48 protein-coding genes, 1 tRNA gene and 1 riboswitch (1 of these 50 running past the window's edge) are annotated in these 57671 nt (G+C 71.2%); of the genes, 32 read left to right on the top strand and 17 right to left on the bottom strand.

Annotated elements, in window-relative coordinates; translation table 11 throughout:
• From ACIRC0_RS30845 to ACIRC0_RS30825, 5 genes are all read left to right on the top strand, one after another.
• On the top strand, nucleotides 1–6406 hold the 3' portion of the coding sequence (locus tag ACIRC0_RS30845) for a LamG-like jellyroll fold domain-containing protein (RefSeq protein WP_403622509.1). It extends 4193 nt beyond the left edge of the window; the window shows 6406 of its 10599 coding nt (coding positions 4194–10599); its start codon lies beyond the left edge, outside the window; it ends in the stop codon at nucleotides 6404–6406.
• A 2-nt stretch (nucleotides 6407–6408) separates the two neighbouring features.
• Nucleotides 6409–6924: a DUF4265 domain-containing protein gene (locus ACIRC0_RS30840; protein ID WP_403622506.1), complete on the top strand. Its 516-nt coding sequence runs from the start codon at nucleotides 6409–6411 to the stop codon at nucleotides 6922–6924.
• 159 nt (nucleotides 6925–7083) lie between these two features.
• Nucleotides 7084–8190 (top strand): hypothetical protein, encoded by a 1107-nt coding sequence (locus ACIRC0_RS30835; RefSeq protein WP_403622503.1) that lies wholly within the window; start codon nucleotides 7084–7086, stop codon nucleotides 8188–8190.
• A 396-nt stretch (nucleotides 8191–8586) separates the two neighbouring features.
• Complete coding sequence (locus tag ACIRC0_RS30830; RefSeq protein ID WP_403622500.1) at nucleotides 8587–9543, top strand: hypothetical protein; 957 nt, start codon at nucleotides 8587–8589, stop codon at nucleotides 9541–9543.
• Between the two features lie 31 nt (nucleotides 9544–9574).
• The gene (locus ACIRC0_RS30825; RefSeq protein WP_403622497.1) at nucleotides 9575–11323 is read left to right on the top strand and encodes an insulinase family protein; all 1749 of its coding nucleotides are present in this window, start codon (nucleotides 9575–9577) and stop codon (nucleotides 11321–11323) included.
• Between the two features lie 55 nt (nucleotides 11324–11378).
• On the opposite strand, the gene ACIRC0_RS30820 is transcribed toward ACIRC0_RS30825, so the two are convergent.
• On the bottom strand, nucleotides 11379–11741 hold the full coding sequence (locus ACIRC0_RS30820) for a hypothetical protein (protein WP_403622494.1): 363 nt from the start codon (nucleotides 11739–11741) through the stop codon (nucleotides 11379–11381).
• 462 nt (nucleotides 11742–12203) lie between these two features.
• Here ACIRC0_RS30820 and ACIRC0_RS30815 point away from each other — a divergent pair, with 462 nt between their 5' ends.
• From ACIRC0_RS30815 to ACIRC0_RS30750, 14 genes are all read left to right on the top strand, one after another.
• Nucleotides 12204–13031: a glycoside hydrolase domain-containing protein gene (locus ACIRC0_RS30815; protein ID WP_403622491.1), complete on the top strand. Its 828-nt coding sequence runs from the start codon at nucleotides 12204–12206 to the stop codon at nucleotides 13029–13031.
• Between the two features lie 34 nt (nucleotides 13032–13065).
• Nucleotides 13066–13383: a hypothetical protein gene (locus ACIRC0_RS30810; protein WP_403622488.1), complete on the top strand. Its 318-nt coding sequence runs from the start codon at nucleotides 13066–13068 to the stop codon at nucleotides 13381–13383.
• A gap of 88 nt (nucleotides 13384–13471) precedes the next feature.
• Nucleotides 13472–13594 (top strand): hypothetical protein, encoded by a 123-nt coding sequence (locus tag ACIRC0_RS30805; RefSeq protein ID WP_403622485.1) that lies wholly within the window; start codon nucleotides 13472–13474, stop codon nucleotides 13592–13594.
• A gap of 203 nt (nucleotides 13595–13797) precedes the next feature.
• Nucleotides 13798–14451 carry a SurA N-terminal domain-containing protein gene (locus ACIRC0_RS30800; RefSeq protein WP_403622482.1) on the top strand — a complete coding sequence of 218 codons (654 nt, stop codon included), beginning with the start codon at nucleotides 13798–13800 and terminating at the stop codon, nucleotides 14449–14451.
• 137 nt (nucleotides 14452–14588) lie between these two features.
• Nucleotides 14589–15596 carry a nucleoside triphosphate pyrophosphohydrolase gene (locus ACIRC0_RS30795; protein WP_403622479.1) on the top strand — a complete coding sequence of 336 codons (1008 nt, stop codon included), beginning with the start codon at nucleotides 14589–14591 and terminating at the stop codon, nucleotides 15594–15596.
• Nucleotides 15593–16894, top strand: a complete 1302-nt coding sequence (locus ACIRC0_RS30790) for a cytochrome P450 (protein ID WP_403622476.1) — start codon at nucleotides 15593–15595, stop codon at nucleotides 16892–16894. The genes ACIRC0_RS30795 and ACIRC0_RS30790 overlap by 4 nt, the downstream gene beginning before the upstream one ends.
• Before the next feature lie 181 nt (nucleotides 16895–17075).
• Complete coding sequence (locus ACIRC0_RS30785) at nucleotides 17076–18062, top strand: transglycosylase family protein (RefSeq protein WP_403622473.1); 987 nt, start codon at nucleotides 17076–17078, stop codon at nucleotides 18060–18062.
• A gap of 198 nt (nucleotides 18063–18260) precedes the next feature.
• Nucleotides 18261–18427, top strand: a riboswitch (cyclic di-AMP (ydaO/yuaA leader).
• A 4-nt stretch (nucleotides 18428–18431) separates the two neighbouring features.
• Nucleotides 18432–19127, top strand: a complete 696-nt coding sequence (locus ACIRC0_RS30780; protein ID WP_403622470.1) for a transglycosylase family protein — start codon at nucleotides 18432–18434, stop codon at nucleotides 19125–19127.
• Between the two features lie 392 nt (nucleotides 19128–19519).
• Entirely contained in the window at nucleotides 19520–20806 is a 1287-nt protein-coding gene (gene eno, locus ACIRC0_RS30775; RefSeq protein WP_200420638.1) for a phosphopyruvate hydratase, read from the top strand.
• A 125-nt stretch (nucleotides 20807–20931) separates the two neighbouring features.
• The gene (locus ACIRC0_RS30770) at nucleotides 20932–21441 is read left to right on the top strand and encodes a septum formation initiator family protein (protein ID WP_403622467.1); all 510 of its coding nucleotides are present in this window, start codon (nucleotides 20932–20934) and stop codon (nucleotides 21439–21441) included.
• A gap of 75 nt (nucleotides 21442–21516) precedes the next feature.
• Nucleotides 21517–22053 (top strand): DUF501 domain-containing protein, encoded by a 537-nt coding sequence (locus ACIRC0_RS30765; RefSeq protein WP_403622464.1) that lies wholly within the window; start codon nucleotides 21517–21519, stop codon nucleotides 22051–22053.
• Nucleotides 22050–22991 carry an exopolyphosphatase gene (locus ACIRC0_RS30760; RefSeq protein WP_403622461.1) on the top strand — a complete coding sequence of 314 codons (942 nt, stop codon included), beginning with the start codon at nucleotides 22050–22052 and terminating at the stop codon, nucleotides 22989–22991. Before ACIRC0_RS30765 ends, ACIRC0_RS30760 begins: the two co-directional genes overlap by 4 nt.
• A gap of 779 nt (nucleotides 22992–23770) precedes the next feature.
• Nucleotides 23771–25153, top strand: a complete 1383-nt coding sequence (locus tag ACIRC0_RS30755) for an NAD(P)/FAD-dependent oxidoreductase (RefSeq protein WP_403622458.1) — start codon at nucleotides 23771–23773, stop codon at nucleotides 25151–25153.
• A gap of 204 nt (nucleotides 25154–25357) precedes the next feature.
• Complete coding sequence (locus ACIRC0_RS30750; RefSeq protein WP_403622455.1) at nucleotides 25358–26653, top strand: class I SAM-dependent methyltransferase; 1296 nt, start codon at nucleotides 25358–25360, stop codon at nucleotides 26651–26653.
• 65 nt (nucleotides 26654–26718) lie between these two features.
• Here the strand turns inward: ACIRC0_RS30750 and ACIRC0_RS30745 are convergent, their stop codons facing one another.
• Together ACIRC0_RS30745 and ACIRC0_RS30740 are read right to left on the bottom strand one after the other, a co-directional pair.
• Nucleotides 26719–29250 carry an ABC transporter permease gene (locus ACIRC0_RS30745; protein ID WP_403622452.1) on the bottom strand — a complete coding sequence of 844 codons (2532 nt, stop codon included), beginning with the start codon at nucleotides 29248–29250 and terminating at the stop codon, nucleotides 26719–26721.
• Between the two features lie 333 nt (nucleotides 29251–29583).
• The gene (locus tag ACIRC0_RS30740) at nucleotides 29584–30354 is read right to left on the bottom strand and encodes an ABC transporter ATP-binding protein (protein ID WP_403622449.1); all 771 of its coding nucleotides are present in this window, start codon (nucleotides 30352–30354) and stop codon (nucleotides 29584–29586) included.
• A gap of 414 nt (nucleotides 30355–30768) precedes the next feature.
• On the opposite strand from ACIRC0_RS30740, the gene ACIRC0_RS30735 reads away from it, so the two are divergent.
• A tRNA-Leu gene (locus ACIRC0_RS30735) sits at nucleotides 30769–30852 on the top strand.
• A gap of 161 nt (nucleotides 30853–31013) precedes the next feature.
• On the opposite strand, the gene ACIRC0_RS30730 is transcribed toward ACIRC0_RS30735, so the two are convergent.
• Complete coding sequence (locus tag ACIRC0_RS30730) at nucleotides 31014–31496, bottom strand: hypothetical protein (protein ID WP_403622446.1); 483 nt, start codon at nucleotides 31494–31496, stop codon at nucleotides 31014–31016.
• Between the two features lie 248 nt (nucleotides 31497–31744).
• On the opposite strand from ACIRC0_RS30730, the gene ACIRC0_RS30725 reads away from it, so the two are divergent.
• Both ACIRC0_RS30725 and ACIRC0_RS30720 read left to right on the top strand, forming a co-directional pair.
• Nucleotides 31745–32920, top strand: coding sequence for a 4-hydroxybenzoate 3-monooxygenase (locus ACIRC0_RS30725; RefSeq protein ID WP_403622443.1), 1176 nt, complete (start codon nucleotides 31745–31747; stop codon nucleotides 32918–32920).
• A 244-nt stretch (nucleotides 32921–33164) separates the two neighbouring features.
• A complete protein-coding gene (locus ACIRC0_RS30720) occupies nucleotides 33165–34067 on the top strand; it encodes a Bax inhibitor-1/YccA family protein (RefSeq protein WP_403622440.1) in 903 nt (300 codons plus the stop codon).
• Nucleotides 34068–34139: 72 nt separating this feature from the next.
• On the opposite strand, the gene ACIRC0_RS30715 is transcribed toward ACIRC0_RS30720, so the two are convergent.
• Nucleotides 34140–34367: a DUF4287 domain-containing protein gene (locus ACIRC0_RS30715; protein ID WP_200420627.1), complete on the bottom strand. Its 228-nt coding sequence runs from the start codon at nucleotides 34365–34367 to the stop codon at nucleotides 34140–34142.
• Nucleotides 34368–34468: 101 nt separating this feature from the next.
• Between ACIRC0_RS30715 and ACIRC0_RS30710 the strand changes: the two genes are divergently transcribed.
• Nucleotides 34469–34780: a hypothetical protein gene (locus ACIRC0_RS30710; protein ID WP_403622437.1), complete on the top strand. Its 312-nt coding sequence runs from the start codon at nucleotides 34469–34471 to the stop codon at nucleotides 34778–34780.
• Between the two features lie 151 nt (nucleotides 34781–34931).
• Here the strand turns inward: ACIRC0_RS30710 and ACIRC0_RS30705 are convergent, their stop codons facing one another.
• From ACIRC0_RS30705 to ACIRC0_RS30695, 3 genes are all read right to left on the bottom strand, one after another.
• Nucleotides 34932–35729 carry a hypothetical protein gene (locus tag ACIRC0_RS30705; protein ID WP_403622435.1) on the bottom strand — a complete coding sequence of 266 codons (798 nt, stop codon included), beginning with the start codon at nucleotides 35727–35729 and terminating at the stop codon, nucleotides 34932–34934.
• Nucleotides 35730–35996: 267 nt separating this feature from the next.
• Entirely contained in the window at nucleotides 35997–37217 is a 1221-nt protein-coding gene (locus ACIRC0_RS30700) for an acetyl-CoA C-acetyltransferase (RefSeq protein ID WP_403622432.1), read from the bottom strand.
• A gap of 842 nt (nucleotides 37218–38059) precedes the next feature.
• Nucleotides 38060–39094 carry an SGNH/GDSL hydrolase family protein gene (locus tag ACIRC0_RS30695; RefSeq protein WP_403622429.1) on the bottom strand — a complete coding sequence of 345 codons (1035 nt, stop codon included), beginning with the start codon at nucleotides 39092–39094 and terminating at the stop codon, nucleotides 38060–38062.
• A gap of 198 nt (nucleotides 39095–39292) precedes the next feature.
• Between ACIRC0_RS30695 and ACIRC0_RS30690 the strand changes: the two genes are divergently transcribed.
• On the top strand, nucleotides 39293–40681 hold the full coding sequence (locus ACIRC0_RS30690; RefSeq protein WP_403622426.1) for a cystathionine beta-synthase: 1389 nt from the start codon (nucleotides 39293–39295) through the stop codon (nucleotides 40679–40681).
• Between the two features lie 515 nt (nucleotides 40682–41196).
• Here the strand turns inward: ACIRC0_RS30690 and ACIRC0_RS30685 are convergent.
• The 4 genes from ACIRC0_RS30685 to ACIRC0_RS30670 form a co-directional block, all read right to left on the bottom strand.
• The gene (locus ACIRC0_RS30685; protein WP_403623015.1) at nucleotides 41197–41622 is read right to left on the bottom strand and encodes a hypothetical protein; all 426 of its coding nucleotides are present in this window, start codon (nucleotides 41620–41622) and stop codon (nucleotides 41197–41199) included.
• 249 nt (nucleotides 41623–41871) lie between these two features.
• Nucleotides 41872–42663: an ABC transporter permease gene (locus ACIRC0_RS30680; protein WP_403622423.1), complete on the bottom strand. Its 792-nt coding sequence runs from the start codon at nucleotides 42661–42663 to the stop codon at nucleotides 41872–41874.
• A complete protein-coding gene (locus tag ACIRC0_RS30675) occupies nucleotides 42660–43616 on the bottom strand; it encodes an ATP-binding cassette domain-containing protein (protein WP_403622420.1) in 957 nt (318 codons plus the stop codon). Before ACIRC0_RS30675 ends, ACIRC0_RS30680 begins: the two co-directional genes overlap by 4 nt.
• Before the next feature lie 30 nt (nucleotides 43617–43646).
• Complete coding sequence (locus ACIRC0_RS30670; protein WP_403622417.1) at nucleotides 43647–44312, bottom strand: DUF4097 family beta strand repeat-containing protein; 666 nt, start codon at nucleotides 44310–44312, stop codon at nucleotides 43647–43649.
• A gap of 224 nt (nucleotides 44313–44536) precedes the next feature.
• Here ACIRC0_RS30670 and ACIRC0_RS30665 point away from each other — a divergent pair, with 224 nt between their 5' ends.
• The 3 genes from ACIRC0_RS30665 (at nucleotide 44537) to ACIRC0_RS30655 (ending at nucleotide 47085) form a co-directional block, all read left to right on the top strand.
• A complete protein-coding gene (locus ACIRC0_RS30665; protein WP_403623012.1) occupies nucleotides 44537–45292 on the top strand; it encodes a helix-turn-helix domain-containing protein in 756 nt (251 codons plus the stop codon).
• Nucleotides 45293–45553: 261 nt separating this feature from the next.
• Entirely contained in the window at nucleotides 45554–46396 is an 843-nt protein-coding gene (locus tag ACIRC0_RS30660) for a MurR/RpiR family transcriptional regulator (protein WP_403622414.1), read from the top strand.
• A gap of 104 nt (nucleotides 46397–46500) precedes the next feature.
• Nucleotides 46501–47085: a hypothetical protein gene (locus tag ACIRC0_RS30655; protein ID WP_403622411.1), complete on the top strand. Its 585-nt coding sequence runs from the start codon at nucleotides 46501–46503 to the stop codon at nucleotides 47083–47085.
• Nucleotides 47086–47128: 43 nt separating this feature from the next.
• Here ACIRC0_RS30655 and ACIRC0_RS30650 read toward each other — a convergent pair whose 3' ends face one another.
• The 5 genes from ACIRC0_RS30650 to ACIRC0_RS30630 all read right to left on the bottom strand — a co-directional run bounded on the left by ACIRC0_RS30650 (nucleotide 47129) and on the right by ACIRC0_RS30630 (nucleotide 51004).
• Nucleotides 47129–47503 carry a hypothetical protein gene (locus ACIRC0_RS30650; protein ID WP_403622408.1) on the bottom strand — a complete coding sequence of 125 codons (375 nt, stop codon included), beginning with the start codon at nucleotides 47501–47503 and terminating at the stop codon, nucleotides 47129–47131.
• 16 nt (nucleotides 47504–47519) lie between these two features.
• On the bottom strand, nucleotides 47520–48044 hold the full coding sequence (locus ACIRC0_RS30645; RefSeq protein WP_403622405.1) for a roadblock/LC7 domain-containing protein: 525 nt from the start codon (nucleotides 48042–48044) through the stop codon (nucleotides 47520–47522).
• Nucleotides 48045–48087: 43 nt separating this feature from the next.
• Nucleotides 48088–48972, bottom strand: coding sequence for a transcriptional regulator (locus ACIRC0_RS30640; protein ID WP_403622402.1), 885 nt, complete (start codon nucleotides 48970–48972; stop codon nucleotides 48088–48090).
• A complete protein-coding gene (locus tag ACIRC0_RS30635) occupies nucleotides 48969–49367 on the bottom strand; it encodes a hypothetical protein (protein ID WP_366028317.1) in 399 nt (132 codons plus the stop codon). The genes ACIRC0_RS30640 and ACIRC0_RS30635 overlap by 4 nt, the downstream gene beginning before the upstream one ends.
• A gap of 224 nt (nucleotides 49368–49591) precedes the next feature.
• On the bottom strand, nucleotides 49592–51004 hold the full coding sequence (locus ACIRC0_RS30630) for a diaminopimelate decarboxylase (RefSeq protein WP_403622399.1): 1413 nt from the start codon (nucleotides 51002–51004) through the stop codon (nucleotides 49592–49594).
• Nucleotides 51005–51147: 143 nt separating this feature from the next.
• Between ACIRC0_RS30630 and hutU the strand changes: the two genes are divergently transcribed.
• From hutU to ACIRC0_RS30605, 5 genes are all read left to right on the top strand, one after another.
• Entirely contained in the window at nucleotides 51148–52812 is a 1665-nt protein-coding gene (gene hutU / locus ACIRC0_RS30625) for a urocanate hydratase (RefSeq protein ID WP_403622395.1), read from the top strand.
• Nucleotides 52809–54026, top strand: coding sequence for an allantoate amidohydrolase (locus tag ACIRC0_RS30620; RefSeq protein ID WP_403622392.1), 1218 nt, complete (start codon nucleotides 52809–52811; stop codon nucleotides 54024–54026). Before hutU ends, ACIRC0_RS30620 begins: the two co-directional genes overlap by 4 nt.
• The gene (locus tag ACIRC0_RS30615; protein WP_403622389.1) at nucleotides 54017–55357 is read left to right on the top strand and encodes a formimidoylglutamate deiminase; all 1341 of its coding nucleotides are present in this window, start codon (nucleotides 54017–54019) and stop codon (nucleotides 55355–55357) included. Before ACIRC0_RS30620 ends, ACIRC0_RS30615 begins: the two co-directional genes overlap by 10 nt.
• Before the next feature lie 62 nt (nucleotides 55358–55419).
• Nucleotides 55420–56628: an imidazolonepropionase gene (gene hutI, locus ACIRC0_RS30610; protein ID WP_403622386.1), complete on the top strand. Its 1209-nt coding sequence runs from the start codon at nucleotides 55420–55422 to the stop codon at nucleotides 56626–56628.
• Between the two features lie 139 nt (nucleotides 56629–56767).
• The coding region (locus ACIRC0_RS30605) for a transposase (protein WP_403622383.1) at nucleotides 56768–57671 on the top strand (904 nt) is incomplete at its 3' end.

The following is a 57671-nucleotide window of genomic DNA, read 5'->3' as shown; positions in this document are numbered from 1 at the left end:
TCCGACGAACAAGACGCTGACGTACGTGTACGACGCGGAGATGGGCGACCGCCTGCTCGCCGCGATCGACACCGAGGGCAAGCGGACGACGTACGGCTACGACACGGGCGGCTTCCTGCACACCGTGACGGACGCCAACGGCAACCGCAGCATCACCGGTCACGACGTGCGCGGCAACACGGTCTCGCAGACCGACTGCCAGGACACGGCGGCGAACAAGTGCGCGACGGAGTACTACACGTACTACCCCGACGCGACGACCGCCTTCCCGCCCATGGACCCGCGCAACGACCTGCTCCTCACCGAGCGGGACGCGCGTTCGGCGTCCGCGACGGACAACACGTACCTGACCAGCTACACCTACGACACCGGCGGCAACCTGCTGTCGGTGACCACCCCGCCGGTGCCCGGCCACCCGGGCGGCCGCACCGCCACCACCACCTACACCACGTCCACGACCCCCGCGGCCGAGGGCGGAACGGCGGTGGCCCCCGCGGGCCTGGTCGACACGGTCACCACGCCGGGCGGCAAGAAGACGCAGAACGTCTACTACGCCAACGGCGACCTGGCCTCGGTCACGGACGCCAACGGCGCCAAGGTGGTCTACACGTACGACAACCTGGGCCGGAAGGTCTCCCAGAAGGAGATATCCGACTCCCAGCCGAACGGCCTGACCACCACCTGGACGTACGACAAGAACGACCAGGTCACCACCGAGACCGCCCCGGCGGTCACCAACCGCGTCACCGGCGCGGTGCACCAGGCGAAGACGACGACCGTCTACGACTACGACGGAGACGTCACCTCGCAGACCGTCGCCGACCTCACCGGCGGCGACGCCTCGCGGACGACGTCGATGACGTACGACGCCTACAACCGTCTCGCCACGCGCACGGACCCGGGCGGCGACACCACGTCGTTCGAGTACGACGTCTACGGCAACAAGGTGAAGGAGACCGACCCCGCGGGGAACGTCAACACCTACACCTTCGACGGCGAGGGCCGCCCGCTCACGACGAACCTGCTCAACTACACCGGCGACCCGAACAACCCGTCGGCGCCGACCACGCTGGTGCAGGAGTCCCGGGCCTACGACCCGGCCGGCCGCCTCGCGTCCATCACGGACGCCATGGGCTGGGTGACGGCGTACACCTACACCGACGACGGCCTCACGGCCAGCGTCACCCGCAAGGACCCGGCGAACGGCAAGCAGTTCGTCGAGGAGTCCAACACGTACGACATGGCCGGGAACCTGATCAAGCAGGTGACCAACGACGGCCGTACGACGACCACGTTCACGGTGGACGCGGACGACCGGGTCACGTCTTCGGTGCTGGACCCGACGGGGGCCAACCGGACCACGAAGGTCTCCTACGACCCTGACGACAATGTGGTCAGCGAGACGGAGACGGATCCGGCGACCGGCGACGTCAACACCACGGACACGCTCTACGACAACCTGGGCAACGTCACCGGGACCGTCGAGCATGACGGCAGCACCGCGCCCGTGGCGCGCTGGAAGCTGTCGGAGACCAGTGGCCTCGCGGCCAACGACTCCTCCGGCGGCAACCGCAAGGTGACGCTGGGCACCGCCGTCACCCGCTCCACCGAGAAGGGCGGCTCGGCGGTCTTCAACGGCACCGCCAACGCCTACGGCCAGGCGGACGGCCCGGCCGTGAACACCAGCGGCAGCTTCACCGTCTCGGCCTGGGTCAAGCTCGGCTCGACGAGCGCGAACAGCACCTTCCTCGCGCAGGACGGCAAGGTGGCCAGCGGCTTCCAGCTGTACTACTCCACGGCGTACGGCTGGACCTTCAACCGCCACGGCTCGGACACCAGCGGCGCGTCGACCATCCGGACCTACTCCGGCACGTCGGCGGTGACGAGCGGTACCTGGACGCACCTCACCGGTGTCTACGACCAGGCCACCGCGTCGCTGAAGCTGTACGTCAACGGCTCCCAGTCCGGGACCACGACCGCCTTCACCTCGCCCTGGGCGGCCAACGGCCCGCTGCAGATCGGACGACGGCTCTACAACGGGACGTACGCCGAGAACGCCAACGGCTCGATCGCCGACGTCCAGGTCTACGGTGAGGCACTGACCGCCTCCCAGGTGTCGTCGGTGTACAACGGCACGCTTCCGGCGGCCGGCAGCGCGGTGCACACCACCACGTACCAGCTGGACCAGCGGGGTCTGCCGCTGTCGATGACCGACGCGAACGGCAATACGACCGACTACGGCTACGACGAGGCTGCCCAGCAGACCACCGTCACCGAACCGGTGGTGAACGCGGAGACGAACGGTGGTACGGCCACGGCCGTCCGTCCCGTCTCGATGATGGGTTACAACACGTTCGGCGAGCAGACCGAGACCTCCGACCCGCTCGGCAACGTCACGGTGACGGCCTACGACGCCGAGGGCCAGGAGACCTCGACGAAGCTGCCGAACTACACCCCGCCGGGGTCCTCGGCGCCGGTCACGGCCATGTCCTGGAACGAGTACAACGACCTGGGGCAGGTCTCGGCCGAGGTCGACCCGCTGGGCAACCGCACGACGTACTCGTACACGCAGCTCGGCGACGTGGCCTCGGTCACGGAGCCCGGCGGCGACAAGACGACGTACGTCTACGACACCAACGGCGACCTGCTCTCGACGACCCGCCCGAACGGCGCCCGTGAGGAGTCCACCTGGGACTACCTCGGCAACGAGCTGACCAGCACGGAGATCGTGCGCCAGCCGACGCAGCGGGCCTACACGGCGATCAACGAGTACAACGCGCCCGGCGGTGACCTCTCCCGGAGGATCTCTCCGACCGGTGTGGCGGAGTCGTACAAGTACAACGCCCTGGGCGAGACCACCGAGGTGACTGACGCCGCGGGCAACGTGTCGACGTTCACCTACAACATGGACGGCGAGGTCCTCACCTCCAAAGACCCCGACGGCACGAGCAGCAAGAACACCTACGACGGTTTCGGGCGGTTGGTCTCCACACAGGACCTGGACCCGCTCGGCGGTGTGCTGCGTACCAGCAGCTCCACGTACGACCGGGCTGGCAATGTCCTGTCGGTGACCGACTACCGCGGGCACACGACCACGCTGACCGTGGACCCCACGGGCCTGGTCACCAGGGCGGTGGAGCCGGTCTCCGCGACCGAGTCGATCACCACGACCTACGGCTATGACGCGGCGGGCAACCGCACGCGCTTCACCGACGGCCGTGGCAACCCGTTCATCACCACCTACAACACCTGGGGGCTGCCCGAGTCTCAGATCGAGCCGTCCACCCCGGCCCACCCCGACCTGGCCGACCGCACCTTCACCACGGTGTACGACGCCAACGGCCGGGTGAAGGAGCAGCGCTCACCGGGCGGTGTGGTCGTCACCAACGAGTACGACGCGAAGAGCCGGCTGACGAAGACCACCGGCACGGGTGCGGAGGCCGCCACGGTCGACCACACCTACGCGTACGACTCCGACGACCGCATCACGGCCGTAGCGGGTGCGGGCGCCGACCTGAACACCTTCAGCTACGACGACCGCGGCCTGCTGCTGTCGACATCCGGCCCCTCGGGCTCGTCTTCCTTCGCCTACAACGGCGACGGCGCGATGACCTCCCGCACGGACGCCTCCGGCACGACGACCTACGGGTACGACACGGCCGGCCGGCTGAAGACGGTCAACGACGGTGCCACCGGTTCCGCGCTGACCTACACCTACGACGTCAACAGCAACGTCAAGCAGATCGACTACGGCACCGGCAAGTCGAAGCGTGAGTTCTCCTACGACTCCCTGGAGCGCATCACCAACGACAAGCTGACTTCGCCCACCGGCAAGGTCCTCGCCTCCATCGCCTATGGCTGGGACGAGAACGACAACCTGACGTCCAAGACGACGACAGGGGTCAGCGGCGCCTCGTCGAACACGTACACCTACGACTGGGCGAATCGCCTCACGTCGTGGAACAACGGCACGACCACGGAGGCCTACGGCTACGACGCCTCGGGCAACCGCACCCGCGTCGGCGGCGACACGTACACGTACGACGCCCGCAACCGGCTCACGTCGGACGGGCACAACGCGTACACCTACACCGCGCGCGGCACGCTGAAGACGATCACGGACGAGGGCGGGACGCAGACCCTGCTCAAGGCCGACGCCTTCAACCGCGTGATCAACGAGGGTGACCGGACGTACACCTATGACGGTCTGGACCGTGTCTTGTCCGCCAAGGACGGTACTGGCGCCGACGTCTTCAACTTCAAGTACAGCGGCGCCGGGAACGACGTGGCCTCGGACGGTTACGCGTCCTACAGCCGCGACGTGGACGGCACCCTCCTCGGCGTGAAGACGGCCGTATCGTCAGTCCTGGCCCTGACGGACGTCCACGACGATGTGGTGGCCCAGTTCACCGACGCGGCGGAGGCGCTGAGCGGCTCGACGACGTACACGCCGTTCGGCAAGACGTCGTCCACTGCCGGCATGCTGGGGAACCTGGGCTACCAGTCCGGGTGGACCGACCCGCAGACGGCCAAGGTCAACATGGCCGCGCGCTGGTATTCGCCGCAGACCGGCCAGTTCAACAGCCGCGACACGGTGAGCAACAACCCGTTGCCGGACTCGGTGAACGCGAATCAGTACGCGTACGCCAACGACAACCCGATGACGGGCACCGACCCGACCGGCCACTGGTTCTCGTTCATCAAGAAGGCCGTCAAGAAGGTCACCAAGAAGGTCAAGAAGGTCGCCAAGTCGGCCTGGAAGAAGACCAAGCACGTTGTCAAGAAGGCCGCGAAGGCCGTCCGCAAGGCCGCCAAGAAAATCAAGAAGGCGGCCAAGAAGGTGGTCCACAAGGCCCGCCGGGCGGTCCGGAAGGCTGTGCACTATGTGCACGACAGCGTCAAAAAGATCAAGAGATATGTCAAACGCACCTACAAACGAGTAAAGAAGTACGTCCATAAGGTCGTCCACCACATCAAGAAGACCGTCCGCAACGTCGCCAAGGCGGTCAAACACGGAGTAGCCAAGGCGGTCAAGGCGGCGAAGAAGGCCGTCAAGAAGATAGGCAGAGGCGTCAAGAAGGCGGCCAAGGCCACAGCCCACTTTGTGAAGCAGCACGCCGCGACCATCGCTTCGGTGGCGGTCGGTGTCGTGGTCTTCGCGGGCTGTACGGCGGCCACGGCCGGTGCCGGTGCGATCGGCTGCGCGGCCCTCGCGGGCGCCGCGGCCAACGGCGTCGGTTACATGATGAGCGACGGACCCAAGTCCGTCGGCGGCTTCCTCGGCGCGGTCGCGATCGGCGGTGTCACCGGTGCTCTCGGTGGCGCGGCCGGCGGTGCGGCCTCCGGCGCGGTGGGCCGCCTGCTCGCCGGTGTCGGCGGCAAGGTCGTGCAGGGCGCGGCCATGGGCGCCGCAGGTGGAGCTGCGGAAGGCGCGGTCAGTTACGGCGTTACTTGCGCGACCAGCGAAGAGGGCTGCAGCGCGAGCGGCGCGGCCAAGGCGACCGCGATCGGCGCCGTCACAGGTGGTGTCTTCGGCGCAGGGGCCAGCAGGTACGGGCCCAAGGCCAGGCCGCAGGCTGCGGAGGAGGCAGCGGGGTCCGGTTCACGTCCGGGCAGCTGCCCGATCACGCCGCACAGCTTCACGGGCCTGACCGGTGTGCTGATGGCCAACGGCGTTGTCAAGCCGATCTCTCAGGTCAAGGCCGGGGACTACGTCCTGACGGCCGAACCCGGCAAGAAGAAGAAGGAGAAGCACCGGGTCAAGGAGGTGATCGTCACCAAGACCGACCGTGACTACGTCGACGTCGTCGTCGCCACGAAGTCGGGTCCGAAGACGATCCAGACCACCAAGCACCACCAGTTCTACGAGGTCAGCCGCAACGCTTGGACCCAGGCCGGTGATCTCAAGGCGGGTCGGAAGCTCCAGAGCGAGGACGGTGCCTCGACCGAGATCGTCGCGGTCAGGTCGTACACGGCGCAGCACATCACCTACGACCTCAGCATCGAGGGTCTGCACACGTACTATGTGCAGGCTGAACTGGCGGAGGACACTGCCGTTCTCGTCCACAACTGCGGAACTCACCCGAACGAGCGTGCCGGGGACGACTTCACCGACAGTGGTCGACAGAAGGTCTACGACGAGAACAAGAAGAAGAACGGCGGAGACCTGAAGTGTGACTACTGTGGCCGCAGTGTGGAGCGTCGGGCCTCGCGGGACGAGGACGGCAACCCCATCAAGGGGCAGCCGGACGATGCTCAGATCGACCACAAGATTCCCAAGAAGCAGGGTGGCTGCGGAGCACCTCACAACGGCTGTGTGGCCTGCCGACGCTGCAACAGGGACAAGTCTGCGAAAACAGTCGAGGAGTGGGATGACGAGCTGCGCGACTTCCTGCCGGAGGAGTGAACGTGTCCCATCCGAGTGAACGGCCTGTCTCGGCCAGTGGCGCGAAGATGTTCAAGGTCGCGTTCGACCTGAACCGAGACGACTCGGGCTGGCCGCCGGTCTCGGTGGAGCGCCTCTGGGGCGAGAAGACAGATGTCAGGTTCGAGATCCGAGTGGCGAACACGCCGTTCTTCGTTCCAGGAATCGCGTTCGGTGACCTGATCCGTGTCCGTGCGGACCACGAACGGCGAGAGCTCGTCTACGAGAGCTTCACGGCGGAGTCGGGGCATTCCACCGTCCGGATCGTTTTCATGCGGGACGGTGCCCGGCAGTCCGTGGAGCGCAAACTGCAGGAGGCGGGATGTAGCTGGGAGACCACCGACGGATTCGAAAACCTGATGGCGGTCGATGTTCCACCGGAAGCCGACTACGGAGATCTGCGGCCGTGGCTCCGCGAACGCGTCGCCTCGGGGGATATCGAAATCCAGGAAAGTGCCATCTCGGGAAGGCATCGTGCACAGTTGGATGAAGTTCCCTAGATCCGCCTTCTCAGTCGCTGTCGGCTGAACGGAAGCCCCGCCGGTGAACATCCGGTGGGGCTTCCGCGTTCTCCGACCTCAGTGGCACTGTGATCAGCGATCAGCGATGATGCCGGACGTCACCCGTCCGCACGCCCCCTCTGAAAGCACCACAGAGCCATGCCGCCCTTGCTCCAGTACACCGCCATGGCCATAGGCCTCCCCGTCCTCGCCTGGGCCCTCTGGACCAGCGCCCGCCTGGCCCGGGCCAACCGCAACGGTACGGCCGGCATGGACGTCACCGCGTACGGCCTGCTACCGCGCGAGGAGCTGGACCCCACGGAGTACGGGCCGACTGCCCCCGAGCTCGCCGACGCCACCCTCGCCGCCCGCCAAGGTGACTGGCGCCCGGGCGCGGCCCTGCTCGCCGCGGCGGGCCAGGACTGGGACCGGCGCTGGTACCGGCTGACCACCCTCGCCCGGGTCGCCGCGGAGGAGGACGCCTGGCTGAACGCCTGGCGCACCGAGCGCCCCGACGCCCCCGACGCGGCGGCCGTCCACGCCCAGGCCCTGCTCTACCGCGCCTGGCACGCCCGCGGCGAGGGCTACGCCAAGGACACCTCCGCCGACCGGCTGGCCCGCTTCCAGCAGCTTCTCTCAGCTGCTCAGGACGCCGCCCGGACGGCCGCCGCCCTGGCCCCCCACGACCCGTCCCCCTGGGTCACCCTGGTCACCGCGGCTCGCGGCCTCGTCCTCCCGCACGAGGAGTTCCGCCACCTCTGGGCCGGGCTGACCGCCCGCGCCCCCCACCACTTCTACGGCCACCTCAACGCCCTCCAGTACTGGTGCGCCAAGTGGTGCGGCTCGGACCGCCTGGCCCACCGCTTCGCGCAGGAGGCCGCCGCCTCGGCCCCGCCGCAGTCGCTCCTCTCCGTCCTCCCCCTGGACGCCGCCTTCGAACGCGCCCTGCAAGGCCCCGGCCCGGTGCCGCTCGCCGGCCGCCACCCCAAGGCAGAGCTGGACGCCGTCCGCGCCGCGCTCGCCGCCGTACCCGCCGACGACCCGCGCGCCCCCCTGGTCCGCCACCGCCTCGCCGCGGCCCTGACCCTGGCCGGGAAGGGCAGCGAGGCCCTGGAACACTTCCGGCTGCTTGAGCCGTGGGTGGGCGCGGAGCCCTGGACCTACCACGCCAACCCCGTTGCCGCGTACGACCGCGCCCGCGCCCTGGCCATCGCGCGTGCGGGCAAGCGGCCTGCGGCGCCGGTGCCTACGGCCGGCCGACCGTGAGGGCTGCGGAAGGTGAAGCTGAAGAGCGCTGAGGCCGGCGGGCGTTCACAACGGGCAAGATCGGCGCGCTGACGGGGGCCCTCATGTCCCCATAGCAGTCCGGCGGGGCGGTGCAGTGGCTCTTGGTGCTATGCGGTGACCACCGTTGGGTCCTGCCCTCAGGAGGTATCGCGAGCGACGAACATGCCCGTTGACTTGCGCTGGGAGCGGGCAGTTGCAGGACGCCTGCCCTCTGACACGACAGGTGATCAAGGCGCGCGGAGGTTATGGAGGCCCCGTTAACGGAAGGTGGCCGGATGGTCGGGGGACGGCCAAGACACGGTCGAGTTTCTGCCCGCCACGAACCGGGCTCGCCCGGCGAATCCAGTTGTCACCGGCCTCGCTTAGTATCCGGCCATGTCACACCCCTCCGCCCCCTCCCTGCCGCCCCCCGACTTCGAGGTCGCCTCCGCCTTCCCCGAGGCCGCCTGGCTGCGGCAGGCCGCCGCCGCGTGGGACTGGGCGGCCATACGTCAGTACGTGTACGGGCTGCCGCAGGGGACCGATCGCAGCTTCGCCGTCGGTGTCCTGGCCGACGTCAAGGGCGTCGAGGACTGGATGCGCGACCTCCTCGCCGCCACGCCCGACGACGTGCTCGCGCTCACCGTCCTCGGCGACCGCGAGGTGAAGATCGGTTGGGAGATCCGGACCGCCGCGCCCGCCAAGCAGGTCAGCCGTGAGCAGTTCGCCGGGCTGCACGCGCACCTGCGGCAGGCCGAGCAGCATCTGATCCGGGCCACCGCGCTCGACCCGGCCTTCGACGCGGCCTGGGCCTCACGCCTCACCACCGCCATGGGGCTGCAGCTCGGGCAGAACGAGGCGCGGCGCCGGTACGACCGGCTGTCCGCACACCACCCGAACCACCTCACCGCGCAGGGCCGGCTGCTCCAGCAGCTGTGCCCCAAGTGGAGCGGGAGCTGGGAGGCGGCCCACGGCTTCGCGCGGGAATGCCTCGTCAACGCTCCACAAGGCGCCATGAACGGCGGGATGGTGGCCGAGGTGCACATGGAGCACTGGCTCGACCTGAAGGGCAAGGAGCGCGAGGAGTACCTGCGGCAGGACGCCGTGCGTACCGAACTCGTCGAGGCCGCCGAGCGGTCCGTGCTCCACCCGCACTTCCACCGCGGCTACGGCTGGGTCACCGTGGCGGGCTACTTCGCCGCCCTGTTCTCCCTCATGGGGGACCTGCCTCGGGCCGCCGCCTGCTTCCGCGTCCTCGGCAACCTCGCGTCCGAGTACCCCTGGGCCGACCTGAGCCGCGACGCCACCGCGGCCTACGTCAAGCACCGCGACGCCGCGCTCTCCAGAGGATGACCCCCATGAACACGCCGAACAGAGGCCCCAGATGAACCCCCAGGCCGCCATCCACCGCACCGAGGTCGACGGCATACCCACCCTCTTCGCGTACGCCACCGGGCCCGTGCGCGCCGGACTCGTCTTCCGTGTCGGTGTCGCCGACGAGACGCTCGCCCGGACCGGCGTCACGCACCTGGTCGAGCACCTGGCCCTGCACCGCCAGGGCCTGGCCGACTACCACTTCAACGGCGCCACCAAGGCCGCCTTCACCCACTTCCACGTGGAGGGCGCCGAGCACGAGGTCGCCGCCTACCTCCAGGGCGTCTGCGCGTCCCTCACCGACCTGCCCATGGAGCGCCTGGAGACCGAGAAGGAGATCCTGCGCACCGAGGAGTCCCGGCGCGATGTCGGCCAGCTCCCGCTGTGGCGCTACGGCGCCCAGGGGTACGGCCTGGTCAGCTACCCGGAGTGGGGCGTGCGCAGCCTGCGCCCGGACGACGTACGGGAGTGGGTGCACACCTGGTTCACCCAGGGCAACGCGGCGCTGTGGATCGCCGGTGAGCGGCTGCCGGCCGGGCTCACCCTCAAGCTGCCCGCAGGTCAGCGGCGCCCCCTGCCCGCCGTCACCTCCGCGCTGCCGAGCGCTCCCGCCTACTTCTCCGACGGCAAGGGCGGCGTCCTGCTGGACGCCGTCGTCACCGACACCACCGCGGCCCGGATGTACGCGGGCGTCCTCGAGCGCGAGCTGTCCCGCGCCCTGCGGCAGGAGGGCGGCTACTCCTACACGGCGGCCACCGACTACGCCTCGCGCCGTGACGGCTTCGCGCTCGTGACCGCCTTCGCGGACGCCCTGCCCGCCAAGCAGGACGCGGTGCTCGGCGGTTTCGTCGACGTCCTCGCCGGGCTCCAGGCGGGCCGGATCGGGCAGGGCGACCTGGAGGCCGTGCGCACCCGGGCCGACGGGGCGCTGACCGTGCCCGAGGCGGCCGCACGGAGGCTGCCGGGGGCGGCGGAGGACCTGCTCGTCGGGCGGCCGGTGCGCGGCCTCGACGAACTGCGCTCCGAACTGTGGGCGGTGACACCGGGGCATCTGCACGCGGTGGCCCTGGAGGCGGCCGGGACGGCCCTGATGCAGGTGCCCGCCGGGCACAGCGCGGACTGGGCCGGGTACACGGCGGCCCCGACGCGTTCGACGTACGCGGTGACCGGACGGCGGTTCGCCTCGGTGGGCGGTGACGGGTCGGCGCTGGTGGTCGGGGACGAGGGCGTCAGCATGACCGTGAGCGCCGAGGACGGGACGGAGAAGGCGGTCACCGTGGCCTACCGCGCCTGCGCGGCGGTGCTGAGCTGGCCCGACGGCGGCCGTCAGCTCATCGGGACCGACGGTCTGGTCGTGGAGGTGGAGCCGGGCCTGTACGGCGTCGACGCGCACACCATGGCGGCCGTCGACGCCGCCGTGCCGCAGTCCGCGGTGGTGTGGCTGCCGCCCCGGCAGCAGCAGCCGAAGCCGCGACCGGCCGCGGCAGCCCAGGGGAACGGGGCGGCCCAGGCAACCCCGGGGAACGGCGAGCAGCGGCCCGCACCCGCCCGGCGCACCGGGCGGCAGACGGCGGCGGTGGTCGTGTTCGGCCTCCTCGCCGGCCTCTTCGCCTTCCTGGCCCTCGCTGTCACGGTCTTCGGCCACGACTCGCAGACCGGCACCGGAGAGTGGCTCGGCATCGCGGGCTTCATGTGGGGCGTCACCGCCCTGCTGGCCTGGCCCGCCATACGGATCCTGCGGCGGACGCGGAGGGCGTGAGGGGCACTGCGGGACGGGCGCCGGGACGGTACTGGTACAGGCGTACGGCGCCGGACTACCGCATGTACGGGTTCCGTTGCGGCGGTGGAGGCGCGGGCATCGCCCCGTGCACCGTCGCCCGCTGCGGCGTCCGCCTGTCGAACAGGGCGAACAGCAGCAGGCCCGTCGCCGTCAGCAGGCTCAACATCACGACCGCGCCGAGGACCGGGTCACCCGTGCCCTCTCCCCGGGCCGCCCCCCATGGCAGGGTCACGCACTCGTACAGCACGAACGACCCGAAGGCGCCCCAGTCCGACGGCCGCCCACGGCGGATCGCCGCGTACAGGAACGGCACCCACACCAACAGGCCCAGCGATCCCCACACCAGGACCGCCCAGGCGATCCGCTGGAACCAGCCGGCTTCCACCCGTTTTTCCATCTGAACCCCCCATCCCCAACCCTCGACCCTCAACCCCTGCGCTCTCCTGCAGACAGGCGGGGAGAGCGCAGGGGGCAAGGCTAGAGCGTCTACGGGGCGCCGCGCCGACCGGACCATATGCGGGTCCAGGGCGCGTACAGGTCATGCACAGCCCTGCGGCTGCCAAGTGATCACCACATCAGGCAGGAGGGACGCAGTGAGCCGGGTCGCCGTTCCCCGTGGCCGGTGGTTTTGCCGTTCCCTGGGATAATCTTGTGGCGATCGAGGGGGTCCGTTTTCCAAGCGGAAGAGCGCCGTCGGTTACGGTGCGATCCGCTTCGGACGCTCAAGTCCCGTGTGCCTGCGGACGTTTCCCTGCAAATCCGTACAGACGTCGCCGTGCCGGACACGCGTCGCTTCAGGGGCTCAGAAGACTTTCCCGGCGGACGCCGCAGCGTCCGCCTGTCGTGAATTGGGGTGGGGATGGCCGGCCATCGGCAGTCGAAGAAGTTCAGGTACATCACCTGGCCGGTGGCGGGTGCCGCCGTCGTCGCGGGTGCCGGGATAGCGGCGCAGACGTCGATGGCCGCCACGACCTGGCCCGCCCAGAAGACGTACACCGGACACGCCTTCGACACCTGCACCGCGCCCTCGGCGGCCGCGATGAAGGCCTGGAACACCGGCTTCTACGGGGCGGCCGCCGTCTACGTCGGCGGCAAGAACCGTGGCTGCAGCCAGCCCAACCTCACCGCGTCCTGGGTGAAGTCCGTCAGCTCGATGGGCTGGAAGCTCATCCCGATCTACGTCGGCGCCCAGCCGCCCTGCCAGAGCGGCTCCAACCCGGAGAAGCTCACCGCCACCACCGCCGCCTCCCTGGGGACGAGCGACGCGAACGACGCGGTGGCCAAGGCGTCCGCGCTGGGCATGAAGGCCGGCAGCCCCATCTACCTCGACATGGAGCCGTACGACATCACGAACACGTCGTGCAACAACGCCGTGCTGACGTACGTCCGCGCCTTCGACAAGGAGCTGCGCGCCAAGGTCTACCGCGCCGGGTACTACGGCTTCAGCAGCTCCAGCGCCAAGGCCATCGCCACCGCGACCAACAAGACCGACCTGCCGGGCAACCTCTGGTACGCGCTGTGGGACAAGCAGTACACGACGACCACGGACTGGCCGTGGGGTTCCACCCAGTACACCAACCACAGCCGCGCCCACCAGTACATGGTGAACAGCAAGGAGACGCGGGGCGGCTACACGATCACCGTGGACCGTGACGCCTGGGACGCGCCCGTCGCCATCACCGGCTGAACCGGCTGCCGAGCCACGACACGAGGGGCGGTACATGAAGGTCGTCGCCATACCGGCAGCCCGGCGGTTCGCCGTGCGGGCGGGCATCGCCGCACTGCCCGTCGTCAGCCTGGGGCTGCTGTGCCCCGTGCCGTCCCTCGTGCTCGCCCTGCGCCGGCGCAGGGCGACGGACTGGTGGGCCTTCGCGGCGTTCAGCGCGGTCCTCGCGGCCTGGGTCGCCGAACTGGAGCTGACGCCGGACACCACGCACGGGCCGCTTTTCGCGCTCGACGTCCTGCTGATCCTGCTGTCGATGGCCGGCGCCTCGATCCACGCCTGGAAGGTCTGGCCACGGCGGGCCGGCGGCCGCTGACCAGGCGTACGGCAGGGCAGCGGACACGCACGTACGGCAGCTCTCGGCCGCCGCACAGACGGCACCGGGGTACCGGAAGGTCGGCTTCGTGCTCGTCGGCACAGGGGGCGGCGAGGCCGCCGGTGCCCATGTGACCAGGCTCGACACCGGCGACAAGCTGCGCGCCGACGTGGCCGGGGCGGTCGAGCGAGCGGTGGACGGGCGGGCCTGAGCGGCCGGACGGGGGCTCACCAGGGGCGGGCGGTGCCCGAAGCGCCGGTGAATCGTTGGTCGAATGGGTTGGCCGGAGCCGGTCCGCTCCTTACCATCGATCACCGCAAGACCTTGTGCGCCCGCCCGTCGCCCGACCACCACCCCTGGTGGAGGCGCTGCGCGCCGCCCTATGTCTGCAATCCCCCACCCTGGGAGGTCATTTTGCACCGCCGTCGCCCCGCGATCGCCCTCAGCGCCGCCTTGGTCGCGGCCCCTCTCCTCACCGCGTGCGGCGGCACCGCGCACCCGGGTGCCGCGGCCGTCGTCGGAGGTGAGCGGATCACGGTCGCGCAGCTGGAGAGCCGGGTGGACGAGGTGCGCGCGGCCCAGCGTGCCGCCGCCACGGGCGACGCCCAGTACGAGCAGGCGGTCGCCCAGACCGGCAGCCTCACCCGCGACACGCTGCACAGCCTGGTCCTGGACCGGGTCCTGGACCGCGCCGCCAAGAACGCGGGCGTGAGCGTCACCGCCAGGGACGTCGAACAGATGCGGGCGGACCTTCAGGCGCAGGCGGGCGGCGCGAAGCAGCTGCAGACCGTGTGGCTGCAGCAGTACGGGGTGGCCCCCCAGCACCTCGACGACAGCCTCCGCACGGAGGTCGAGGCACAGAAGCTGGCCGCCGCGCTCGGCGCCGACATGAGCACGACCGAGGGCAAGGCCGCGTTCTGGAAGGCCATGTCGCAGGCGTCCCGGGAGCTGCACGTCGACCTGAACCCCCGCTACGGCACCTGGGACGTGCAGAAGAGCAGCCTGGCGGACGCGAAGACCCCGTGGGTCAAGGAGGTCACGGCGGCGGCTGCGCAGCAGACGGCGTAGACGGCGGTACGGGACCGGGGCCGGGCGGTACGCGTCCGGGACTGGTGCTGCGGGCCTGTGGACAAACTCCGGCGACGATGGGCCCATGCCTGTGGACAACTCCGGGGGCCGTCCGTGGCGTGCGTTACGTTCGGAGGGTGAACGCAACCAGCTTCGAAGCGGCCCCGGGACCGGAGGCGACCGCCGAGCCCGGCCGGATCGTCCTGCTCACCACCAGCCACCGGGTCGCGCCCGGTCTCCTGTCCTGGCCCGCCTGGCAGGCACTGCACGCCGCCGACCGGGTCCTGTGCGCGGACGGCGCGCACCCGCAGCTGCCCTATCTGCGCGAGGCCGGCATAGCGGTCGAGGAGGCCGCCCCGAGCGCGCAGGAGCTGGTCGACGCCTGCGCCGGCGGCCGCACGGTGGTCGTCGTCGCCACGGGTGAGGGCGAGCCCGCGCTGACGGACGGCCTGGCGCGCCTCGCCGGATCGGGCCGCGTCCAGATGCCGGAGCTGGAGCTGCTGCCCGCGTCGTACGACCTCCCGGGCGCCCGTCTCCTGGACCTGGTGCAGGTCATGGACCGCATCCGCGCCGAGTGCCCCTGGTCGTCCCGGCAGACCCACCTGGGCCTGGCCAAGTACGGCATCGAGGAGGCGTACGAACTGGTCGAGGCCATCGAGGCGGGCGACCGCGAGGAGCTGCGGGAGGAGCTGGGCGACGTCCTGCTCCAGGTCGTCTTCCACGCCCGGATAGCCGAGGAGCACCCGGAGGCGCCCTTCTCCATCGACGACGTGGCGGGCGGCATCGTCACCAAGCTGATCCACCGCCACCCGCACGTGTTCGGGGACGAGAGCGCGACGACGCCGGAGGAGGTCAAGGAGCACTGGCTGCGGACCAAGGCGGTCGAGAAGCGGCGCACGTCGGTGACGGAGGGCATCCCGCTCGGCCAGCCGGGCCTCGCCCTCGCCGCGAAGCTGCACTCCCGCGTCCGCACGGCGGGCCTTCAGGTCCCGCTCCCGCAGGGCGACGGCATCGGCTACGAGCTGCTGGCGCTGGCCGCGCGCGCGGAGGCGGAGGGCGTGGACCCGGAGGCGGCCCTGCGCGCGGCGGCACGCGCGTACCGGGACGCGATCCGGGAGGTGGAGAGCGGGGGCTCGAAGAAGTGAACGGCCAGTCCGCCTCCCCGGCCCCCGAACTGTTCACCTGGGAGTTCGCCGCCGACCCGTACCCCGCCTACGCCTGGCTGCGGGAGCACGCCCCCGTGCACCGGACGAGGCTGCCGAGCGGTGTGGAGGCCTGGCTGGTCACCCGGTACGCGGACGCCAAGCAGGCCCTCGCCGACCCGCGGCTGAGCAAGAACCCGGCGCATCACGACGAGCCCGCGCACGCCAAGGGCAAGACCGGCATCCCCGGCGAGCGCAAGGCCGAGCTGATGACCCATCTGCTCAACATCGACCCGCCGGACCACACCCGGCTGCGCCGGCTCGTCTCCAAGGCCTTCACGCCCCGGCGTGTCGCGGAGTTCGCGCCGCGGGTCCAGGAACTCACCGACCAGCTCATCGACCGGTTCGCGGGCAGGGGAGAGGCCGACCTCATCCACGAGTTCGCCTTCCCGCTCCCCATCTACGCCATCTGCGACATGCTCGGCGTCCCGCGCGAGGACCAGGACGACTTCCGGGACTGGGCCGGGATGATGATCCGCCACGGGGGAGGACCGAGGGGCGGCGTCGCACGGTCCGTGAAGAAGATGCGCGGCTACCTCGCCGACCTCATCCACCGCAAGCGCCTGGCGCTGCCCGCCGAGCCCGGCCCCGGCGAGGACCTCATCTCCGGGCTGATCCGCGCCTCCGACCACGGCGAGCACCTCACCGAGAACGAGGCCGCCGCGATGGCCTTCATCCTGCTCTTCGCCGGGTTCGAGACCACCGTCAACCTCATCGGGAACGGCACGTTCGCGCTCCTCGGGCACCCCGGGCAGCGGGCCCGTCTGCAGCGGTCGCTCGCCGCCGGGGAACGCGACCTGCTGGAGACGGGCGTCGAGGAGCTGCTGCGCTACGACGGCCCGGTGGAGCTGGCCACCTGGCGGTTCGCCACAAGGCCGCTCACCATCGGCGGGCAGGACATCGCCCCCGGCGACCCCGTCCTGGTGGTCCTGGCCGCCGCGGACCGGGACCCGTCGCGGTTCGCCGACCCGGACGTCCTCGACCTCTCCCGCCGCGACAACCAGCACCTCGGGTACGGGCACGGCATCCACTACTGCCTGGGCGCGCCCCTGGCCCGCCTGGAGGGACAGACGGCGCTCGCCACGCTCCTGACGCGCCTGCCGGACCTGCGGCTCGCGGTCGACCCGTCCGCGTTGCGCCGGCGCGGCGGACTCATCATGCGGGGCCTGCGCACGCTGCCCGTGGCGTTCACACCGGTACCGGAGAAAGGTCACGAAGCTCCCGCCGACATCCGGACATGACATGCGAACACTCCGACGGTCACAAGAAGATGACAGGATCTCACCTCTGTGATCTTCACGTGATCTGCGCTGCATTAACTTGTGACAAGCGATCTAGTGCCGATACGTTCACGCAGCAACGCGGCGGTCCGCACGCCACGGCCGTCGCGTCGGTCGATGCTGTCGTGTGAAAGGCAACCGCATGCTCTCCGGGAACGGTCGTCACCGTCGCCCCCGTCAGGCTCCGGCTCTCCTCGTCGCGGCAGGGGTGACCGGATCAGCGATCGCGATCCCGCTGCTCGGCGCCACCGGCGCGAGCGCGGCCACCGGCACCACCTGGGACCAGGTCGCGGAGTGCGTCAGCGGCGGCTCATGGAGCGCGGACACCGGCAACGGCCACTACGGCGGGCTGCAGTTGACGCAGGACGACTGGGACAAGTACGGCGGTCTCGACTACGCGCCGACCCCCGACCAGGCGAGCCGCTCGCAGCAGATCGCGGTCGCCGAGAAGGTCCTGGCGGCCCGGGGCGTCGGGGTCTGGGGCACCTGCGGCCTGCTGAACGGCCTGAGCAAGGACTCCGGCTCCGCCGACGTCGACACGGGTGTCGCCGGGGACTCGTCGTCCCACGGCGGATCGTCCTCCGATTCCGGCCTCGACTCCGGCCTGTCTGACTCGCCCGGATCGTCCGCGTCGACCACTTCGTCGCCTTCTTCATCCTCTTCATCCGCTTTGCCCTCCTCACCCTCGCCCTCGTCCGGGGGGTCGACCGCCGACACCGCCAAGAGCGCACAGGAGTCCGGTAGCGCGCCGACGGCCACGACGAAGGACGATGAGTCGGACAAGTCGGCACAGAACGATGCCTCCTCGGGGGCGAGTTCGGCCGAGGCCTCGGGTGCCGGCCGTCATCGCGGCGACAGCGCCGAGGAGAGTGCCGCGGGCGGCCGTACGTCGGACGCGTCCGGCCGGCACGCCTCACGCGGCACCGCGGACGCGCGCGACGCCGTCGACGGCTCGTACACCGTCCGCCCCGGGGACAATCTGTCGTCCATCGCCGACTCCCTTGACGTCAGCGGCGGATGGACGTCGCTGTACGAGGCGAACAAGCAGACGGTCGGTGCCGATCCGAACCTCATCCTCCCCGGTCAGAGCCTTGCCCTCGACGCCGACCCGACCGGCGGGTCGTCCTGAACTGCCCCTTGTATGGCGGAAGTTCGCGACCCACTTCGCGCTGAATGTCCTGTTTGGTGAAAGTGAGATATGGGTCTCATAAGCCCTGATCGTCTTTGAAATTCCGGCGATCGACTGCTTACGGTCGTGATCGCTCGCCACAGCGAGCCCCTGCGGTCGCAACGCCGAATCCTGCCAGCGGCCGTACGGGAACAGTCGTCGCGTCAAGCGCCGTAGGCAGGAGCGGGGGACCCAAGGTAGGCGCCGCGTCCGGGAGTTGACCGGAAGCGGCTCGGGGTGAAGCCGTGTCCCGCAAGGGGCACGGCCGGGCAACTCAACCGGCCCGAACCCGACAGCTCACCTCGCAGGCGTCGGTGAGGGGAACGAACCATGCTGTGTTCCGGCAACGGTAAGCACCGCCGCTCGTCCAAGGCCACCCGTGCCATCGCGCTCGCCGGTGTCGCCGGCGCTGCCATCGCAGGCCCGCTCCTCGCGGCCGGGAACGCCTCCGCGGCCACCGCCGCCCAGTGGGACGCCGTCGCCCAGTGCGAGTCCGGCGGCAACTGGCACATCAACACCGGCAACGGCTTCTACGGTGGTCTGCAGTTCACGAACTCCACCTGGGCCGCGTACGGCGGCACCGCCTACGCCTCCCGCGCCGACCTGGCCACCAAGGGCCAGCAGATAGCCGTCGCCGAGAAGGTCCTCGCGGGCCAGGGCAAGGGCGCCTGGCCGGTGTGCGGCAAGGGCCTGACCAGCGCCACGTACAACGGTTCCGCGGCCACCGGCTCCTCGAGCGGCGCGAAGAGCACCACCCCGAAGAGCACCACCACCCGCTCGACCGAGCAGCAGGCGGCCAACCGCTCCGCGCAGCGCCCGGCCCCGAAGAAGACCGTCACCACCCCGACCGGCCAGAAGGTCAAGAAGGGCGACGGCGAGTACAAGGTGGTCAAGGGCGACACCCTCAGCTCGATCGCCGCGAGCCACCACGTCCAGGGCGGCTGGAAGAAGCTCTTCGACCTGAACAAGGACATCGTCCAGGACGCCGACCTGATCTACCCGGGCCAGCAGCTGCACCTGAAGTGACAGCCACCCGGTAGCCGGACCGCGGCCCCTCCCAGTCGTGACCCCCACCGTGGGGGTCACGTGAGGGCCCACCCCCGTCCCCACGGGCTCCCCGCTCCGGTGCGTGTTCCCCCGTACGCGCCGGAGCGGGGCTTTCTGCTGTCCGGCCCCTTTGTCCTACGGCCCCTTTGTCCTCCGGTCCCTTGTCCTCCGGCCGCTTCGCCGCCCGGCCGCGCGGATTTCACCCCACCTTTCCCCGGCTCTTTGTTCCGGGCAGGAACAATGTGTACCGTCACCTTGTCCACGGGACGGTCGGTAGGCCGGCCGACAGCCCGGGGCGGTTAGGCTCTAGTCGCAAGGCACAGCCGCAAGGCAGACAGCCCCGCACTTCCAGCGTCACATCCAAGAAGGAGATGCTCGTGCCGTCCATCGACGTCGTCGTAGCCCGGGAAATCCTGGACTCCCGAGGCAACCCCACGGTCGAGGTCGAGGTCGGCCTCGACGACGGCAGCACGGGTCGTGCCGCCGTCCCGTCCGGCGCCTCCACCGGCGCCTTCGAGGCCATCGAGCTCCGCGACGGTGACCCCAACCGCTACCAGGGCAAGGGTGTCGAGAAGGCCGTCCTCGCCGTCATCGAGCAGATCGGCCCGGAGCTGGTCGGCTACGACGCCACCGAGCAGCGCCTGATCGACCAGGCGATGATGGACCTGGACGCCACCGACAACAAGGGCTCCCTCGGCGCCAACGCGATCCTCGGCGTCTCCCTCGCCGTCGCCCACGCCGCCTCCGAGGCCAGCGACCTGCCCCTGTTTCGCTACCTGGGCGGCCCGAACGCGCACCTGCTGCCGGTGCCGATGATGAACATCCTGAACGGCGGCTCGCACGCCGACTCCAACGTGGACATCCAGGAGTTCATGATCGCCCCGATCGGCGCGGAGTCCTTCTCCGAGGCGCTGCGCTGGGGCACCGAGGTCTACCACACGCTGAAGAAGGTCCTGAAGAGCAAGGGCCTCGCCACCGGCCTCGGCGACGAGGGCGGCTTCGCGCCGAACCTCGGCTCCAACCGCGAGGCCCTCGACCTCATCCTCGAGGCCATCAAGGAGGCCGGATACGCCCCCGGCCAGCAGATCGCCCTCGCCCTGGACGTCGCCGCCTCCGAGTTCTACAAGGACGGCAAGTACCTCTTCGAGGGCAAGGAGCGCTCCGCCGCCGAGATGACGGAGTACTACGAGGAGCTCGTCGCGGCCTACCCGCTCGTCTCCATCGAGGACCCGCTGTTCGAGGACGACTGGGCCGGCTGGAAGGTCATCACCGACAAGCTCGGCGACAAGGTCCAGCTGGTCGGCGACGACCTGTTCGTCACCAACCCCGAGCGCCTGGCCCGCGGCATCGAGGAGGGCGCGGCCAACGCCCTGCTGGTCAAGGTCAACCAGATCGGTTCGCTGACCGAGACCCTGGACGCCGTCGAGCTGGCCCAGCGCAACGGCTTCAAGTGCATGATGTCCCACCGCTCCGGCGAGACCGAGGACGTCACCATCGCCGACCTGGCCGTCGCCACCAACTGCGGCCAGATCAAGACCGGTGCCCCGGCCCGCTCCGAGCGCGTCGCCAAGTACAACCAGCTGCTGCGCATCGAGGAGATCCTCGACGACGCCGCGGTGTACGCCGGCCGTTCGGCCTTCCCGCGCTTCAAGGGCTGAGACGAGGCCGGAGCAAGCCGCTGGGGCAAGCCCGGGCAAGGCTTGGCCGGTCGTACGTACGTCCCCGTACTCGGTCCCGTACCGTGTGCGGGGACGTACGCGCGTGTGAAGGGGAGGCGGGAGACATGGCCGGGAAGGACCGCGACCGGTTCTCCACCGCGACCAGGCTCAGGCTGCTCGGCGAGCAGACGGCCGCCCGGGTCTACCGCTCCCAGACCCGGCGCCAGGCCCGCCGCTCCCGGCTCACCGGCCGGGCCGCGCTCCTCGCCCTCGTCCTGTGCTCGCTGATCGTGGCGCTGGCCTACCCGATGCGGCAGTACGTCTCCCAGCGCGGCGAGATCGCCGACCTGGAGCGGCAGCAGGAGCAGGCCCGCAAGCGCGTCGAACAGCTGCGCGACCTGAAGGCGCGCTGGCAGGACGACGCCTACGCGGAGCAGCAGATCCGGCAGCGGCTGCACTATGTGATGCCGGGGGAGACCGGCTACATCGTGATCGACCCGGACGCGGTCAAGCAGTCGCGCGCGGACCGTACGACGGCCGTACGCCCCTGGTACGCCGGCCTCTGGGACGCGGTGGACAGGGCCGACAAGGCGGACAGGGCCGACGGCCCGGCCGGTGAGCGCACCGCGCCCTGACGCGTCCGTCACGCGCCCGGACGCTCCCCGACGCACCCTGACGCACCCATGAGAAAGACAGCCCGAAAGAGAGCCATGGAAACCCCTCCGCCGCCCACCCCGCGCACCGAGCCGACGGACGCGGACGTCCAGGCCGTCAAGCAGCAGCTCGGGCGCCCCCCGCGCGGGCTGCGCGCGATCGCGCACCGGTGCCCCTGCGGGCAGCCGGACGTCGTGGAGACGGCGCCGCGGCTCCCCGACGGCACCCCGTTCCCGACGACGTACTACCTGACGTGCCCGAAGGCCGCCTCCGCGATCGGCACGCTGGAGGCCGACGGCGTCATGAAGGAGATGACCGAGCGCCTGGCCACGGACCCGGAACTGGCCGCCGCCTACCGCGCCGCGCACGAGGACTACATCGCCCGCCGCGACGCCATCGAGGTCCTGGAGGGCTTCCCCAGCGCGGGCGGCATGCCGGACCGGGTGAAGTGCCTGCACGTCCTCGTGGCGCACTCCCTGGCGGCCGGACCGGGCGTCAACCCGCTCGGCGACGAGGCGATCGCGATGCTGCCGGAGTGGTGGCGCAAGGGTTCGTGCGTGGGGGCCGAGGTTTCCGAGGAGGACACCAAGTGACGCGGGTCGCCGCCATCGACTGCGGTACGAACTCCATCCGGCTCCTGGTCGCGGACGCGGACCCTGACACGGGCGAACTGGTCGACCTGGAGCGGCGGATGACCATCGTCCGGCTGGGGCAGGGCGTGGACCGCACCGGACGTCTCGCCCCCGAGGCGCTGGAGCGCACGTTCGCCGCCTGCCGGGAGTACGCCGAGGTCATCGGGAAGCACGGCGCGGAGCGGGTCCGTTTCGTCGCCACCTCCGCGTCCCGGGACGCGGAGAACCGGGACGAGTTCGTCCGTGGGGTGGTGGACATCCTCGGCGTCGAACCGGAGGTCATCTCCGGCGACCAGGAGGCGGAGTTCTCCTTCACGGGGGCGACCCGGGAGCTGATGGGCCGCACGGATCTGGCCACGCCGTTCCTGGTGGTGGACATCGGCGGCGGCTCCACGGAGTTCGTCGTCGGCGACGGCCATGTGCGCGCCGCGCGGTCCGTGGACATCGGCTGCGTCCGTATGACCGAGCGGCACCTCGTGCGGGACGGGGTGGTCGCCGACCCGCCGACCGAGGAGCAGATCGCGGCCATACGGTCCGACATCGAGGCGGCGCTGGACCTGGCGGAGCAGACGGTGCCGCTGCGGGAGGCGCACACGCTGGTGGGTCTCGCGGGGTCGGTCACCACGGTCTCGGCGATCGCCCAGGACCTGCCGGAGTACGACTCGACGCGGATCCACCACTCCCGGATCTCCCACGACCGGGTTCGGGAGATCACAAGTGCGCTGCTCCACTCCACCCACGCCGAGCGTGCGGCGATCCCGTCGATGCACCCGGGCCGCGTGGACGTCATCGGCGCGGGCGCCCTCGTCCTGCTGGCGATCATGGAACGGATCGACGCGACGGAGGTCGTGGTCAGCGAGCACGACATCCTCGACGGCATCGCCTGGTCGATCGCGTAACCACCGCCGCCCTCCCTGAACTCGACCCCGGGGGCTCCGGGCCGGGCGCTGTAGCGCGGTCGGCCGTATGGGGTTGGCGGGGCTGGGAGGCGGTGGGCTGGTTGTCGGACGCGGCAGCGTGGCCGTATCGGCCCGGGAGCGAGTCCTCCCCAGGCGGTCGCCCTGAGCGGGGGTCTGGAGCGGCAGCCCCCAGGGACGGGATGGGCAGGGGCGGCGGAGGCGAGCAACCCAGGGCCCGCAGCCCCGCGCGGCGCCACCCCTCCCGCGCCGCAGCCCCATGGAGCCCGGCTTCCTCCTTCTCGCCCCCACCCTGACAGCCCCTCAGGCGTCCTCATGCCGAGATTTTTCTACCCGCCGGTAGCCTCTCCTGAGCAGGTTGGGTAACGTATGAGCGCAGTTCCCGGGGCCTTCCCGGCCCCCGGCCGGCACGCCGCCGGAAAACTTCGTGAAGTTCTTCACAAGAGAAACGCCCCTGCTGGGCGACGATTCGCCGTCGTTGGGCCGTCCGTGTGGCTCATGGGGGCTCCGAGGGTGCTCGCACGAGCGCGTCGGAGGGTGCCCCGAGGGGGGCGAAGGGGCCCTGTGCGGAGCCCCGGTGGGGCGCTTCGAAACCCGGAAGGGCAGCTCACGCGGCCTTGACAACGGACAGTTCGCCCCGGGGTCCACCACCCGACACCATGACCTTGGTCACGTGGGCGGCGGAGTGTAGCAGATACCCCACCCGAGCTTGTGAAGGGGCGCACGAGCCACCCCCCTGAGGCGGGTGGATACTCGATGGCATGAGCACCACGGAGCGTCCCAGGATCCTCGTAGTAGGCGGTGGGTACGTAGGCCTGTACGCAGCTCGTCGCATTCTGAAGAAGATGCGCTACGGCGAGGCGACCGTCACGGTCGTCGACCCGCGCTCGTACATGACCTACCAGCCCTTCCTTCCCGAAGCCGCCGCCGGCAGCATCTCCCCCCGGCACGTCGTCGTCCCGCTGCGACGCGTGCTGCCGAAGGCGGAGGTCCTCACCGGCCGGGTCACGACCATCGACCAGGACCGCAAGGTCGCCACGATCGCCCCGCTGGTCGGCGAGGCGTACGAGCTGCCCTTCGACTACCTGGTCATCGCGCTCGGCGCGGTCTCCCGCACCTTCCCGATCCCCGGCCTCGCCGAGCAGGGCATCGGCATGAAGGGCATCGAGGAGTCCATCGGCCTGCGCAACCACGTTCTCGAGCAGCTCGACAAGGCCGACTCCACGACCGACGAGGAGATCCGCCGCAAGGCGCTCACCTTCGTCTTCGTCGGCGGTGGCTTCGCCGGTGCCGAGACCATCGGCGAGGTCGAGGACATGGCCCGGGACGCGGCCAAGTACTACAAGAACGTGTCCCGCGAGGACATGCGCTTCATCCTCGTCGACGCCGCCGACAAGATCCTCCCCGAGGTCGGCCCCAAGCTGGGCAAGTACGGCAAGGAGCACCTCGAGGGCCGCGGCGTCGAGGTCTACCTGTCCACCTCCATGGAGTCCTGCGTCGACGGCCACGTGGTGCTCAAGAACGGCCTCGAGGTCGACTCCAACACCATCGTGTGGACCGCGGGCGTCAAGCCCAACCCGGCGCTGGCCCGCTTCGGGCTGCCGCTCGGCCCGCGCGGTCACGTCGACTGCGAGCCCACGCTCCAGGTCAAGGGCACCGACTACATCTGGGCCGCCGGTGACAACGCCCAGGTGCCCGACCTCGCCGCCCGCAAGGCCGGTGTGGAGAACGCGTGGTGCCCGCCGAACGCCCAGCACGCGCTGCGCCAGGCCAGGGTGCTCGGCGACAACGTGATCTCCGGTATGCGGGGCTTCCCGCAGAAGGACTACAGCCACGCCAACAAGGGCGCGGTCGCGGGCCTCGGCCTGCACAAGGGCGTCGCGATGATCGTCATGGGCAAGATGAAGATCAAGCTCAAGGGCCGCCTCGCCTGGTACATGCACCGCGGCTACCACGGCCTGGCCATGCCGACCTGGAACCGGAAGATCCGCGTCTTCGCGGACTGGACGCTCGCCATGTTCCTCAAGCGCGAGGTCGTCTCGCTCGGCGCGATCGAGTCCCCGCGCGAGGAGTTCTACGAGGCCGCCAAGCCGGCCCCGGTCGCCGCCGCGCACAAGTCGGAGGAGAAGGCCAAGGCCTCCTGACCCCCGGTCACCGACAGCGCCCGAAGGGGCCGCCCGCCATCCGTGGTGCGGGCGGCCCCTTCGGCGTATCCGGGCCCGTACCCCTTCCGCGGTGTGCCAGGCATTTTGCACAGCCGTAACGCCAACGGGGGACTGCGGCCGGGCCCCGTAGATGTTTACGTGGTGTCGGACATTCCGGGATCCCCCGTCACGGAGGTGTGCACCATGGCAGACGCCGCGCCGCGGCTGAAGAGCCTCGTCGAACAGATCGTGGGAGCCCCGCTCCCCGTGCGCGTCCGCGCCTGGGACGGCTCCGAGGCAGGGCCTCCGGGAGCTCCCGTCCTCGTCGTGCGCAACCGCCGCGCCCTGCGCCGCCTGCTGTGGAAGCCGGGCGAACTGGGCCTCGCCCGCGCCTGGGTCGCCGGGGACCTGGGCATCGACGGCGACCTGTACACCGCCCTCGACCTGATGGCCGGCCTGATCTGGGAACGCGGAGAGGACGCCCGCACCCTCGCCCAGGCGCTCCGCGATCCTGACGTCCGCGCCGCCGTCCGCGGACTCGTGAAGCTGGCCGGGCCCTTCCCGCCGCCCGCGCCGCCCCGTGAGGAGGCCCGCCGGGTCCGCGGCCACCTGCACACCCGGCGCACCGACAGACGCGCCATCAGCCACCACTACGACGTCGGCAACGACTTCTACGAGATCGTCCTCGGCCCGTCCATGGTGTACTCCTGCGCCTACTGGGAATCGCCGGACGGCACCCTCGAGGACGCCCAGCGCGACAAGCTGGAACTCGTCTGCCGAAAGCTCGGCCTGAAGCCCGGTCAGCGCCTCCTCGACGTCGGCTGCGGCTGGGGCTCCATGGCCATCCACGCCGCCCGCGAGCACGGCGTGAGCGTCGTCGGTGTCACCCTCTCCCAGGAGCAGGCCGCCTACGCCCGCAAGCGGGTCGCCGACGAGGGCCTCACCGACCGCGTCGAGATCCGGGTGCAGGACTACCGCGACGTCGCCGACGGCCCCTACGACGCCATCTCCTCCATCGGCATGGCCGAACACGTCGGCGCGGAGAGATACCTGGAGTACGCCCGTGCGCTGCACGCCCTGCTCAAGCCCGGCGGGCGGCTGCTCAACCACCAGATCGCCCGTCGCCCCGAGCGGGACGAGTCCTCGTACTCCGTCGATCCGTTCATCGACGCCTACGTCTTCCCCGACGGCGAACTGGCCCCCATCGGCACCACGGTGACCCAGCTGGAGCGCGCCGGGTTCGAGGTCCGCGACGTGGAGTCGCTGCGCGAGCACTACGGCCTCACCCTGCGCCGCTGGGTCGCCAACCTGGAGGCCGAGTGGGTGCGGGCGCAAGCGCTCACCAGCCCCGGCCGGGCCCGCGTCTGGCGCCTGTACATGGCGGCCTCCGCCCTCGCCTTCGAACACAACCGCATCGGCGTCAACCAGGTCCTCGCGGTACGGACACCGGAGTCGGGCGCGTCCGGGATGCCGCTGCGGGCGCGCACCTGGGGCGCGTGAGTCCCGCCCGTACGACGAAGGGGCCCTGTTCCGCGCCGGAACGGGCCCCTTCGTGGTGGGTACCGCTACTCGGACTTGATCGCCGTCAGCATGTTCAGGCGCGCCGCGCGCCGGGCCGGCCACAGCGCGGCCAGGACGCCGACCGCCGCCGCCAGCAGGAGGAACACGGCCATCCGGGTCCAGGGCAGGACCAGTTCGTACGTCGCCATCTTCGTGCCGAGCAGTTCACCGGCCGCCCAGCCGAAGAACACACCGAGCCCGATGCCGAGCACCCCGCCGAACAGCGAGATGACGAGGGACTCCAGACGGACCATCCGCTTGATGCCCTTGCGGTCCAGGCCGATCGCGCGGAGCATCCCGATCTCCTGCGCACGCTCGAAGACGGACATGGCGAGGGTGTTGATGACACCGAGGACGGCGACGATCACCGCCATGGCGAGCAGGCCGTAGAGGATGTTCAGCATCAGCGTGAAGATCTGCGCGACGCTGTTGGAGATGTCCTTCCTGTCCTGCACCTCGATGGCCGGGTTGTCGCCGAGGGCCTTCACCAGCCGGTCCTTGGCCGAGGAGGAGGCGCCGCCGGACGTCTTCACCATCACCTGCATGTCGGACGGGTCGCTCTGGTGCGGGGAGAGCGTCGCGTTGTCCAGCATGATGCCGCGCATCATCTCGGTGCCCTGGTAGACGCCGGCGATCGTCAGCTGCTGCTTCCCGCCGTCCTCGTACGACACCGTGAACCGGGATCCGGCCGTCCAGTGGTGGGACTCGGCGGTGTCGTGGTCGACGACGACCTGGGTGCCGCCGACCTTGAAGGAGCCCTCGTCGAGCTTCAGGTCCGTCAGCTCGCCGATCGTGGCGCCGTTCACGCCGGTCAGGTACTCGGTCTGTCCCTCGATGCGGGAGGGCGCGTTGCGCAGCGGGCTGGTCGCGGTCACGCCGTCGGTCGACTTCAGGGTCTTCTCGACGTCGGGAGAGAGCGGGTAGCGGTTCGCCATGGACACCACGTAGTCCGCCTTGATCGCGGAGGACGCCATCTTGTCGATCGCGGTCTGCAGACTGCCCGCCATCACGGTCAGACCGGTGATCAGGGTCAGGCCGACCATCAGGGCGGAGGCGGTGGCCGCGGTACGGCGCGGGTTGCGCACCGAGTTCTGCCGGGCCAGCTTGCCCGCGACGCCGAAGACGCGCAGGACGGGCGCGGCGGCCGCGATCAGCGGGCGGGACAGCAGCGGCGTGAGGACGAAGACGCCGACGACCAGGAGGGCCGCGCCGAGGCCCATGGGGGCCTGGGCGTCCGAGGTGTTGTCCAGCGTGGTGGCGTACACGACGGTGACGACGCCGGCGGCGGCGAGCAGGGCGCCCAGCGTGTTCCGCAGGACGAGGGACTTGGTGGTGGCCTTCGCGTGGACGCTGCTCATCGCGGCGACCGGCGGGATCTTCGCGGCGCGGCGGCCGGGCAGCCAGGCGGCCAGCATCGTGATCAGGATGCCGACGGCGAGGGCGGTGGCGACCGTGCCCGGGGAGATGACGAGCGGCCCGTCCGGAACGCTGCCGCCGAGCCTGCCCATCAGGGACCGCAGGCCCGCGCCGATGCCGATGCCGGCGACGAGCCCGGTGACGGCCGCGACGGCGCCGACCACGAACGCCTCGATGAGCACGGACCGGGTGACCTGACGGCGGGAGGCGCCGACCGCCCGCAGCAGCGCCAGCTCCTTGGTGCGCTGGGCGACCAGCATCGTGAAGGTGTTGGCGATGATGAACGTGCCGACGAACAGCGCGATGCCCGCGAAGACCAGCAGCGAGCTGCGCAGGCTGCTCGTCTGGTCGGCGATCCGCGTGGCCTGGTCGTCGGCGAGCTGCTTGCCGGTGGTGGTGTAGGCGACGTCCTTGGGCAGGACGGCGTCGACCGCGGCCTGGAGTTCGCGCTGGCTGGTGCCCGGGGCGGCCTTCACGTCGATCTCGTCGTACGCGCCGGCCTTGTGGAACAGCCGCTGGGCGGTGGCCGTGTCGAAGAGGGCGAGGCTGCCCCCGGCGGCGACGTTGCCGTCGTCGGTGGTGAAGACGCCGGCGATCCTCGGCGTCAGCACGGGACCGTCGATGGAGAGCCGCACGGTGTCCCCGGCCTTGAAGCCGGCGCGCTGCGCGGTGTGGGAGTCGATGAGGACCTCGTCCCGCCCCTTGGGCGCGTGCCCGCTGACGAGCGGATACCGCGGGTCCTTGTCGCCCCAGTAGTTCCCGCCCTGGGACTGGAAGCCGCTGCCGATGAGCTTGCCGTCCTTGCCGGCGACGGCGGTGAAGCCGCTGACGACCCCGACGGCACCGTCGGCGCCGCGCACCTCGGCCGCCTTGTCGAGCAGCGCCTGTGTCAGCTTCGGCTCCTTGCCGACGGTGTCGCCGGTGTCGTTGCGACTCTCGGGCTGGATGGCCACGTCCACGTGGTCGAAGCCCTTGGCGGAGCTCTTCTGGTAGGCGTCCGAGATGGTGTTGGTGAACACCAGGGTGCCCGACACGAACGCCACGCCGAGCATCACGGCGAGCACGGTCATGAGCAGCCTGGCCTTGTGCGCGAGCACGTTGCGCAGGGCGGTACGGAACATGTGTCTGTCCAGGGCTTGGTGGTTGCGGTGAGTGGTGTTCGTCCCCAGGGGCTCCGCCCCTTCGGCCCGCCAGGGGGTGCCGCCCCTGGATGCCGCTCCTCGAACGCCGGAGGGGGCTCGGTGTGCAGCCGAGGGCGGGGCGGTCCCTTTCAGCCGAGTCCAGGCAGAACGAGCCCATCCGGCGATCGAGGACGAGGCCGCAGGCCGATCGAGGGTCCGGGGGGCCGGAGCCCCCGGGGGTGCTGGGGGACGTGGTCCCCGCTGGGCGGTCCGGGGCGCAGCCTCAGCGGGGACCGAGGGCGGAGCCCTCGGAGGTGATGGGGCCAGCCCCTGTCAGGACGTGCGGCCCTTCGCGTCGAACCGCTTCATGCGGTCCAGCACCCCCTCCGCACTCGGCCCGTGCATCTCGTCCACGATCCGCCCGTCCGCCAGGAAGATCACCCGGTCCGCGTACGCCGCCGCCACCGGGTCATGGGTGACCATCACCACCGTCTGCCCCAACTCCCGTACGGAGTTGCGCAGAAAGCCCAGCACCTCGGCGCCCGACCGGGAGTCCAGGTTCCCGGTGGGCTCGTCACCGAAGATGATGTCCGGTTTGGACGCGAGCGCCCGGGCGACCGCCACGCGCTGCTGCTGACCACCGGACAGCTGTGCGGGCCGGTGGCTCAGCCGGTCCGACAGGCCGACCATCTGGATCACGGTGTCCAGCCACTGCTTGTCCGGTTTGCGGCCCGCGATGTCCATCGGAAGGGTGATGTTCTCGAGCGCGGTCAGCGTCGGCAGCAGGTTGAACGCCTGGAAGATGAACCCGATCCTGTCCCGGCGCAACTTGGTGAGCTGCTTGTCCTTCAGCGCGCCCAACTCGACGTCACCGACGCGTACGGAACCGGAGGAGAAGGAGTCGAGCCCGGCGACGCAGTGCATCAGCGTCGACTTGCCGGAGCCCGAGGGTCCCATGATCGCCGTGAACCGGGCCTGCTGGAAGTCGACGGTGACCCGGTCCAGGGCCACCACCTGGGTCTCGCCCTGACCGTAGACCTTCGACAGGTCCGTGGCGCGGGCGGCCACCGCGGTGGTCCGGTCGGCGAGGGGGGTGCTGGTCACGGGAGCTGCTCCTGTCGGGAAGGCGACGGTGAAGAGGACGTGTCCCATCGTCGCCGCGCGTCGGCGCCGTGGAGTCAGCCGCTGTTCCGGTTCCCGGGGCAGCCTTCGGGCGGACCGCCACGGCCCGCGTCATACCTGGGGATGACACGGGCCCCTGAGCCACCGGCCCTGAAAAGCGGTTGATCACCCGAAGTGGAATCGCTTCCGCACCCCTCCTTCAGGGCGGTGAAATTCCGTCATTTCACATACAAGGGCCGCGCTTCCCCGAAAGGCTATTGGCAAGTGCGGATGGCCCGTACCGGGTGCTGATGCACCCTCAGACATCAATAAAATAAGACAACATCGCGTCCTCGGTCCGCTGTTCGAGGGACGCGTCCCGATAGGCTCGGAGCGCTCGATGCGGTGCCCAGGCCTGCCCGGATGGTGGAATGCAGACACGGCGAGCTTAAACCTCGCTGCCCCTTCGCGGGCGTGCCGGTTCGAGTCCGGCTCCGGGCACTTCCCTGATCAGTGACCCGCTGATCATCTTCGGTCGGCGAGCGGCTCGACGGCGAGTGGTGGGGCCCGAACGGCTTCTGCTGGACCGCACCGGGCGGGATGAGGGCCGTCGCGGGGCCGGCCGTCGGCTGTGCGGGCGGGTGGCACTCAGGGGCGCGGCGTCAGAGATACGTTTCGTCGAGGTGGGTCGCGGGCTTCGTGGCCTCGGCTCCCGGCAATCGCAGCGAGAACCAGCCAACCTTGTGGCCGAACAGCCAGACGAGGCCCAGGTACAGGTTCGGGGCCACCTGGCGCACCTCATCGCGTAGGCCCATGGCCAGCAGGGACGTCCGCGAGTAGTCGACGACGATGCAGTCCTTGCCGTCCAGCCGGCTCGGCCCCACCGAGACCTTCGCGATGAAGGCGAGCACGTCCAGGGGCGTGAACCGGTTGCTCAGATGGCCGTCCGGACTGAAAACCTTGCCCCGCCACAGGCCGAGGCTCACGAACACGGCGACGAACCGCGCTCCCACCGATCCGGCCCAGGGCAGAATCGCCGTGCCCTCCAGCGGACCCCTCGGGATCTCGCCGGGCGGACTCGTGCGGAAGATGTCCTCGAGCCGCTGCTCCCCAGCCTTGAGCAGCTGGACCTCATCGAGTACCACGCGCGTCCTCCCGGCCGTCGCTCCCTGCCCACGCCCCCGCCAGCTCCACCTTGGGCACGGTCGGCGCGGCCCACCACCGCTGATGAGCCGAACGGCTTGAGCCGGGGTGTGGGGCGGCACCGCGATTCCGCGGACAAGGGAAGGAAGGAGAGGAGCGGTCGTTGACAGGAGGGCGGTGCGGTCGGAGACTGCTCTCCGGGCAGAGGTGAAGTAATTTTCACTGTACGAACAGCGCGAAGGGCGTCGGGATGCGTACCACCGTCGGCATCATCGGAGCGGGGCCCGCCGGGCTGCTGCTCGCGCGGCTGCTGCACAACGCCGGCATCGACTCCGTCGTGCTGGAGGCCCGCGACCGGGCCTATGTCGAGCGGCGCCAACGGGCCGGGATCCTGGAGCAGGGGTCCGTCGACGTGCTGCGGGCCGCCGGGGCGGGCGAGCGCATGGACCGTGAGGGCCTGCGGCACGACGGGATCGAGCTGCGTTTCGCGCGCCGCCGCCACCGTGTCGACTTCCCCGCGCTGACCGGCGGCCGCTCCGTGATGGTGTACGCGCAGACCGAGGTCTGCAAGGACCTCATCGCGCTCCAGCTCAAGGAGGGCGGCCCGCTGCTGTTCGAGGCCGAGGCGCTCGCCGTCGAGGGCGCCGACGGCGACAGCCCGCGGGTGCGCTTCCGGCACGAGGGGAGCGAGGACGTCCTGGAGTGCGAGTACGTCGTCGGGTGTGACGGCTTCTGGGGCGTGTCCCGCAAGGCGGTTCCCGCCGGACTGTCCCGCGTCTTCGAACGTACGTACCCATTCGGCTGGCTCGGTGTCCTCGCCGATGTCGCACCCTCGCACGACGAACTCGTCTACGCCCGCCACGACCGCGGCTTCGCCCTGCTGAGCATGCGCTCCCCGTCCGTCTCCAGGCTCTACCTCCAGGTGCCGGAGGGTACGGACGCCGAGGAGTGGGCCGACGAGGAGATCTGGGACGAGCTGGAGCGCCGCTTCGAGACCGCCGACGGCTGGACACTCGCCCGGGGTCCCATCACCTCCAAGTCGGTCACCCCGATGCGCAGTTACGTCCACGAGCCGATGCGCCACGGCCGGCTCTTCCTCGCCGGGGACGCCGCCCACATCGTGCCGCCCACCGGCGCCAAGGGGCTCAATCTCGCCGTCGGCGACGTCGTCACCTTCGCGCGGGCGCTGACGCACCAGCAGGAGACGGGCTCCGGCGAGCTGCTCGACGTCTACTCCGAGACCTGTCTGCGCCGCGTCTGGCAGGCCGAGCGGTTCTCGTACGAGATGACCACGCTGCTGCACCGCGCCCCGGACGCCACGCCGTTCGACGACCGCATCCAACTGGCCCGGCTGGAACGGCTCACCACCTCGCGCGCCGCCGAGACCGACCTCGCCGACGGGTACACGGGCTTCCCGCTGGGGTGACGCGGGTGGCGTCACCCGTCCGGGCGAAGGCGGCCCTGATCGCTCGCCCGGATGATCAGTGGCCGGTCTCGACTCTGTACCGGCTTCGTCATGGGTGAGACGGATCCTCGCCGGGAATCACACCAGCGCGTAGCGTGTTGCGTGCGATGAGGAGGGGAAGATCCTCCTCAAGCAGTACGGCCAATTCTTTGCCTGTCTATTACTCTTGAGCCAAGGCCACGCAGGGTGGTCATGGAGGAGTGAAATGAGGAGCAGCAACCCGGTCTTCTCGCGACGGGGGTTCAGCCGCGACAACGGCTACGCGGGCTTCAACACCGCGCCGCAGGCCGGGGGAGCCCCCGTCGGTACGCAGGGCAACCCGTACGCGCAGAACCCTTACGCGGGCGGCAACCCCTACGCTCAGAACCCCTACGCGCAGAACCCGTACGGACAGCAGACGCAGTACGGCGCCCCGCCGCAGGCCCCGGCCGCCCCCGGCCGGATGACGATGGACGACGTCGTCATGCGCTCGGCGATGACGCTCGGCACGGTCGTCGTCGGCGCGATTCTCGCCTGGGCGCTGCTGCCGGTCTCGTCCACCAGCTTCGGTCTCGCGTTCGGTTCCGCGCTGGTCGCGTTCGTCCTGGCGATGGTGCAGTCCTTCAAGCGCACGCCGTCGCCCGCGCTGATCCTGGGGTACGCCGCCTTCGAGGGCGTCTTCCTCGGTGTCATCAGCGAGATGTACAACGCGCAGTGGCACGGCGCACCCTTCCAGGCCGTGCTCGGCACGATGGCGGTCTCGGGCGCGACCCTGCTCGTCTACAAGGCGGGCTGGATCCGCGTCACCGCGCGGTACGCCCGGATCGGCATGGCCATCGCCATCGCCTTCGTCCTGACCATGGCGGTCAACCTGCTGCTGGTCGCGTTCGGCGTCGCGCCGGACGGCGGGCTGCGCAGCATGGGGCCGCTGGGCGTGCTGGTCGGTGTCATCGCGATCCTGCTCGGCGCCTTCTTCCTGACGCTCGACTTCAAGCAGATCGAGGACGGGGTCGCGTACGGGGCGCCGCGCGAGGAGGCCTGGCTGGCGGCGTTCGGCCTGACCATGACCCTCGTGTGGATCTACGTGGAGATGCTGCGGCTCGTCGCGATCTTCAGTAGCAACGACTAGTCGTCGTCGGCGCTCCCGGCGCTTTGAAGGGCCCGTGAACCGTGGTTCACGGGCCCTTTCAGTGTGCGCGGCTCACATGAGTTTGCGCGCTGCCCTCCTCAGGTCGTACTCGTGGATGATCGCCTTGGCGTGGCCGTACGCGAGATTGTGCTCGTGCCGGAGCCAGCTGACCTTCTCCTCGAAGCAGAGAGCGGGGCCTTCGTCGACGGTTCGCAGCCAGTCGGACACTTCACGACCGGTGCAGTGGGGGATGCGGGCGAGCAGGTTGCGATGGGTCTCCTCGGAGAAGACTTGGGACATCGGCGCCTCCGGACGCACTCGATGAAGCCGGTCCTTCAGGTCACCGTGCCTGAGCGTTCGCCTGTTGGCAACAGTGCTGCCGCGACGCGTACGCTCGCCGCGTGCTTGATACGACGCCTTTGACCCGGGCCGTGGATCACTTCGCCGACCGGTTGCGGGCCGCTCCGCAGAGCCGGCTGCAACGGGGCGCGGCGGCCGAAGCGCTCGCGCTCGCCAGGGAGTTGGCGCGTCGCGCCCAGCTTCTGGAGGACCCTTCGGCCGAGCCGCGGGAGATGCCGGACGCGGGCATGTTCGCGGCCGCCGACCAGATCACGGTCGCCGGGCACGATCTGGCCATCGTCCTGCGGGACGAGAAGGAACTCGCCGAGGCCGTGGCGCTGGTGGAGGAGGCGCAGAAACGCGCCGGGGTGTGAGGAGGTGCCACCATGCGCCAGGGGCGAGGAGGCGCTGGAACGCGCCGGGGTGGGACGGCCGATTCCCGTTCCCCGGCGCGGCCCCGTGCTGTCCCGGCGTGACGTCGTGATGGCGCGGTGGCCTGACCACCGTGACGTCGTGGTGGCGTGACTACAGGGATGCGATGACGCGGTCCGCGAGGACGTAGACGGTCTCCTCGCCGCACACGAACGTGAGGGCGTAGGCGCCCGAGACGCCAGAGCCGCCGAGCAGGACCGGGGTGTGGCCGGCGGTCAGGGCCGCGGCCAGGCGCTCCGCGGTCTCGCGGTGCCCCGGGGTCATGCACAGCGTCGTACCGTCCGCGAAGACGTACACGTCCAGGGTGCCCAGCGGGCCCGGGCGGACGTCGGCGAGTTCGGTGCCGGCGTCGGCCAGCCTCTCCAGGCAGTTGACCGTGCGCTCGTGGTCGCCCGTGACGGGGGAGGGGTTCGGGACGAAGTCGGGGTGTGAGGGGTGACGGCGGCGGGCGGCGGCCAGTTCGGGGGAATCCCCGGGGAACTCGGTCTCGTCGGCGCCGGCCTCGGTCACCGGTTCCAGGCTGTCGAACTCCAGGCCCGCGAAGTCCGCGGAACGGGGCAGGAACAGCTCGCTGTCGGGCAGGCCGAACAGGGTGGGGGCGTCGGCGATGTCGCGGGCCTCCTGGGCGGCCCAGAAAGCGCGCGCCTCGGCCAGCTCCCGCTCCCGCTCCTCCGCGAGCGCCTCGGCCACGGCGGCGCGTATCTCCTCCGCGTCGGCGGCGGTGCGGGCGGCGGGCACCAGCCCGCGCGCCTGCACGGCACGGCTCTCGACGAGTTCGGCGTGCAGGGCCGCGACCTGCCGGCGCAGCGCCCGCACGCTGCACAGGACGGCGACGCCCACGCCCGCGGTCGCGGCGGTGGTGAGCAGCAGAGCTATCGGCATGGCGCTCACTGACGTACTCCTGGTTCAAGGTCGGCCCCCGACTTCCTACATCAGCTTGAAGGGTGGACTAACCAGCTGTCAGTGCGTAACGTCACGAAACGGACATGAGGTTGCCCTCAATGTTTACCAGATGGGCCGCTGTGACCTGCGGAAATCCCCTTCAGAGGGAGATAGGTCACATCCTGGGGGAGATTGGGTTACAAATCGGCCCGAAGCTCTGCCGGATCCTGGGAGCGGCGGAGCTCCGGGCCGTCGCGCGGGTGGCGCGGGCGGAGGTCAGCTGAGGCGTTCGATGACCATGGCCATGCCCTGGCCGCCGCCGACGCACATCGTCTCCAGCCCGAACTGCTTGTCGTGCCACTGGAGGGAGTTGATCAGGGTGCCGGTGATGCGGGCGCCGGTCATGCCGAAGGGGTGGCCGACGGCGATGGCACCGCCGTTGACGTTCAGCTTCTCCAGCGGGATGTTCAGGTCGCGGTAGGACGGGATCACCTGGGCGGCGAAGGCCTCGTTGATCTCGACGAGGTCGATGTCGTCGATGGTGAGACCGGCGCGCTGCAGGGCCTGCTTGCTGGCCTCGACGGGACCGTAGCCCATGATCTCCGGCGACAGCCCGGAGACGCCGGTGGACACGATGCGGGCGAGCGGCGTGAGCCCCAGCTCCCGGGCCTTGGTGTCGCTCATGATGACCAGGGCGGCGGCGCCGTCGTTCAGGGGGCAGCAGTTGCCGGCGGTGACACGGCCGTCGGGCCGGAAGACGGGCTTGAGGTCGGAGACTGCCTCCAGGGTCACCCCGGGCCGCGGCCCGTCGTCCTTGCTGACGACCGTGCCGTCCGGGAGGGTCACCGGGGTGATCTCGCGCTCCCAGAAGCCCTTGGCGATGGCCTGCTCGGCGAGGTTCTGCGAGCGGACGCCGAACTCGTCCATCTCCTCGCGGGTGACGCCCTTCAGCCGGGCGAGGTTCTCGGCGGTCTGGCCCATCGCGATGTACGGGTCGGGGATCAGGCCGTCCTCGCGCGGGTCGTGCCAGTCGGCGCCCTCGGACTCGGCGACGGCGGCGGTGCGGGCCTCGGCGTCGGCGAAGAGGGGGTTGTGGGTGTCCGGGAGGCCGTCGGAGGTGCCCTTGACGCTGCGGCTGACCATCTCGACGCCCGCGGAGATGAAGACGTCGCCCTCGCCGGCCTTGATGGCGTGCAGGGCCATGCGGGACGTCTGGAGGGAGGAGGAACAGTACCGGGTGACGGTGCAGCCGGGGAGGTGATCCATCCCCATCTGTACGGCGACGATACGGCCGAGGTTGTGGCCCTGCTCGCCACCGGGGAGGCCGCAGCCGAGCATCAGGTCGTCGATGTCCTTCGGGTCCAGGGCGGGGACCTTGTCGAGGGCGGCCTGGATGATCGTGGCGGTGAGGTCGTCCGGGCGGAGATCCTTCAGGGAGCCCTTGAAGGCTCGGCCGATCGGGGAACGGGCGGTCGAGACGATGACGGCTTCGGGCATCACGGCTCCATTGCGCGAGGATGAGCAGGGCTGTGGGGGAAGTTACCCGTACGTACCGTGGAGGTCACGGGCATGGGCGTGTGACTCGGGCCGCAATTTTCTAAGCGCTTGCTTGGGCCTCCGGCGGTTCGGCCGGAAACGGTGCGGGTGGGGTGGGCACGCCGTTCGCCGGGGCTGCGCCCCCGGGGCCCCGCTCCGGCCTGCGGCCCGGTCCACCGGCCTGCGGCGCGGTCCACCGGCCTGTGGCGCGGTCCACCGGCCTGTGGCGTGGTCCACCGGCCTGTGGCGTGGTCCACCGGCCTGTGGCGTGGTCCACCGGCCTGTGGCGTGGTCCACCGGCCTGTGGCGTGGTCCATCGGCCTGTGGCGCGACCATCGGCCTGCGGCCTGGTCCACCGGCCGCCGGCCTGGTCCACTGGTCAGCGGCCACCGGCCACCGGTCATCGCCGCCCGGCGCCCGGCGCCCGGCCGCCGGCCACCGGCCGCCGGACGGGCGGAACGTTGCGGGGCGGCGCCCCTCCCGGATCGGGAGGGGTGGCGTGGGTGGGTAGGGCGGCTGCGGGCTGTGTGTGGCTGGTCGCGCAGTTCCCCGCGCCCCTTTCGGGGCGCAGCCCCGGTGGGGAGCTCCGCGAGGGGTGCAGGGGACGGAGTCCCCGCCGGGGTCTGGGGGCGGAGCCCCGAGCAGGAGTGCAGGGGGGCGCGGTCCCCGCCGGGGTTTCAGGGGCGGAGCCCCTGGTGGGGTTGAAGGGGCGGAGCCCCTGGAGGTGGGACGGGTAGGGGCGGCGGGGGCGAGGAACACCCCCGGTGTGACGCGGGGGCGGGGGCGGGGAAACGCCCCCGGTGTCATACGGATGGTTCCGGGGCCGTGGTCGGGGTCGCCTCCGGGGTCGGCAGGCGGCGGCGACGGCGGCGCTTGAGCAGGGCCCACGGCCCCCGCGGCCCCGTCGGCATCGCGGCCGTGACCTCCGTGCCCGCCTCGTCCGCGGCCTCCGCCGCGGCCCGGGCCACCGGCAGGAAGCCCTCGCGGCGGGACGCGTCCGGGCGCTCCTCCTCCGCCGGCCACAGGCCGAGCGCGGCGCACACCGTCGGCAGGACCGCCATCGCCGCCGTGGCGTACCCCTCCGCCGAGGGGTGGTAGTTGTCGGGGCCGAACAGTTCACGAGGGTTCGCCTCGAACTCGGGGCCCAGCAGGTCGCCCAGCGAGACCGTACGGCCCCCCTGCTCCACCACCCCGATCGTCTGGGCCGCGGCCAGCTGCCGGGAGGCCCGGCGGGCCAGCCACCGCAGCGGCTGCTGCACCGGCTCGATCGTGCCGAGGTCAGGGCACGTGCCGACGACGACCTCCGCACCCGCCGTACGCAGGCGCCGCACCGCCGTAGACAGATACCGCACCGACCGCGTCGGCGGCATCCGGTGCGTCACGTCGTTCGCGCCGATCATGATGACGCAGATGTCGGGAATCCGGTCCTGGGCCGCGAGCGTCAGCGCCACCTGACGGTCCAGGTCGTCCGACTGCGCCCCGGGAAGGGCGACGACGCGCAGCTCCACCGGCCGTTCCGCCACCGCCGCCAGCCCCGACGCCAGCAAGGCCCCCGGCGTCTGCCGGGAGCGGTGCACGCCCTGCCCCGCGGCCGTGGAGTCGCCGAGCATCACCAGCCTCAGCGGTGGTTCGCCGAGGGCGCTGTAGCCACGTCCGTACAGGCCGTCCGCGCTCGGCGGATGCGGGCTGTGTCCGTTGCCCACATGGCGCTTGGCCAGCTGCACCTCGGCGACCAGCAGCCCGACGGCGGCCGCCCCGACCAGGCCGATACCGCCGCCGCCGTACGCCGCGCCCGCCGCGATGCGCCGGGCCACTCTCGCCCTCGACATGCTCGACATGCGTCGCCGCCACCTCCTCGTAGCCGTACATCCACTGCTTGCCCCGTACGCCCCGTCGCCCAATCTCAACGACGCGTGAACGCCCGGGACGGCCCCTGCCCGAGGGCTCGTTGGCTCAGCGCACCCGCCCGGGCGGTACGAGCGCTTACGCTGGCGGAACCATCACGACCACTTCCTGTGCAGCAACCGGAGACAACGGTGCAATTCCACGACTCGATGATCAGCCTGGTCGGCAACACCCCGCTGGTCAGGCTCAACCGCGTGACCGCCGGCATCAAGGCGACCGTTCTCGCGAAGGTCGAGTACTTCAACCCCGGCGGTTCCGTCAAGGATCGCATCGCCCTGCGCATGATCGAGGCGGCCGAGCAGAGCGGCGAGCTGAAGCCGGGCGGCACGATCGTGGAGCCGACCAGCGGCAACACGGGCGTCGGCCTTGCGATCGTGGCCCAGCAGAAGGGCTACAAGTGCATCTTCGTCTGCCCGGACAAGGTCTCCACCGACAAGATCAACGTGCTGCGTGCGTACGGCGCCGAGGTGGTCGTGTGCCCGACGGCGGTGGCCCCGGAACACCCGGACTCCTACTACAACGTCTCCGACCGGCTCGTCCGTGAGACCCCGGGCGCCTGGAAGCCCGACCAGTACTCCAACCCCAACAACCCCCTGTCGCACTACCACTCCACCGGCCCCGAGCTGTGGGAGCAGACGGAGGGGAAGATCACCCACTTCGTCGCCGGCGTCGGCACCGGCGGCACCATCTCCGGCACCGGCCGCTACCTGAAGGACGCCAGCGGCGGCCGGGTCAAGGTCGTCGGCGCCGACCCCGAGGGCTCGGTGTACTCCGGCGGCTCCGGGCGGCCGTACCTGGTCGAGGGCGTCGGTGAGGACTTCTGGCCGACCGCGTACGACCCCACCGTCGCCGACGAGATCATCGCCGTCTCCGACAAGGACTCCTTCCAGATGACCCGGCGGCTGGCCCGGGAGGAGGGCCTGCTGGTGGGCGGCTCCTGCGGCATGGCCGTCGTCGCCGCCCTGCGGGTGGCCGAGCGGCTCGGTCCGGACGACGTCGTGGTGGTGCTCCTGCCCGACAGCGGGCGCGGCTACCTGAGCAAGATCTTCAACGACGAGTGGATGGCCGACTACGGCTTCCTCGAGGACACGGGCCCGAGCGCGCGCGTCGGCGACGTGCTCAAGGACAAGGAGGGCGCCATCCCCTCCCTCGTCCACATGCACCCCGACGAAACCGTCGGCCAGGCCATCGAGGTGCTGCGCGAGTACGGCGTCTCGCAGATGCCGATCGTCAAGCCGGGGGCGGGCCACCCGGACGTGATGGCCGCCGAGGTCGTGGGGTCCGTCGTCGAACGCGAGCTGCTGACCGCCCTGTTCGCCAAGCACGCCTCCCTGGACGACCCGCTGGAGAAGCACATGTCCCCGCCGCTGCCGCAGGTCGGCTCCGGTGAGCCGGTCGCGGACCTGATGTCCGTGCTCGGTGCGGCCGACGCGGCGATCGTCCTGGTGGAAGGCAAGCCGACCGGGGTGGTCAGCCGACAGGACCTGCTGGCGTTCCTGGCCAAGGGGGGAAAGCAGTAGCAAACGTCCGGTGAACCGGGCGTGTCACCGGGGAACTTCCGGTGACGGGCGGGAAGAGCCGCTTCTCGGAAGTGGTACGAGCGCGTCACGTCCGCGCAGCACCCGCTTAACACGGGTCCGGCACATTGGTGGGTGTCGGCAGGCGGCGGGAGCGGCTCCCCGCCCCGGCCGGCAGCGAACGGCGCCAAGGACCTCCGGAGCGGCTCCCGGACCTCCATGGACGCCACGGACGCGCAAGCCCGGCCCTGACCCGGCCCGCGTCCCCCGCGGGGACCGCCGTCGTCCCGCCCCCCGGCAACGGGGGTGCGGCGGTCCCCGCGCGCACTCTTTGCGCCTAACCGGCGCCGCTCTCGCGGATGTGGTGCTCGCCGTCGGGGTCCCTCAATTGATGGTTGCGGTGGGCGTCGGGTTTTCGTTCGGCTGGGGATCGTCAGTATCCGGGCAGGGTCAGAACCCGGGCTGGGTCGGAACCCGAGCAGGGTCAGAACTCGAGCAGGGTCAGAACCCGAGCAGGGTCAGTTTTCCCACTCGGCGTCCTGGGGGGACTTGCGGCGGCGGCCGAAGAGGCCCGGGTTGGTGCGGGCGGCCTGGACCGCGTTGACGCCGACGATGCCGAACCAGGCGGCCACGAGGCCGGACATGCCCCCGAAGGAGCCGCCGATCGCCGAGAGCGGGATCGCCACCACCAGCGACACGATGCCGAAGCCGAAACGCTCGCCCCAGGAGTCCGTCGCCCGGGGCGACCGCGCGCCGCGCGCCACGACCATGCGCTGCTCGGCCAGCTGCCGCCGCACCCGGCGGTCGATCGCGCCGTCGATGCGCTGGTCGACCTTCTCCAGGAAGGATTCGACCAGCGCCGACTCGTACTCCTCGCCCAGTTCCCTGCGGGCCTGCAGGGTGGCGTTGAGTTCCTTCTTCAGGTCGGCGTCACGCGCGTCCATTCCGGTCATGCGCACAACGGTAGGGAAGCGGGAGCCTGCCCGCACTGGGGAGAACCCCCCGTTCCGGCGGGGGTCCACCGGCAGGAGGGGCAGTTTCTTCGGCGGCGGAGCCGCGGCGCCGGGTGCGGGCACCGCCGGCCCGGCGGATGGCCGAGAACGCCGACGGGGCGGCGTACGCCGACGCGGTGTCGGGGTACGCCGCCCTCGGCGGGACCGGGCTGCGGGAGGCGGCCCGCGTGCTCGTGTCGGCTACTTCGGGTCGCGGTCGAACACCGACTTCGACCACACGTAGCCGAGGACCGTCAGCGCCAGGCACCAGGCGATCGCGAGCCACCCGTTGTGGCCGATCTCGCTGCCGAGCAGCAGGCCGCGCAAGGTCTCGATGGCCGGTGTGAACGGCTGGTACTCGGCGATCGGCTGGAACCAGCCCGGCATCGCGTCGACCGGGACGAAGGTGCTGGAGATGAGCGGCAGGAAGATCAGCGGCATCGCGTTGTTGCTGGCGGCCTCGGCGTTCGGGCTGACCATGCCCATCCCGACCGCGATCCAGGTGAGCGCCAGGGCGAACAGCGTGAGCAGCCCGAACGCCGCGATCCACTCCAGGGCCGTGGCGTTCGTGGACCGGAAGCCGATGGCCACGGCGACGGCCCCCACGAGGACCACGCTGATGACCGACTGCAGCACACTGCCGACGACGTGCCCGACGAGCACGGACCCACGGTGGATCGCCATCGTGCGGAAGCGGGCGATGATGCCCTCGGTCATGTCGTTGGAGACGGACACCGCGGTACCGATCGTGGTGCTGCCGATGGTCATCAGCAACAGGCCCGGCACGAGGTAGGCGATGTATGCGGAGCGGTCGGCGCCGCCGCCACCGATGCCCGCGCTCATGGTGTCGCCGAAGATGTAGACGAACAACAGCAGCAGCATGACCGGGGTGAGCAGCAGGTTCAGGGTGAGGGACGGGTAGCGCCGGGCGTGCAGGAGGTTGCGGCGCAGCATCGTGGAGGAGTCGCGCACGGCCAGGGACAGGGAGCTCATCGGACGGTCTCCTCGGGCTGGTTGGGGATGTCGGCGCCGCCCGTCAGGGCGAAGAACACGTCGTCGAGGTCGGGGGTGTGCACGGTCAGCTCGTCCGCCTCGATGCCGGCCGATTCCAGCCAGTCGAGGATGGAGCGCAGCTCGCGCTGGCTGCCGTCGCTGGGGAGCTGCAGCGCCAGTGCCTCGTCGTCCCGGGTGACCTCGCGCAGGGCGAGGACGGCGCTCTGGTACGCGGCCGGGTCGGCGAAGCGCAGCCGCACGTGTCCGCCGGGGACGAGCCGCTTCAGCTCCTCGGCGGTGCCCTCGGCGGCGATCTTCCCGTCGTTGAGCACGGCGATACGGTCGGCGAGCTCGTCCGCCTCCTCCAGGTACTGCGTGGTGAGAAAGACGGTGACGCCGTCGGAGACGAGCTCGCGGATGATCTGCCACATGTTGTGGCGGGAGCGCGGGTCGAGGCCGGTGGTCGGCTCGTCGAGGAAGATGATCCGCGGGTTTCCGACCAGCGTCATGGCGATGTCGAGGCGCCGCTTCATGCCGCCGGAGTAGGTGGACGCCGGCTTCTTCGCCGCCTCGGTGAGGTCGAAGCGCTCCAGCAGCTCGGCGGCGGTGCGCCGGCCCTCGCGGCGGGAGAGGTGGTGCAGGTCCGCCATGAGGAGCATGTTCTCCTCGCCGGTGATCAGGCCGTCGACGGCGGAGAACTGTCCCGTGACGCCGATCGCGGCGCGCACCGCCTGGGGGGCGGCGGCCAGGTCATGGCCACCGACGTGGATCACGCCGGCATCAGCGCTGATCAGGGTGGAGAGGATCTTCACGGCGGTGGTCTTGCCGGCGCCGTTCGGGCCGAGCAGGGAGAAGATCGTCCCTTCGGGAACGGCCAGGTCGACGCCGTCGAGCACGACCTTGTCGCCGTAGGACTTGCGCAGTCCGTTCGCCGCGATGGCCAGGTTGGTCATGAGAGGTGCCCCCTATTGCTGACTACGGATCTACAGGCTGCGGGCGGTGATGTCGCCGTGGGAGGTGGTGGCGCGGATGTCGAGTTCGGCGGTGCCGTCGTTCTTGAGGGCGTTGCTGATGCGGCCGTGGCCGGTGCCGGCGTCCAAGGCGGCCGAGACGCCGGCGGCGGCGGCGACCGAGATGTCGCCGGACTCGGTGCGCAGCACGACCGTGCCGCGCCCGGCCTCGGCGATCCGGATGTCGCCCCGTGCGGTGCTGATCTCCGCGGAGCCGCCCAGCCGGCCGACCTCGACGTCGCCGTCGACCGCGCTGAGGCGGACGCTCGCGGCCTCGTCGATCTTGATCTGGCGGTACGCGCCTTCGAAGGCGACGTCGCCGAGGCGGCCGACGACCCGGAGTTCGGCGCCGGCCGCCTTCGCCTTGACGCGGGAGCCGGCGGGCAGCTGGACGGTCACCTCGACGGATCCCGAGGGGCCGAAGAGCTGGTTCCTCGCCTCCGGGGCCGCGATCCGCAGGACGCCGTCGCCGTAGGCGACCTCGATCTGCTCCGCCGCCTTCACGTCGCGGGCCTTCGAGGCGTTCGCGGGCAGGACCTCGACGGTGGCGTCGGCCCGGTCGGCGGCGATGAACTGCACGCGCCCGGCGGGGATGTCCAGGTCGACGGAGATCGGGCTGGGGGTGTCGAACTTCTGCATCGTGCTCTCCTCCTGCGCTTGTCGTTTCTGACATTGGAAACGCTACGTTGCGTTGCCTGATCGAGCAACGACCTTGTTGCGAATAATCAGCGTAGATGCAGGTAGATTGCTAACAATCGTTGCAACGAGCCTGCTTCTAATGCAACGTCAGCCGCCGCGCTCGTTGCATTGGATTGAGAGTGAACGCTATGCTGGGGCACAAGGAAGCACGGAGGGAGATCGCGGTGCCGGGAGGCAGGCTCACCCAGCAGGAACGCCAGCAGATCGCGCTGGGCGTGGCCGACGGGCTCGCCTACGCGGAGATCGCCAGGCGTCTCGACCGCCCCACCTCGACGATCACGCGTGAGGTGATGCGCAACGGCGGCCCCACCGCCTATCGCGCAGACCTCGCCCACCGCGCGACCGAACGCCGCGCTCACCGGCGCCGGCAGGCCGCGCTCCGGGGGCCGCAGGCGCCCGAGCAGGCCTACGGACGCGACGCCGAGGCCGTGCGCGAGTACGAGGAGGTGTTCACCACCCTCCTGATAGGGCAGGGCCTGCCCAAGATGATGGCCCGGGTGCTGACCTGCCTGCTCACCGCCGACGCGGGGAGCCTGACCGCGTCCGAACTCGTCCAGCGCCTCCAGGTCAGCCCGGCGTCCGTCTCCAAAGCGATCGCGTTCCTCGAAAGCCAGGGCCTCGTCGGCCGGGAACGCGACGAACGCCGACGCGAGCGCTACCGCGTCGACGACGACGTCTGGTACCAGTCGATGCTCGCCGCCGCCCGAGCCAACGCCCAGCTCGCCCAGACCGCCCGGCAGGGCGTCAGCATCCTCGGCCCCGAGAGCCCGGCCGCCGCCCGCCTGGAGAACATCGCCCGCTTCCTCGACTTCGTCGGCGAGAGCATCGCCCGCGCCGCGGAGCAGGCCCGCGAGATCCTCCACACGCAACCCGAAACCACCTCGGACGGCACGGTCAAGCCATCTTCGGACCGCGGATAGGCAGCCGTCCTGGTTCGGGTCGCGGATGAGCTGGCGCCAGCCGCCAGCCGCCGTGACGGCCACAGCCGGTGGTGCCCGCGCCCGAGCCGTCGACCCGATCCGACGCCATCGTGGGCCCGCCGGTGCGCGGCTGGGGGCAGAGAGAGGGATCGGGGCCGGATCGGGCGGGGGACGGATGGCCGGCTTGCATATCGCCATGCAGAGTTCTCGGTGCTTGAATAGTCGGGCGGTGATCACGGACCCTGGGAGGGGGAGCACGTCATGAGCGTGGCCGACAGCCCTGCCGCGCGGCTGCAGGCGCTCTTCGAGGGGCACCGGCTCACGCCGACCCAGCGGCGCATCGCGCACAGCATGGTGCGACGGGCCGCCGACGTGCCGTTTCTGTCGAGCGTGGAGCTGGCCGAACTCGCCGGGGTCAGCCAGCCGTCCGTGACCCGCTTCGCGGTCGCTCTCGGCTTCGACGGCTACCCCGCGCTGCGCCGGCACCTGCGCGAGGTCGCGCCCCCGGAACAGGCGGCGGGGGCCGGGGCGTACAACGAGTACCAGCAGGCCGTGGAGGCCGAGATAGAGAACCTGAGGCATCTGGCGGAGGCGCTGGCCGACCCGCAGCCGGTGCACAAGGCCGGCCGGATACTCGCCGCCTCGCGCCCCCTGCCGGTGCTCGGCCTGCGCGCCGCGGCCTCCCAGGCGTACGGCTTCGCGTACTTCGCGGCCAAGGTCCACCCGGACGTCCGGCTGCTCGACGAGGGCGGCACGATGCTCCAGGACCGTATCGACGCGGCCGTACGGGCGGGCGCGAGCGCGTTGCTCTGCTTCGCGCTGCCCCGGCATCCGCGCGAGGTCGTCGACACGCTGGCGTATGCCAGGGAGGCGGGCCTGACGGTGGTCACGGTCGCCGACTCGGCGTTCGCGCCCGTGGCCAAGGTGTCCGACCTGCTGCTGCCGGCCGCCGTCGGTACGGGGCTCGCCTTCGACACGGCCTGTGCGCCGATGCTCCTCGGACGGGTCCTCCTCGAAGCGATGTGCGACGACCTGCCGGACGCCCAGGCCCGCCTGGAGGAGTTCGACACGCGGGCCGCGGCCCGGGGGCTGTTCGTCGAGTAGCCCGGTCCGCCCGCCTCGGCGCGGGGTTTTTCAGACTCGTCTCAGGTTCCCTCGCTAGCCTCTCTGCACTGAGGCGCTTCACAGGAGGAGACGGGAGGCCGGACGTGGTGCGCGGAGGACAGGGACTGGCTCGGGTGGCCGTCGTCGTGCGGGCGGGGGCAGCACCGCTGTGGTGGCTCGGGGTGTTCGCGGCCGGTATCGGGGCGCTCGTGCCGGGTGTGACCGGACGCCGGATCGGCGTCCTGGCCGGGGCCGCGCTGTTCATCGTCGCGACCGCCGTCGTCACCTGGTCCCGCCGCAAGCGGTACGCCGCCCTCGCCGGCGCTGCCGCCCGCGCCGGGAAGTACGACATCCTCCAGGACCGCGCGGTCACCGTCCGCACCTGGCGGCGCGGGCACCGCTGGTGGCTGCTCGCCGCCTTCGCCGCCGCGCTCGGCAGCTCCTTCGCGGTGCCCGCCGCCGGGGGCATGCTGCTCGCCGGAACCGGCGCCGGGCTGCGCCTGAAGGCCGCCTGGCTCGGGCGGCGGGAGAAGGCCGACGACGTGCTGCTGTGGGTGCGCGTCGACTGGCTCGGCCGCCGGGGCGGCGGCCCCGCGGGCAAGCCGGTCAAGGGCTACCGCAGCACCGGCATCGCGGCCGGCGACGCGGCCCCGGGCGGGGCGCGCCGCCGTACCGCCGAGCTGGTCTAGCGCCCCTGTCGGGCACTGGCGCGGGCAGCGGCCGGGCGGAGGGTCAGACCTCCAGTTCCTCCTCGATCTTCTTCAGCTGGTGGCGGGCCATCGCCAGGTTGGCCCGCTTGGCGTCCAGGACGAGGTAGAGGAACAGGCCGTTGCCGCCGCGGCCGGTGAGCAGCCGGATCAGGTGGTACTGGTCGGACAGTGTGATCAGGATGTCCTCGATCTGGCCCTTGAGCCCGAGGTGTTCCATGGTGCGCAGCTTGGCCCGTACGACGTCGGTGTTGCCGGCGGCCGCGACGGTGAGGTCGAAGCTCTTGCTGCCGCCCATCGTGCCCAGCGCCATACCGCTGGTGTAGTCGACGAGGGCGACTCCGGTCGCGCCCTCGATGGAGGCGAGCGCCTCTTTCAGCGCGGTTTCGGTGTTGGCCATTTCGGGATGAGTCCTTTCAACTTTCGGTGGTGGTACGCGCGTTCGCGGCCGGGCGTGGGCTCGCGGGGGTGCGCGCGGTGCGGGTCCGCGTGGGTGGTGCGGGCCTGGTGGGTGGGGTCTCGGTGGGGGTCCATGGGGCGGAGGGCTGTGGTGGCGGCTCGGCGCGGGCGGCGGCCTCGTCGACCAGCTCGCCGATCCGGGCGCTCGCACGGCGGCCCTCCAGGTGCAGGCGGCCGACGTTGACGCGGTCCTGGGCGAGCACAGTCAGAACGGCGTTGCGGCCCGCGGCGTACGTGGCCACGTAACCGTGGACGCCGCGGACGAGCACCTCGCGGAAGTCGCCCTGTCCCGTCGCCTGCGCCAGCCGTACGGCGACGCCCAGCGCGGCCGCGGTGAGCGCGGCGACGCCTTCCGGTTCGACGCCGGGCGCGTCCTGGGCGAGGACGAGCCCGTCGACGCTGGCGGCGAGGGAGCCGGTCAGCTGGGGGATGCGGGATCTCAGTCGGCGGAGTTCGTCCAGGACGTCCGCCTCGGCTGTCATCAGCTGTCTCCTCTCGGCGCGAGGTCGCTGCCGCGCGGGGCGGTCAAAGGGCCTCCAGCGCATCTCTCAGCCTTTTCAGCAAGGTGATGTGGGGGTCTTGGTAGGGCAGCAGCTCTTCGGTGGGTGCGGGTGGCGCGTCGCCCGGTGCCGGTGCCGGTGCCGGTGCCGGTGCCGGTGCCGCTGTCGGTGCGGGGGCGTGGGCTGGTGCCGGCGCGGCGATGCGGGGCGATACGAACCCAGCCGCTGCCAGGCGCCTTATGTCCACGAGGGTGTGGAACGCCGGGCGGCCCAGTGCCCGTGAGATGTCCGCCGCCGTTCGTGTTCCGTCGACGCGGCCCAGTACGGCTTCCTGGCGGGGCGTGACCGTCGGGACCGTCGGGCGGTCGGCGCGGACCAGGGGGGCCTCGTCGATCACCGGGTCGGGCCAGATGGTGTGGAGCAGGTCCCGGCGGCGCAGCGTCTCCCGCTCCACCGCGGTCACCGGAACCGGGTGCACCGGCCCCAGCCAGTGGGCCTCGCCGTAGCGGAAGCGGGCGGGGGCGCTGCTCGGGCCCAGCACGAAGTACGCCGCGTCGAACAGCGCCCCCAGATGGCACAGCTCCAGCGCTCCCTCGACGATCCGGCCGCTGTCGACGAGGAACCGGCCCACCAGCCCCTGCGGCCCCGCCTGTGCGAGCGCCTGCCGCCAGCCCTCCTCGTCGAGCACGCCGTGCGCGATGAGCAGGCTGTCGAGGCCCGGGGTGGCGGGGCTCTCCGCGTACACCACCTGGCCCTCGGACAGGTGGAGCATGCCGCCCTCGCGCATCAGCACGCCGGTGGCCCGCTCGGCAGCGAGCCGGCTGAGCATGGGGGACAGGCCGCCGCCCGGGATCCGCGTCCCCTGCCGTACCGGCAGCGGGGGCGGTGAAGGGACTCTGACCATCGTCATCCCAGCACCAGCCGTCCGGCCATCTCGCCGAGCCGGATGCGGGCGAGGGCGAGGTTGCCGTCCTCGCGCGCCAGCCACAGGTGCAGGAAGACGCTGCTGTCGAAGGTCGTCGGGACGAAGCGGAGCAGGTGGTAGCTGTCCCGGTTGGCGATGATCAGGTCCTCGACCGGGCAGGCGTCCTCGGACCAGTCGGCGTCCCCCTCGGGGGCGAACGCGCGGTGTTCGGCGGCCAGCCGGGCCAGTTCCGCCGCCTCAGCCGCGGTCGTCTCGTGGTCACCGCCGGGCGCGTCGCCGACCGTGCCCAGGGCGAGCCCGCTCGTCCAGTCGACCACCGCGGCACCCCGGGCACCGGGCAGGCGCATGGCTTCCAGCAGACACTCGTCGATTCCGGGCACAGCGGTGCTCCCCTCCCGCCTCGGGTACGGCTGAGTGACACAGACGCTACGCAACGTGTGCGCGAGGGGTGAGGGATCTGGCATTTTCCAGTGGAACATGCGCGGGACCGCTAAGGTGGGTCAACTGACCCTGTTTACCGCGGCGTTGGGCGCAAGTGAGGCTCCTCCTCGTTGACGTGCGGGTATGCCGGCCGCGTGCATACCGGGGAGGGCGCGCGGTTTCGTCAGAGCTCCGACAATGCTCCCGCGCGCCCCCCGCCCGACTCCGCCACGATCTCCTCGACCGACTGCGGCTCCCGTACGACGCCGAACCGGATTCCGCCGCCGCCGTCCGGCGCGTAGCCGTACACCCCCGGCCGGGCAAGGGAGTTGTAGGCGTAGTGGTGCGCGAAGTAGTACGCGCCGGTGTCCAGCACCGCCACGTGGTCGCCCTGCTCCAGAAGCGGCAGCGCCCGCGCCTCGGCCAGCAGGTCACCCGCGAAGCAGGCCGGTCCCGCCACGTCCTGCACCACCTCGGGTCCCTCCTTGGAGCGCCCCTTCGCGTCGTAGGCGGCGATTCGCAGCGGCCAGGACGCCGGCGCGTACACCGTCCGCACCGCGACCTGCACCCCCGCGTGCGTGACCGCGACGGCCCGGCCGCCCGCGCTCTTGGTGTACTCCACGCGCGCCACCAGCGTCCCGTGCTTGGCCAGCAGCGACCGCCCGAACTCCGTGACCAGTCCGTACCGTCCGTCGAACAGCCCCGGCACCGCCTCCGCCAGCAGCCGCGCGTACTGCGCGTACGTCGGCGTCGTGACATCGGAGCCGAAGTTGACGTGCAGACCGCCGCCGATGTCGATCGTGTCGATCTGCCGACGGCCGACGTGCCGGTTGATCTCCTCGGCGAGCGCATACGTCTCCGCGATACCCCGCGCCATCAGCGACAGCGGCACCCCCTGGGAGCCGGAGTGCGCGTGCAGCCGCGTCAGCCAGGGCCGCTCCGCATAGGCGCGCACCACCCACTCGCGCGCCCCCTCGTCCCGCAACGCCACCCCGAACTTCGAGGTGGCCGTCGCCGTCGACAGCGCCCGGATCGAACCGGCCCCGGTCTGCGGATTCACCCGGATCCCCAGCGGGGAGTCCGTCCTCACCGTGCGGACCAGCTCGTCGAGCCGCGTCAGCTCCTGCGGGCTGTCCGCGTTCACGGCGGCGCCCAGCTCCAGCGCCCGGCGCAGCTCGGCCGCCGTCTTGGCGGGCGAGTCCAGCACGATGCACTCCGGGGCCACCCCCGCCGCCCGGGCCAGCGCCATCTCGCCCGGACTCGCCACCTCCGCGCCGATGCCCGCCTCGCGCAGCAGCCGCAGCACCGGCACCAGCGGGGTCGCCTTGACCGCGAACGCGTGCAGCACCGGCGTCCCCGGCGCCACCACCGCGTCGAAGGCCGCCCGCAGCGCAGCCGCCGAGTCCCGGATGCCCACGACGTCCAGCAGGCCGACGAGCGGGGCGTCCGGCCCCAGCAGTCCGTGTTCGACGGCGGCCCGCACGGCGTCGTCCCGCCGCGCCACCCGCTCGGCGTCGCGGCCGTCGCCGCGTGCCCCTGTCTCGATCTTCCCCACGTCCACCGCGCCCCCCGTCCCCGTGCCACCGTCTGCGGTCATGCCTCCAGCCAAACATCCCGGCCCCCGCCCTGCTGGCGCAAGGACGTATTGACTAGTTCTATTCAGACAGCCAGGATGTGAATAACCACTGCAACAGTCCCGCGCGCCCCCGCCGCGTGACGCCGTCCACCAGGAGGCAGACCATGTCAGGACCCCGCCCCGTCCGAGCGCCCCGCGGCACCGAACTGAGCGCCCTGGGATGGCAGCAGGAGGCCGCCCTGCGGATGCTGCAGAACAACCTCGACCCCGAGGTCGCCGAGCACCCCGACAAGCTCGTCGTCTACGGCGGCACCGGCAAGGCCGCGCGCGACTGGCGCTCCTTCGACGCGATGGTCCGCACGCTGCAGACCCTCAAGCAGGACGAGACGATGCTCGTCCAGTCCGGCCGCCCAGTCGGCGTCATGCAGACCCACGAGTGGGCCCCGCGCGTCCTCATCGCCAACTCCAACCTCGTCGGCGACTGGGCCAACTGGGAGGAGTTCCGCCGCCTGGAGGCCCTCGGCCTGACGATGTACGGGCAGATGACCGCCGGCTCCTGGATCTACATCGGCACCCAGGGCATCCTGCAGGGCACCTACGAGACGTTCGCCGCCGTCGCCGCCAAGAAGTTCGGCGGTTCGCTGGCCGGAACCATCACCCTGACCGCCGGCCTCGGCGGCATGGGCGGCGCCCAGCCGCTCGCCGTCACCATGAACGACGGCGTCGCGATCTGCATCGACTGCGACCCGCGGGCCATCGAGCGCCGCATCGAGCACCGGTACCTGGACGTGAAGGCCGACTCCCTGGAGCACGCACTCCAGCTGGCCGCCGAGGCGCGCGACGCCCGCCGTCCGCTGTCCATCGGCGTCCTCGGCAACGCCGCCGAGCTGGTGCCGCAGCTCCTCGCCATGGGCGCCCCCATCGACATCGTCACCGACCAGACCTCGGCCCACGACCCGCTGTCGTACCTGCCGGTCGGCGTCGCCTTCGAGGACATGGCCGCCTACGCCGCCAAGGACCCGGCCGGCTTCACCACCCGCGCGCGTGAGTCGATGGCCCGGCACGTCGAGGCCATGGTCGGCTTCATGGACGCCGGTGCGGAGGTCTTCGACTACGGCAACTCGATCCGCGGTGAGGCGCAGCTCGCGGGCTACGAGCGGGCATTCGCCTTCCCCGGGTTCGTCCCCGCCTACATCCGGCCGCTGTTCTGCGAGGGGAAGGGCCCGTTCCGGTGGGCGGCGCTGTCGGGCGACCCGGCGGACATCGCGAAGACCGACAAGGCGATCCTCGAGCTCTTCCCCGAGAACGAGTCCCTCGCGCGCTGGATCAAGATGGCCGGTGAGCGGGTCCACTTCCAGGGGCTTCCGGCGCGTATCTGCTGGCTCGGGTACGGGGAGCGGGACAAGGCCGGTGAGCGGTTCAACGACATGGTGGCGAGCGGGGAGCTGAGCGCGCCGATCGTCATCGGCCGTGACCACCTCGACAGCGGGTCCGTCGCCTCTCCGTACCGCGAGACGGAGGCGATGCTCGACGGGTCGGACGCGATCGCGGACTGGCCGTTGCTGAACGCCATGGTCAACGTGGCGTCCGGCGCCTCGTGGGTGTCCATCCACCACGGTGGCGGCGTGGGGATGGGCAGGTCCATCCACGCCGGGCAGGTGACGGTGGCCGACGGCACCAGGCTCGGCGGCGAGAAGATCCGCCGGGTCCTCACCAACGACCCCGGGATGGGTGTCATCCGGCACGTCGACGCCGGGTACGACATCGCGGAGTCCGTCGCCGAGGAGCGGGGCGTGCGGGTGCCGTTGCGCGAGGGTGACGACGCGTGACCTTCCACAGCATGTGGTCGGAGTTGCTGCCGGTCGGCCGCGACTCCGCCTCCGGTGGCTACCGCCGCTTCGCCTGGACCGGTGCCGATGCCGAGTGCCGGGCCTGGTTCGAGGAGCAGGCCGAAGCCCGGGGGCTGGTCCACGAAGTCGACCGGAACGGGAACCAGTGGGCCTGGCTCGGGTACCCCGCCCAGGGGGACGCCGTGGTCACCGGGTCCCACCTCGACTCCGTGCCCGACGGCGGGGCCTTCGACGGGCCTCTCGGGGTCGTGTCCGCCTTCGCCGCGCTCGACGAGCTGCGGAGCAGGAACGTCCGGTTCGCCAAGCCCTTCGGCATCGTCAACTTCGGCGACGAGGAAGGCGCCCGGTTCGGGCTGGCCTGCGTCGGGTCGCGGCTCGCCGCCGGGCAGCTCACCCGCGAGCAGGCCCACCGGCTGACCGACGGCGACGGGGTCACCTTGCCGCGGGCCATGGAGGCCGCCGGGTACGACCCCGACGCCATCGGGCCCGATCCCGAGCGGCTCGGCCGTATCGGCGCGTTCGTCGAACTGCATGTCGAGCAGGGGCGGGCGCTCGACATCGGCGGGGACGCCGTCGGCGTCGCCAGTGCCATCTGGCCGCACGGCCGGTGGCGGTTCGACTTCCGGGGCGAGGCCAACCACGCGGGGACCACCCGGCTGGCCGACCGGCGCGACCCCATGCTGCCGTACGCCGAGACCGTGCTCGCCGCCCGTCGCGAGGCCGAACTCGCCGGTGCCGTCGCCACCTTCGGGAAGATCGCCGTCGAGCCCAACGGGGTCAACGCGATCCCGTCCCTCGTCCGTGGCTGGCTCGACTCCCGTGCCGCCGACCAGGCGAGCCTCGACACCGTGCTCGGCGGCATCCAGAAGGCGGCCCGGGAGTACGCCGACGCGCATGGTGTCGATCTGGACGTGGTGCGCGAGTCGTTCACGCCGGTCGTCGAGTTCGACCACGCCCTGCGGGACGAACTTGCGCGCATCCTCGGCCGGGACACCGACCTGACCGTGCCCGTCCTCGGGACCGGGGCGGGACACGACGCCGGGATCCTCTCCGGGAGCATCCCGACCGCCATGCTGTTCGTGCGCAACCCGACAGGCGTGTCGCACTCCCCGGCCGAGTACGCCGCCGAGGACGACTGCCTGGCCGGGGTGGCCGCACTCGCCGACGTACTGGAAGGGCTGGTGTGCAGGTGACACGGACGTACTGGCTGGAGCACGCCTGGCTCGACCCGGCCGTCGAGCCGGGTGTCGCCCTGGAGGTGGCCGACGGGCGCATCACCGCGGTCCACACCGGCGTCGACGCCCCACCGCCCGGCGCCGAGGTACTGCGCGGGCTGACCCTCCCCGGGCTCGCCAACGCCCACAGCCACGCCTTCCACCGCGCCTTGCGCGGCACCGTCCAGATCGGCTCGGGGACCTTCTGGACCTGGCGGGAGGTCATGTACTCGTTCGCGGACAGACTGACCCCCGACACGTACCACGCGCTCGCCCGTGCCGTGTACGCGGAGATGGCGCTGGCCGGGGTCACCGCCGTCGGCGAGTTCCACTACGTGCACCACGCCCCCGGCGGCACCCCCTACGCCGACCCCAACGCCATGGGGGAGGCGCTGATCGCGGCCGCCGCCGAGGCCGGCATCCGTATCACCCTCCTCGACACCGCCTACCTGTCCGCCGGCTTCGGACAGCCCCCCAACACCCACCAGCTCCGCTTCTCCGACGGCACGGCCGAGGCCTGGGCCGAACGCTGTTCAGTTCTCAAGGAACGCGATCACGCACGGATCGGTGCGGCGATCCACTCCGTACGGGCGGTGCCCGCCGACCAGTTGGCGACGGTGGCGCGCTGGGCGCAGGAGCGGCGGGCCCCGCTGCATGTGCACCTGTCGGAGCAGACGGCCGAGAACGACGCCTGCCAACAGGCACACGGCCACACCCCGACCCGGCTCCTCGCCGACCACGGCGTCCTCGGGCCGCGCACCACCGGGGTGCACAACACGCACCTCACGGACGAGGACATCCGGCTGATCGGCTCCACCGGCACCGGCACCTGCATGTGCCCCACCACCGAGCGGGACCTCGCCGACGGCATCGGTCCGGCCCCGGCCCTGCAGGCGGCCGGCTCGCCGCTGTGTCTCGGCTCCGACAGCCACGCCGTCATCGACCTGTTCGAGGAGGCCCGCGCGATGGAGCTGAACGAGCGGCTGCGCACCCGCACACGCGGCCACTGGACGGCGGCCGCCCTGCTGCGGGCCGCCTCCGCCGACGGGCACGCCGCGCTCGGCTGGGACGGCGCCGGCGCCCTGGAGGCGGGCGCGCTCGCCGACTTCACGACGATCGCGCTCGACTCGGTCAGGACCGCGGGGCCCCTGCCACGGCTGGGCGCCGAGACGGCCGTATTCGCCGCGACGGCAGCGGATGTGCGCCATACGGTCGTGGGCGGCCGGCAGGTCGTCCGCGACGGAGCCCACCTGCTCGTACCGGACGTGCCACGGGCGCTGGCGGACGCCGTCGAAGCCCTGCGCGCCTGACGACCCGAAGCCACACGTCCGCGACGCCGCCCGCCGACGGCCCGGCCACCCACGAGGAACTCATGAGCAGCACCGTCATCACCAACATCGCCAGCCTGGTCACCAACGACCCCTCCCTCGGATGGGGGTCCCCCCGCTCGAGCAAATTCGAGAGTGGGGGAGGGTCCCCCCTCGGACTGATCCGGGACGCGGCCCTCGTCATCGACGGCGACCGCGTCTCCTGGATCGGTGAGTCGAGCAAAGCACCCGCCACTGACAATCGGGTCGACGCCGGCGGCCGCGCGGTGATCCCGGGCTTCGTGGACTCCCACTCGCACCTGGTCTTCGCGGGCGACCGCACCGAGGAGTTCAACGCCCGTATGTCGGGCCGCGGTTACACGGCGGGCGGCATCCGCACCACGGTGGCGGCGACCCGGGCCGCGACGGACGCGGAACTGGAGACCAACCTCGTCCGCCACCTCACCGAGGCCCTCCGCCAGGGCACCACCACCCTGGAGACCAAGTCCGGCTACGGCCTCACGGTCCACGACGAGGAACGCGCCCTGCGGATCGCCTCCGCGCACACCGACGAGGTCACCTACCTCGGCGCCCACATCGTCTCCCCCGACTACGCCGACGACCCGGCCGCCTACGTGGCCCTGGTCACCGGCGAGATGCTCGACGCCTGCGCGCCGCACGCCCGCTGGATCGACGTCTTCTGCGAGAAGGGCGCCTTCGACGGCGACCAGGCCCGCGCGATCCTCACCGCGGGCCTGGAGAAGGGCCTGCACCCGCGGGTCCACGCCAACCAGCTGTCGTACGGCCCGGGCGTGCAACTCGCCGTCGAACTCGGCGCGGCCAGCGCCGACCACTGCACGCACCTGACGGACGCCGACGTCGACGCCCTCGCGAACAGCGACACGGTCGCCACCCTGCTGCCGGGCGCCGAGTTCTCCACCCGCGCCGAGTGGCCCGACGCCCGCCGCCTCCTCGACGCGGGCGTCACGGTCGCCCTGTCCACCGACTGCAACCCCGGCTCGTCCTACACGTCCTCCGTGCCGTTCTGCATCGCGCTCGCCGTGCGGGACATGCGCATGACCCCGGACGAGGCGCTGTGGTCGGCCACGGCCGGCGGCGCCCGTGCCCTGCGCCGCACGGACGTCGGACGCCTCTCCCCGGGCGCCTACGCGGACCTGGCGTTCCTCGACGCCCCGAGCCACGTCCACCTGGCCTACCGCCCGGGCGTGCCCCTGGTCGACGAGGTGTGGCGGCGGGGCCGGAGGGTCGCCTAGCTTGATCTTTAACCTCCGGCGTCGAATGGTGCGTCGAACTTGATCACTCGGTCCGGTAACTGCCGTACGCAGAAGCGGCCTTCGTCTGAACATGTGCTCCGACCAAGGAACACACACGTCCAGCACGAAGGCCGTGAGGATGAGTCTGCTGCATCGCGATGCCCGGCAGGAGGCGTTGGCGGAACTGTCACGCTTCCGGGGCGAGTTCTACTCCTGCCTGGCCAAGCGTTCGGATGCGCTGTTCGAGCTGGCCGACGCTGTGCTGTGCGCGGACGGCCCAGTTCGCTCGCTGGTGGAACTGTCGCTGGTCGGCGAGCATCGCCGCGGACACGGCGGGCTGTATGACGCCCTGGCCGCGGGCGGGGTGGACATCGCCCGGCTGCGACGGGCTCTGGCTGCGGTGCCGCTGCCGCGAGCGGCGGACGGCCGGCTGGTGCTGGCCGCCGACATCACCTGCTGGCTGCGCCCCGACGCCCACACCTCACCGCAGCGGATCCTGTGCCACACCTACGGCCGCGGCAAGGACCAGCACATCCCCATCCCTGGCTGGCCCTACTCGATCATCTGCGCGCTGGAAGCAGGCCGCAGCTCATGGACCGCTCCGCTGGACGCCCTGCGTCTGGCTCCGGGGGACGACGCCGCCACGGTCACCGCCCGGCAGATGCGCGAGCTGACCGAGCGGCTCATCGCGGCCGGACAGTGGAGGGACGACGACCCGGACATCCTCATCGTGGTGGACGCCGGATACGACGTGCCCCGCCTGGCCCACCTGCTCAACGACTTGCCGGTGCAGGTACTGGGCCGGATGCGCTCAGACCGTGTCCTGCGCCGGGCGGCACCGCCCCGCGAGGCGGGCACCCGGGGCCGTCCGCCCCGCCACGGCGGCGAGTTCGTCTTCGGCGACCCGGCCACCTGGAACACTCCCGATGCGACGACCGTGACCAAGACCCGTTTGTATGGCACGGCCACCGCCAAGGCCTGGGACCGGCTCCACCCCAGGCTGACTCACCGCTCTGCGTGGGTCTCCCAGCTGGGCGCGTTGC

The sequence above is a fragment of the Streptomyces sp. NPDC093984 genome, assembly GCF_044764595.1.
In the GTDB taxonomy this organism is placed as follows: Bacteria; Actinomycetota; Actinomycetes; order Streptomycetales; family Streptomycetaceae; genus Streptomyces; species Streptomyces cynarae.
Note: the sequence above shows the minus strand (reverse complement) of the source record. Positions and strands in the feature narration are given on the sequence as shown.

Coding starts and splice junctions, on each gene's coding strand:
- ACIRC0_RS30750 (WP_403622455.1), top strand. CDS start 25,358: ATGGCAGACGCCGCGCCGCGGCTGAAGAGCCTCGTCGAACAGATCGTG.
- ACIRC0_RS30825 (WP_403622497.1), top strand. CDS start 9,575: ATGAACCCCCAGGCCGCCATCCACCGCACCGAGGTCGACGGCATACCC.
- ACIRC0_RS30835 (WP_403622503.1), top strand. CDS start 7,084: ATGCCGCCCTTGCTCCAGTACACCGCCATGGCCATAGGCCTCCCCGTC.
- ACIRC0_RS30765 (WP_403622464.1), top strand. CDS start 21,517: ATGGAAACCCCTCCGCCGCCCACCCCGCGCACCGAGCCGACGGACGCG.
- ACIRC0_RS30650 (WP_403622408.1), bottom strand. CDS start 47,503: ATGGCCAACACCGAAACCGCGCTGAAAGAGGCGCTCGCCTCCATCGAG.
- ACIRC0_RS30830 (WP_403622500.1), top strand. CDS start 8,587: ATGTCACACCCCTCCGCCCCCTCCCTGCCGCCCCCCGACTTCGAGGTC.
- ACIRC0_RS30815 (WP_403622491.1), top strand. CDS start 12,204: ATGGCCGGCCATCGGCAGTCGAAGAAGTTCAGGTACATCACCTGGCCG.
- ACIRC0_RS30725 (WP_403622443.1), top strand. CDS start 31,745: ATGCGTACCACCGTCGGCATCATCGGAGCGGGGCCCGCCGGGCTGCTG.
- ACIRC0_RS30770 (WP_403622467.1), top strand. CDS start 20,932: ATGGCCGGGAAGGACCGCGACCGGTTCTCCACCGCGACCAGGCTCAGG.
- ACIRC0_RS30715 (WP_200420627.1), bottom strand. CDS start 34,367: ATGTCCCAAGTCTTCTCCGAGGAGACCCATCGCAACCTGCTCGCCCGC.
- ACIRC0_RS30810 (WP_403622488.1), top strand. CDS start 13,066: ATGAAGGTCGTCGCCATACCGGCAGCCCGGCGGTTCGCCGTGCGGGCG.
- ACIRC0_RS30660 (WP_403622414.1), top strand. CDS start 45,554: ATGAGCGTGGCCGACAGCCCTGCCGCGCGGCTGCAGGCGCTCTTCGAG.
- ACIRC0_RS30630 (WP_403622399.1), bottom strand. CDS start 51,004: ATGACCGCAGACGGTGGCACGGGGACGGGGGGCGCGGTGGACGTGGGG.
- ACIRC0_RS30720 (WP_403622440.1), top strand. CDS start 33,165: ATGAGGAGCAGCAACCCGGTCTTCTCGCGACGGGGGTTCAGCCGCGAC.
- hutU (WP_403622395.1), top strand. CDS start 51,148: ATGTCAGGACCCCGCCCCGTCCGAGCGCCCCGCGGCACCGAACTGAGC.
- ACIRC0_RS30695 (WP_403622429.1), bottom strand. CDS start 39,094: ATGTCGAGCATGTCGAGGGCGAGAGTGGCCCGGCGCATCGCGGCGGGC.
- ACIRC0_RS30755 (WP_403622458.1), top strand. CDS start 23,771: ATGAGCACCACGGAGCGTCCCAGGATCCTCGTAGTAGGCGGTGGGTAC.
- hutI (WP_403622386.1), top strand. CDS start 55,420: ATGAGCAGCACCGTCATCACCAACATCGCCAGCCTGGTCACCAACGAC.
- ACIRC0_RS30685 (WP_403623015.1), bottom strand. CDS start 41,622: ATGGACGCGCGTGACGCCGACCTGAAGAAGGAACTCAACGCCACCCTG.
- ACIRC0_RS30785 (WP_403622473.1), top strand. CDS start 17,076: ATGCTCTCCGGGAACGGTCGTCACCGTCGCCCCCGTCAGGCTCCGGCT.
- eno (WP_200420638.1), top strand. CDS start 19,520: ATGCTCGTGCCGTCCATCGACGTCGTCGTAGCCCGGGAAATCCTGGAC.
- ACIRC0_RS30700 (WP_403622432.1), bottom strand. CDS start 37,217: ATGCCCGAAGCCGTCATCGTCTCGACCGCCCGTTCCCCGATCGGCCGA.
- ACIRC0_RS30780 (WP_403622470.1), top strand. CDS start 18,432: ATGCTGTGTTCCGGCAACGGTAAGCACCGCCGCTCGTCCAAGGCCACC.
- ACIRC0_RS30745 (WP_403622452.1), bottom strand. CDS start 29,250: ATGTTCCGTACCGCCCTGCGCAACGTGCTCGCGCACAAGGCCAGGCTG.
- ACIRC0_RS30670 (WP_403622417.1), bottom strand. CDS start 44,312: ATGCAGAAGTTCGACACCCCCAGCCCGATCTCCGTCGACCTGGACATC.
- ACIRC0_RS30640 (WP_403622402.1), bottom strand. CDS start 48,972: ATGACGATGGTCAGAGTCCCTTCACCGCCCCCGCTGCCGGTACGGCAG.
- ACIRC0_RS30675 (WP_403622420.1), bottom strand. CDS start 43,616: ATGACCAACCTGGCCATCGCGGCGAACGGACTGCGCAAGTCCTACGGC.
- ACIRC0_RS30680 (WP_403622423.1), bottom strand. CDS start 42,663: ATGAGCTCCCTGTCCCTGGCCGTGCGCGACTCCTCCACGATGCTGCGC.
- ACIRC0_RS30820 (WP_403622494.1), bottom strand. CDS start 11,741: ATGGAAAAACGGGTGGAAGCCGGCTGGTTCCAGCGGATCGCCTGGGCG.
- ACIRC0_RS30645 (WP_403622405.1), bottom strand. CDS start 48,044: ATGACAGCCGAGGCGGACGTCCTGGACGAACTCCGCCGACTGAGATCC.